Here is a 57059-nt window from a genome sequence, read left to right as displayed (position 1 = left end):
CTCCGGAGGGCACCGCCGCCCTGCGGGTCAGCGCTCGGCGTCCAGCGGCTCCAGATCCTCGTCCTCGTCCAGGTCGAGGTCGTCCAGTTCGTCGGTGTCCGCCGCGTCGTCGCCGTCCTCGTCGTCGAAGACCGCGCTGACGTCGAAGCGGCACACCACCCGCTGCGGGTCGACGCCCTCGAAGGGCGCCTCCAGCCACTCGCCGGGCTCGGCCGGCTCGTCCGACGCGGTCACCCAGAGCGTGGAGTCGCCCTCCTCCAGGCCGAACTCCTTGTGCCGGGAGGCGATCTCGTCCGGCTCGAACTCGCCGAACAGGACGCCCAGCGCGCCGTGGATCGTGCCCGCCGCGTCCCCGTCCGCGCCGGGGCCGTCGTCGTACTCCGCCGCCTCGACCCGCTGGGCCTGTGCCAGCAGCCGCTGTGGTTCCGCCACGGCGTAGTCGCGGCGGATCAGCACGCTGATCGCGTTCGGCTCCTCGGGGCCCGCGTACGGCGGCAGCGAGTCGTCCGTACCGGGGATCTCGAAGGGTGTGACCTCGTCGTAGCGGTCGTACAGGAGCTCGTCGTAGACCTCGGCGGCCGCGGCCAGCTGGTTGAACGCCTCGTAGACAGCCGGGTCGTCCTCCCCCGACCTGCGTTCGACCGCGGCCAGATGGCGGTCGAGCGCGGTCTTGACCGCCTCGGCGGCGGCGCGTACCTCGGCAGCGGTGGGCTGCGCAGCATCAGACATAGTGCAGACGCTATCCGTACCGGGCACCAGCCCGCACAATAGATGCGATGCCGGAATACGAATTTGTCGACGTGTACGTACCTCGCGGGGTGTCCCGCAAGGAGGCCACACGTCTGCTGACGGACCATGCCGAGTACGGACACTGGGAGTTGGACCGACTGAGCCTCATGCGCGACGGCAGCCGCAGGGTGCGGTTGCGCCGGCGGATCATCCGCCAGGTGCGTGCCACATGGTGAGACTGGCCGACTGACGGAAAGGGCCCCGCGTCGACGGGGCCCGCTCCGTTCCACGCACCGCTGCCGGTGCGTCACCGTCCGTGCGCTACGCCGCGGCGCGCGCCCTGCGGTACAGCACCGCGCCCGCGAGCAGCGCGCCGGCGCCCGCCGGGAGCGCGAGACCCAGCGGCAGGTCACTGCCCGTGTGCGCGAGTTGCGTCGCGGTGACCGGCCGGCTCACCGAGGCGCTGCCCAGCGGCTGGAGGTGGCCGGAGCCGTGGGAACCGGTGGGGACAGTGTGGTTCCCGGAGTGAGCGGGAGGCGTGCCCGGGTGCTGTCCCGGAGTGCCCGGGTGTCCCGGCTGACCCGGAGTGCCCGGGTATCCCGGCTGTCCCGGAGTGCCCGGCTGTCCCGGAGTTCCGGGGTTCCCCGGCTTCCCGGGGGGGTTGCTCCCGTCTCCCCCGTGTCCGGGCGGCTGCGTGGGGTGACCGCCGCCCGGATGTCCGGGAGTTCCGGGGTTGCCCGGGTGGCCGGGGTGCCCGGTGTGACCGGAACCCCCGCCGTTGGCGCACTCGTTGCCCACCGCGGCATTGCCGATGCCGATGACGTTGACGCTGTTGCCGCAGACGTTGACCGGGACGTCGATCGGCGCCTGCACGGTGTTGCCCGAGCCCACGCCGGGCGAGCCCGAGGTGTGTCCTCCGGCGTGCGAGCCGCCGTGGCCGGCGTGATCGCCGTACCCTCCGGTGTCGCCGTAGCCCGTCGAAGCGCCGCCCCCGCCGCCGGGGTTGGCGCACTTGTTCCCCATCGACGGGTTGAGGGCGCCGACGACGTTCACGGTGTTGCCGCAGACGTTCACCGGCACGTGTACGGGCGCCTGCACCGTGTTGCCGGAGAGCACACCGGGTGAGTCGGTGGCGGAGCCGACGGCTCCCGAGTCGGCGTGGGCATATCCGCCCGCCGCGGCGATCACGCCGGTCGCCGCGGCCACTGTCATGAGGCCCTTGCGGGTACCCTGTCGCATTTTATGAATTCCCCCCTGCCTTGGATCCTGACCTAGCATTCACCGCAGGGAAATCCCTGCGGAAAAACCGGCCGGCCCCGGAGCGCATGGCGCGCGCTCCAGGGCCGACGGAAAGACGACGCCCCTCAGGGAGTCGGCGTCACTTGTTGATGCAGGTGTTGCCGAAGGCGGGGTTCAGCAGCCCGATCACGGAGATCGTGTTGCCGCAGACGTTCACCGGGACGTGCACGGGAACCTGGATCACGTTGCCGGAGACGACACCCGGGGAACCCACGGCAGCGCCCTGGGCACCCGAGTCGGCGACGGCCAGGCCCGCACCCGCGAGAACCAGACCACCAGTGGCAGCCGCAGCAGCGACGACCTTCTTGAGCATTATTCCTCCTTGTTGGCAATGCGATTCCAAGTAGCGGATCGCATGAGATGTAACGAGGAGGGAGTAATGGAGCTACGAGCTTATCGTCGCATTCACTCTTTTCAGTCGACCTCGTACAGCCGCCCGATTACCTGAAGCCAGGGCTTCACGTCCCGTGCGGCTTCACGACGCGTCGATGAAACGGTCGAGGACGCGGACGCCGAACTGCAGCCCGTCCACCGGCACCCGCTCGTCCACGCCGTGGAACATGCCCGCGAAGTCCAGCTCCGGCGGCAGCTTGAGCGGCGCGAAGCCGAAGCCGCGGATGCCGAGGTCGTCGAAGGACTTGGCGTCGGTGCCGCCGGAGAGCATGTAGGGGATCGCCTTGGCGGTCGGGTCCTCGGCGAGCAGCGAGGACTGCATGGCCTCCACCAGAGCCCCGTCGAAGCTGGTCTCCAGGGCCTTGTCGGAGTGCACGTCCGAGCGGACCACGTTCGGGCCGAGGATCCGGTCGAGGTCGGCGAGGAACTCCTCCTCGTGACCGGGCAGGAAGCGGCCGTCCACGTGGGCGGTGGCCTCGCCGGGGATGACGTTGACCTTGTACCCGGCGTTCAGCTGGGTCGGGTTGGCGGTGTTGCTGAGGGTCGCGCCGATCAGCTTGGCGATGCCGCCGAGCCGGGCCAGCGTCGACTCCATGTCCTCGGGGTCCAGCTCGGTGCCGAGCGCGTCGCCCAGCTCGTCGAGGAAGGCCCGGGTGGTCTTGGTGACCCGGACCGGGAACCTGTGCCGGCCGAGCCGGGCGACGGCCTCGGACAGCTCGGTGATCGCGTTGTCGCGGTGGATCATCGAGCCGTGCCCGGCGGTGCCGGCCACCTTCAGCTTCATCCAGTGCATGCCCTTCTCGGCCGTCTGGATGAGGTAGAGCCGGCGCTGCTCGTTCACCGTGAAGGAGAACCCGCCGACCTCGCTGATCGCCTCGGTGACGCCCTCGAAGAGGTCCGGGTGGTTGTCGACCAGGTGCCGGGCGCCCCAGGTGCCGCCGGCCTCCTCGTCGGCGAGGAAGGCCAGCACGATGTCCCGGGGCGGCTTGCGGCCGCTGCGCAGCCGGTCCCGGACGACCGCCAGGGTCATCGCGTCCATGTCCTTCATGTCGACGGCGCCCCGCCCCCACACGCAGCCGTCCGCGATCTCGCCGGAGAACGGGTGGTGGGTCCAGTCGTCGGCGTTGGCCGGTACGACGTCGAGGTGGCCGTGGATGAGGAGGGCGGGCCTGGTCGGGTCCGCGCCCTCGATGCGGGCCACCGTCGAGGCGCGGCCCGGGTGGGACTCGAAGATCTTCGGCTCCAGGCCGACCTCGGCGAGCTTCTCGGCGACCCACTCGGCGGCCTTGCGCTCACCGGGGCCGGAGTGGTCACCGTAGTTGCTGGTGTCGAACCGGATCAGCTCGCGGCAGAGGTCCACGACCTCGTCCTCGCCGGTGACGCCCCTGGCCGTGTCCGTCTCGCTCACGCTGCTTCCTTCCGCTGTCACTCCCGGCCGGTCCCCGCCATCCTCTCTCCCTTCCCGCTCGGAGCCCAAGGCCGGTCCCGGCCCGTCACACGCCGTTCACGCCCGCGGGTCCCGGAACGGGGTGTGATCGGCCACCCCCGAAAGCCTGGTAGTGTTTCCTCCGTCGCCGCGAGGGAAACCCGCACGGAACACTTCGCACGACAGACACCTTGTCCGGGTGGCGGAATGGCAGACGCGCTAGCTTGAGGTGCTAGTGCCCTTTATCGGGCGTGGGGGTTCAAGTCCCCCCTCGGACACCATTAAGAAACCCCTGCTGAGCAGGGGTTTCTTGGTTTTGAGGGGTCTTTGGAGCGGAGCGCGGGCGACCACCTCGCGGTGGGCGCCGCTGTCTCAGCCGAGGCCGTCCAGGCCGCCTATTCGGCCGTCACTCAGGGCGACGGCGGAGGTGAAGGCACGGAGCGTGGCGCGGTCCAGCAGGAGCGCGGGCCCGTCGGGCCGCTTGCTGTCGCGGACGGCGACCGTAGCCTCGTCGACGATCCCGCATTCCACGCAGTCGGACTGTGATGCGGACGCCGAGGACTTCCACCAGGTCACCGGCAGAGTCGACGCGTCGTCAACGTGCTTCATTCGCTATTCGTTCTTCCTTATCTGGGTGATCAGTTCCACCGACGCCTCGACGGACTCGGCGGCAGACGTGAGGCGTTGCCACGCGGCCCGGTGCGTGGAGACCCGATCACGTTCCTCGATGTACAGGGCGGAGGTCAGCCCTTCCTGGTGGACGACGTCCAGGTCCGTGTGCGGACCGAAGCCCAGGATGCTGAAGGTGCCGGTGAGCCCGGCGTGCAGGGGCGCGTCCGATCTCAACACCTGGATGTTGATGTTCGGGCGCCGCCCCATCGTAAGCAGGCGCCCCAACTGGTCGTACATCAGGGCGGGATCCTCGGTGGTGGAGCGCAGGGCCTGTTCGGAGATGATCGCCCAGAGCGCCAGCGGGTCGCTGTCCCGGGTGAGGACGGCCTGGCGTGCCAGCCGTACCTCGACGAGCGCGTCGACCCGTGCCTCGACCGCCTCGGACATGGCGGTCGCCCGGATGATCTCGCGGGCGTACTCGGCGGTCTGGAGCAGTCCGGGGACCATGCCCAGCTGCCAGGTGGAGACCGTCTCGGCCTCCGCCTCCAGGCTGATCAGGTCCTCGTACACCGGGGTGAGGACACCCCGGTACGAGTGCCACCAGCCGCGCCGGCCGCCTTCCTTGGTGAGCGTGATCAGGGCCGCGCGCAGTTCGTCGCTGACGTCACGGCCGAGTTCGCCGTACAGGTGGAGCAGCGCCTCGATGTCCGCTGCCTTGGGGGCGGTCTTGCCGGTCTCCATCCGGGACAGCTTGGAGGAGACGAAGGCGCCCTCGGAGTGCTCGGCGACCTCGTCGAGGGTGAGTTCGCCGCGCAGTTCGCGCAACTTCGCACCGAGCCGTCGCCGGCGCACCGTGGGCGTGCTCACGGGTTCCCCCTTCTGTCCGGTGAACTGCCCGACAGTCTGCCCGTGCCGCCCCGACCCCCGCCACCGACTGGCGACTTGTGCCGCAAGTCTCTCAACGCGATGCGCAATATTTCACATCTCGCGGGACGTATTGCGATCGACTGTGTCGTGAAGGCACCATGAATCCGGGAAATACGACAGTGACCGCACTCGCATGGCGAACCACTGTGCCTGCGTTGGGACATGCCCGTGAGGGGATGCACATGATCGAACGCCAGCGGAGCACCACGACCGAACCCCGCCCCCCGCACGTCGCCCCGCCGCCGGTCCTGTTACTGGCCAGCGAACCTCAGTCGGCCAAAGCCGCCCGGCTGTTCGTGAGCGACTTCATCGCGCACCACACCCCCGACGCCTCCCGCGACCACATCGACGCGGTCGCCCTGGTCACCTGCGAGCTGGTCACCAACTCCCTGCGCTACGAGACCGACCCGGACGACCCGGTCCGTCTCCTCATCGACACCGACGGCTCCCGGACCCGGGTCGAGGTGCACGACCCACTGGGCCGCCATCCCCGGCTGCGGCCCATCTCGGTCGAACGGGACCGCGGGCGCGGCCTGCTGATCCTCGACGCACTGTGCTCGGGCCGCTGGGGTGTGGGCAACCTGCCCTGGGGCAAGTCCATCTGGGCCGAGGTCAGCGCCGCGTGACGTCCGGCGCCCTGTGACGTTTCCTCCGCCCCCCACGGCGACGGCCGGTTCCGCGGCGTTCTCTCCCCCTCCTCGCCGCAGGGCCGGCCGTCGCCGTACCGACCGTCGGACACGTGGAGTTGGCCCGCCTCACGCTGTGTGTCCCATCTCTCGTCGTGCGCGGAGAGTCCCAGGTCAGGAGTTGCTTAAGATTCAAGGGACTGCCCCGAACGGCCGTCTCCGGGTGGCCGCGGGACGAACGGGAACCTAGCGTCGTACTAATATTTCCGGCTTGTTACCCAGCCGGAGCCGGACAACCCCAGGCAGACCTGCGGGCCCGCCGGCGCCCCGGAGGTTCCGGGAACGAGACGCGAGGACCGGATGGCAGCGATTGACGAGAGCAGTGCTCTCGGCCTGCTCGACGAAGAGATCCGCGAGGAGTTCGGGAACACGGCACGGTTCTCGGCCGGGGCGGCGGCATCGCCGCGCACGCTCGTGGACGTGTTCGAAGCAACGGTACGGGCCCATCCCGACGAGCCCGCGCTGGACGACGGCACCGCTCAGCTCACCTACCGCGCGCTCGCCACGGAGGTGGCGCGGCTGCGGGGGCGGCTCGCCGAGGCCGGGATCGGGCTCGGGGACCGCGTGGGCGTGCGGGTGCCGTCCGGAACCAACGATCTGTACGTCGCCGTTCTCGGCGTGCTCGCGGCCGGCGCCGCCTACGTCCCGGTGGACGCCGAGGACCCGGACGAGCGGGCCGCACTGGTGTTCGGCGAGGCGGAGGTGGCGGCCGTCCTCGGCGAGGGGCTGCACATCGACGTGCGCCGCGAGTCCGGGCGGCCCTCCGGCCGCCCCGGCGACGGGCACGACGCCTGGATCATCTTCACCTCGGGGTCCACCGGCAAGCCCAAGGGCGTCGCCGTCACCCACCGCAGCGCCGCCGCCTTCGTGGACGCCGAGGCCGCGCTGTTCCTCAACGAGGAGCCGATCGGGCCCGGCGACCGGGTCATGGCGGGCCTCTCGGTGGCCTTCGACGCCTCCTGCGAGGAGATGTGGCTCGCCTGGCGCTACGGCGCCTGCCTGGTGCCCGTGCCCCGCTCCCAGGTCCGCTCCGGCGCCGACCTCGGGCCCTGGCTGGTCGAGCAGGAGATCACCGTCGTCTCGACCGTGCCCACCCTGGCCGCCCTCTGGGAGCCCGAGACCCTCAACGACGTCCGCCTCCTCATCTTCGGCGGCGAGGCCTGCCCGCCCGAGCTGGCCCAGCGCCTGGTCACCGAGGGCCGCGAGGTCTGGAACACCTACGGCCCCACCGAGGCCACCGTCGTCGCCTGCGCGGCCCTGATGACCGGCGAGGAGCCGATCCGCATCGGGCTGCCGCTGAACGGCTGGGAGCTGGCCGTCGTCGACGACGCGGGCGTGCCCGTGGCCATGGGCGAGAGCGGCCAGCTGGTGATCGGCGGGGTCGGCCTGGCCCGGTACCTGGACGCCGAGAAGGACGCGGAGAAGTACGCGCCCCTGGAGTCGCTGGGCTGGGAGCGGGCGTACCGCAGCGGTGACCTGGTGCGCGCCGACCGCGAGGGGCTGGTCTTCCTCGGGCGCGCCGACGAGCAGATCAAGCTCGGCGGGCGCCGGATCGAGCTGGGCGAGGTCGACGCGGCCCTGCAGGCGCTCCCCGGCGTCGCGGGCGCGGCGGCGGCCGTGCGGACCGCGCGCGGCGGCAACCAGCTGCTGGTCGGCTACGTCGTCACCCAGGACGGCTGGGACCACGCGGCCGCCGTCGAGAAGCTGCGCGCCGAGCTGCCCGCGGCCCTGGTGCCGCTCCTCGCGCCCGTCGCCGAGCTGCCCACCCGCACCTCCGGCAAGGTCGACCGCAACGCCCTGCCCTGGCCCCTGGAGGGCCTGGAGACCGGCGGTCCGGCCGAGCAGCTGTACGGCACCGAGGCCTGGCTCGCCGAGCAGTGGACCGAGGTCCTCGGCATCCCGGTGAGCAGCGCCGCCGACGACTTCTTCGCGATCGGCGGCGGCAGTCTGTCCGCCGCCCAGCTCACCACCCGGCTGCGCACCCGCTACCCGAGCGCGGCCGTCCTCGACATCTACCAGCAGCCCGTGCTGCGCAAGCTGGCCCGCCGGCTGGAAGAGTCCGTGCAGGACGACGGCGCCGAGCGCACCATCGCGCCGGTGCCGCGCAGGGCCCAGTTCGTACAGGTGCTGCTCCTGCTCCCCCTGTTCACCCTCCTCGGGCTGCGCTGGACGGTGGTCCTCGCCGCGCTCGGCAACGTGCTGGGCGGCTACGGCCGGCTGCCGGCCGCGCCCTGGTGGCTGGTCGGCCTCGGGGCCCTGGTGCTGTTCACCCCGCCCGGCCGGATCGCGGTCGCGGCCGGTGGCGCGCGGCTGCTGCTGCGCGGCGTGAAGCCCGGCACCCATCCGCGCGGCGGCTCCGTCCACCTGCGGCTGTGGGCGGCGGAGCGGCTGGCCGAGTTCGCCGGGGCGACCACGCTGACCGGGTCCTGGCTCGAGCGGTACGCGCGGGCGCTGGGCGCCAAGATCGGTCCCGAGGTGGACCTGCACTCGCTGCCGCCGGTCACCGGCCTGCTCAGGATCGGGCGGGGCGCGGCCGTGGAGTCCGAGGTGGACCTGTCCGGCTCCTGGCTGGACGGCGACCGGCTGGTGATCGGCCAGGTCAGGATCGGCGCCCACGCGGTCGTCGGGACGCGCAGCATGCTCTTCCCGGGCGCCCGCGTCGGCAAGCGCGCCGAGGTGGCCCCCGGGTCGGCGGTCACCGGGCAGATCCCGACCGGCCAGCGCTGGGCCGGCGCCCCCGCGGTCAAGCTGGGCAAGGCCAAGCGGAACTGGCCCAAGCACCGGCCGCAGCGCGGCACCCACTGGCGGGTGATGTACGGCCTCACCGGGCTCGGGCTCAGCGCGCTCCCGGTGCTTTCCGGTGCCGCGGCGCTGCTGGTCGCCGGGCGGTTCGTGGCCCCCGGCGACGGCCTGGCCGAGGCCCTGCGGGGCGCGGCGGTCGCACTGGTCCCGGCCACCCTGGCCTTCGGGCTGGCGTACGCCCTGCTGATCCTGGTCTCCGTGCGGCTGCTGAGCCTGGGCCTGCGCACCGGCACCTACCCGACGCACAGCAGGACCGGCTGGCAGGCGTGGACGGTGTCGCAGTTGATGGACCGCTCCCGCGAGACGCTGTTCCCGCTGTACGCCGGGCTGGTCACGCCGGTGTGGCTGAGGCTGCTCGGGATGCGGATCGGGCGCGGTGCGGAGGTGTCGACCGTGCTCGCGCTGCCGAGTCTGACGACGGTCGGCGAGGGCGCGTTCCTGGCCGACGACACGCTGACCGCGCCGTACGAGCTCGGCGGCGGGTACGTGCGGATCGGGCGTGCGGAGATCGGGCGGCGGGCGTTCCTCGGGAACTCCGGGATGACCGCGCCGGGCCGCAGCGTGCCGGAGGGCGGGCTGGTGGGCGTGCTGTCGGCGACGCCGAAGAAGGCCAAGAAGGGCACCTCGTACCTGGGGCTGCCGCCGGTGAAGCTGCCGCGCAGCGCGGCCGACGGCGACCAGAGCCGGACGTACGAGCCGCCGGTCCGGCTGCTGTGGGCGCGGGCGCTGGTGGAGACGTGCCGGATCGTGCCGGTGCTGTGCTCGGTGGCGCTGGCGGGGCTGACGGTAGCCGCGCTGTGCGCGCTGGGTGCCTGGGCGCCGCTCCTTTCGGGACCGGTGCTGCTCGGTGCCGGTGCCGTCGCCGGTCTGGTCTCGGTCCTTGCCAAGTGGGCGCTGGTCGGGCGGCACCGCAGCGGGGAGCACCCGCTGTGGAGCTCGTTCGTGTGGCGCAACGAGCTGGCGGACACGTTCGTGGAGGTGCTCGCGGTGCCGTGGCTGGCCGGCTCGGTGCCGGGTACCCCGGTGCTGACGGCCTGGCTGCGCGGCCTGGGCGCCCGCATCGGCAGGGGCGTCTGGGTGGAGAGCTACTGGCTGCCGGAGACGGATCTGGTCACACTGGAGGACGCGGCCACCGTGAACCGCGGCTGTGTCCTGCAGACTCACCTCTTCCACGACCGGATCTTGCGGACGGATACTGTGGTTCTCCGTGAGGGCGCCACCCTGGGCCCTGGCGGGATCGTGCTGCCCGGCAGCACGATCGGGGCCCGCACCACCCTGGGTCCCGCGTCGCTCGTCATGGCGGCGGAGTCGGTCCCCGACGACACCCGCTGGCTCGGCAACCCGATCGAGGCATGGCGTCCCTGAGCGCGGGCCGTCCGGTGGTGGCCGCGGGCATCGGTGCACCGAGGGACGGTTCGAGCACAGCGCAGGGAGCGAACGCGGAAGTGGCAGTGCAGCAGTCGGCGGGTCCGGACCCGTACTTCCCGGACAACGGCGATCCCCGGTACCGGGTGCATCGCTATGAGCTCACGCTGGACTACCGGCCGGGACCCAACCGCCTGGCCGGGACGGCCCGGATCAACGCGATCGCGGGCCGGGCCGCGCTGCCCGAGTTCCAGCTGAACCTGGCCGACTTCAAGATCGGCCGGATCCGGGTGGACGGCCGCCAGCCGCACTGGACGCACCGCGGCGGCCGGCTGCGGATCAAGCCCGCGAAGCCGCTGCGTGCCGGGGCCGCCTTCACCGTGGAGATCCACTGGTCCGGCAACCCCAGGCCGGTGAACAGCCCCTGGGGCGGGATCGGCTGGGAGGAGCTGACGGACGGCGCGCTGGTGGCCAGCCAGCCGGTCGGCGCGCCCTCCTGGTTCCCGTGCAACGACCGGCCGGCCGACAAGGCGTCCTACCTGCTCTCGGTCACCTGCCCGTCGGCGTACTCGGTGGTGGCCGGCGGCCGGCTGCTGACCCGCACCACGAAGGCGTCCACGACGACCTGGGTGTACGAGCAGGCGGCGCCGACGTCGAGCTACCTGGTGAGCCTCGCGATCGGCAAGTTCCAGACGGTGCTGCTCGGCGACCCGGGCTTCGGCGGGGTCCCGATGCACGGGCACATACCGGCGCAGCTGCTCCCGGAGTTCTCGCGGGACTTCGCGCGGCAGCCCGCCATGATGGACCTGTTCCAGCGGCTGTTCGGGCCGTACCCCTTCGACGAGTACGCCGTGGTCGTCGCCGACGAGGAGTTCGATGTCCCCGTCGAGGCCCAGGGATTGTCGTTGTTCGGCGCCAACCACGTGGACGGGGCGCGGGGTTCGGAGCGGCTGGTGGCGCACGAACTCGCCCATCAGTGGTTCGGCAACAGCGTGTCCATCGCCGACTGGCGGCACATCTGGCTGAACGAGGGGCTCGCCAAGTACGCGGAGTGGCTCTGGTCGGAGCGGTCCGGGGGCCGCAGCGCGCAGCAACTGGCCGCCCTCGCGCACCGGATGCTCTCCGGGCTGCCGCAGGACATCCGGATCGCGGCCCCGGGCAAGAAGGCGATGTTCGACGACCGGCTCTACGAGCGCGGCGGGGTCACCGTGCATGCGGTCCGCTGCGCGCTCGGCGACGAGCGGTTCTTCCACATGCTGCGGGCGTGGGCGGGGCTGCACCGAGGCGGGTCGGTGACGACCGCGATGTTCACGGCGCACGTCAACCGGTTCGCGGACGAGCCGCTGGACGGCCTCCTCGACGCCTGGGTGCACCGCACCGCGCTGCCCGCGCTCCCCACGCTGGCCCTCCCGGCCCGCCCGGCCCAGCCGCCCACCAACGCCGAGTCGGCGTAGGGGGCCGGCCCGTGACACCGAAGCGCCCCCGGCAGCAGCCCGCCGCCTGTCCGTGCGGTCTGCCGGAGACGTACGAGAACTGCTGCGGCCGGTTCCACCGCGGTGAGGCGGCGGCACCCACCGCCGAGGCGCTGATGCGCTCGCGCTACAGCGCCTTCGTCAGGCGGGACGAGCCGTACCTGCTGCGCACCTGGCATCCCCGGACCCGCCCGGCCCGGCTCGACCTGGACCCCGGGATGCGGTGGACGGGTCTGGAGATCCTGGCGACGACCGACGGCTCCGCCTTCCACGCCACCGGCACCGTGACCTTCCGCGCCTCGTTCCGGAACGGCTCGCTGCTGGAGCGCAGCCGGTTCGAGCGGGTCGAGGGGGCCTGGGTGTATCTGGACGGGGAGTTCCCGGAGCGGTAGGGCTGCGGCAGCGCTACGGCGCGAGGATGTCCAGTTCCTGGAGGGCGCCCGCGGTGATCTCGCGGGTCAGCTGTTCCGCGCGCGGGGCGTCGCCCTCGCGGACCGCCTCCGCGAGCTGGACGTGGAGGGTGACGGCGGCCGGGTCGGGGTCCTCGAACATGACCTCGTGCTCGGTACGGCCCGCGAGGACCTCGGCCACGACGTCGCCGAGGCGGGCGAACATCTCGTTGCCCGACGCCGCCAGGATCACCCGGTGGAAGGCCACGTCGTGGAAGAGGTAGTCCGCCAGCCTGTGGCCGCGCGAGTGGGCCACCATGCCGAGGGCGCACTCGGTGAGTTCGGCGCACTGCTCGGCCGTGGCGTGCCGGGCCGCCAGGCCCGCCGCCACCGGCTCGATCGCCGAGCGCAGCACGGTGAGCGAGCGCAGCTGGTGCGGGCGGTCGGCGCCGGCCAGGCGCCAGCGGATCACCTGCGGGTCGTAGACGTTCCACTCGGCCTTCGGGCGGACGGTCACGCCCACCCGGCGGCGGGACTCGACCAGGTGCATGGACTCGAGGACCCGGACCGCCTCGCGCATCACGGAGCGTGAGACCTCGAAGCGCTGGGCCAGTTCGTCGGTGCGCAGGACGCTGCCCGGCGGGTACTCGCCCGCGGTGATGGCGGGGCCCAGGGCGTCCAGTACTCGGCCGTGCAGGCCCCGGCCCGGTGTGCTCATGCACTCAGCGTACCGAGTGGATCACCGAGCCAAAAAGTCAGACTTATATGTCACAGACTCTTGAATTCGTCGTACCTAATGGGTTTCAGTGAGGCCGACACCGGATGTCGTAGCCGGTGCCGCTCGTCGAGGAAGGACAGCGAGGCAGTGATGCGGACCCCTCACGTCGTCGTGGTGATGGGCGTCGCCGGCACGGGCAAGACCACGATCGGTCCCCTGCTCGCCGCCCGGCTCGGCGTCCCGTACGCCGAGGGCGACGACTTCCACCCACCGGCCAACATCGCGAAGATGTCGGCCGGACACCCGCTCGACGACGCCGACCGGTGGCCGTGGCTGGACGCCATCGGCGCCTGGGCGCACGGCCGGGCGGGACTCGGCGGGGTGGTCAGCAGCTCCGCGCTGAAGCGGTCGTACCGCGACCGGCTCCGCGCGGCGGCCCCCGGCATCGTGTTCCTGCACCTGTCCGGCGACCGGCAGCTCATCGAGGACCGGATGTCGCACCGGCAGGGTCACTTCATGCCGACCGCGCTGCTCGACTCCCAGTTCGCCACGCTCCAGCCGCTGGAGCCGGACGAGGCCGGTGTCGCCGTGGAGGTCTCCGGCACCCCCGAGGAGATCACGGCACGGGCCGTGCGCGCGCTCGAGGCACTGCCCGACCTCACCCCGCAGTAAATCCCCCCTGCTCCCCCGTCACTCACTACAAGGAACCCCCGTGACCAGACTCAGCGTCGAGATGCTGGCAGCGGACACCGTCGCGCCCATCACCTCGGCCGGACACGCCCGGCTCGGCATCGCCGTCCTGCTGGGCTTCGCCGTCATCGTCCTGCTCATCACCAAGTTCAAGCTCCACGCCTTCCTGGCGCTGACCCTCGGCTCGCTCGCGCTCGGCGCGTTCGCCGGGGCGCCGCTCGACAAGGTCGTCACCAGCTTCACCACCGGGCTCGGCGCCACCGTCGCCGGCGTGGGTGTCCTGATCGCGCTCGGGGCGATCCTGGGCAAGCTGCTGGCCGACTCCGGCGGTGCCGACCAGATCGTCGACACGATCCTCGCCAGGGCCGGCGGCCGGGCGATGCCCTGGGCGATGGTGCTGATCGCCTCCGTGGTCGGGCTGCCGCTGTTCTTCGAGGTCGGCATCGTGCTGCTCATCCCGGTGGTCCTGATGGTCGCCAGGCGCGGCCACTACTCCCTGATGCGCATCGGCATCCCCGCCCTCGCGGGACTGTCCGTGATGCACGGCCTGGTGCCCCCGCACCCCGGCCCGCTGGTCGCGATCGACGCGGTCCACGCGAACCTGGGCGTCACCCTGGCCCTCGGTGTCCTGGTCGCGATACCGACCGTGATCATCGCCGGCCCGCTGTTCTCGAAGGTCGCCGCCCGCTGGGTGGACGTGCAGGCCCCCGACCGGATGCTCCCGCAGCGCCCGTCCGAGGAACTGGAGAACCGCCCCGGCTTCGGCGCCACCCTCGCCACCGTCCTGCTGCCGGTCGCCCTGATGCTGTCCAAGGCGCTGGTGGACATCGTCGTCGACGACCCGGCGGACACCGTCCAGCGCGTCTTCGACGTCGTCGGCTCCCCGCTGATCGCGCTGCTCGCGGCCGTTCTCGTCGGCATGTTCACGCTGGGCCGGCCGGCCGGGTTCTCGCGGGAGCGGCTCTCGCAGACCGTCGAGAAGGGGCTCATGCCCATCGCGGGCATCCTCCTCATCGTCGGCGCGGGCGGTGGCTTCAAGCAGACCCTGATCGACTGCGGTGCCGGCCAGATGATCCTGGACATCTCCAAGGACTGGTCGATCCCGGCCCTGCTGCTGGCCTGGCTGATCGCTGTGGCGATCCGTCTCGCGACCGGCTCCGCGACGGTCGCCACGGTCTCCGCGGCGGGGCTGGTGGCCCCGCTGGCAGCCGACATGTCGACGGCCCACACCGCCCTCCTCGTCCTGGCCATCGGCGCGGGCTCGCTGTTCTTCAGCCACGTCAACGACGCCGGGTTCTGGCTGGTGAAGGAGTACTTCGGCCTGTCCGTCGGCCAGACGCTCAAGACCTGGTCGGTGATGGAGACGATCATCTCGGTGGTCGCGGGCGGGCTGGTGCTGCTGCTGTCCTTGGTGATCTAGGGGCGGTACTGGTCCGGAGTCCGGCGGTGCACGAGTCACTCGGCACCGCCGGACTCCGCCGTCCCGGCTGATCAGCGATGCGGCGGGACGAGGGGAGCGGCAGTCCTGACGGGGCGTGCCTGGCCGAGGGGCCGGCGGGCTGCGGCTACGGCCGCCACAGGCGGTGTTCGCGCTTGGCCCACTCCCTGCTCACCGTGCCCGTGCGCAGGCCCCGTCTGGCCTCCGGGTCGCCGAGGGCCATCCCGATGTGGCCGGCAAGGACGACGCCGATGGTCAGGGCGAGCCAGTCGTGGACGAAGGTGGCCGAGGTGCGCCACATCAGCGGGGCGAGGTGGGTGAACCACATCAGGAGACCCGTCGCGAGCATGACGAGGGTCGCGCCGGCGATCCAGTTCGCGTAGATCTTCTGGCCGGCGTTGAACTTCCCGGCCGGCCGGGAGGACGGGCGCTTGTCGCGGCTCAGGACGGCGGCCAGCCACAGCCTGTCGTGCGGACCGAAGCGGTTCAGGAAGCCGAGGTCCCTGCGGAAGGCGCGGGAGGCGAGGCCCAGGACGACCGGGACGGGAAGGGCGACGCCCGCGCACTCGTGGATGCGGACGACCAGTTCGCGGCGGCCGACGAGGATCGCCAGCTGCGGGACGTAGAGGCAGGCGGCCGTCGCGACGCACAGGCCCATCAGCAGTGCCGTCGTGCGGTGGATCCAGCGCTCGGCCGGAGTGAAGCGTTGCAGTCGGTCGGTGGCGGCCGGGGCCTCAGCTCGTAGGCTCATCGTCACGTCCGTTCGAGCGGCCGACCCAGGCGTCGACGTCGTAGCCCAGGTTCTCCCAGTACCCCGGTTCGACCTTGTCGGTGACCGTGATGCCGGAGAGCCACTTGGCCGACTTGTAGAAGTACATGGGAGCGACGTAGAGGCGGACCGGGCCTCCGTGGTCGTGGGTGATGGCCTTGTTCTGCATGCGCAGCGCGACCAGGACGTCCGGCCGGCGCGCCTGGTCGAGGGTGAGGCTCTCGGTGTAGGCGCCGTCGAAGCAGGTGAAGTGGATCGCCTTCGCGGTGTCCCGGACGCCGGCCAGGTCCAGCAGGTGGGAGAGGCGGACGCCCTCGAAGGGCGTGTCGGGGACCCGCCAGCCGGTCACGCACTGGACGTCCTTGACCAGCTTGGTCTGCGGCAGGGCCCGCAGGTCGGCCAGGGTGTACGTCTGCGGCTTGTCGACCAGGCCGTCGATCTTCAGCTGGTAGTTCGCGGCGGTCTTGTCCGGCACGGACCCGGTCACCGAGTAGTACCGGAAGCCGCCGCCGTTCGGGAGGAGTCCGGTCAGGCCCGTGGGGTCCTTGCCGGAGAAGGCGCCGAGGACCGTCTCGGTCATCCGTTGCAGCACCGGCGCGCTCACCAGGCCGAGCGCGCCGAGGCCGAGGGTGCCGAGGAACACCCGGCGGCCGACCGGGGCGCCCTCCTCGGTGCGCCGCGGCTCCTCGGATTGTTCAGAGTTCACGCACTCATTCGAACACCATCGGGGCGTGTCCGGCCACGGAATCCGGCGGCCGTAAGGAATCCACAACCTCTTCTCATGAAGCTCCCCTCATCCTGCCAGCGTCCGCTCCCGGGCCGCCCGGAACGCCGCACACGGGTCGCGGTCCGGGTACGACCAGGGTGCCGGGGTGGCATGGCGGCCGATCCGCTGGAAGAGGGCCGCGGACTCGGCGTACCGGCCGGCGCCGAAGGTGGCGTGGGCGAGGTGGTTGAGGTCGACGTACCGGCGGGGATGCTCCTCGATCCCCCACTCCAGCCACCAGTCGAACGCGGCGCCGAGGGCGCGCAGCGCGGACGGCTCGGCCCAGTGCCCGGCGGCGGCCGGGTCGGCGGGGGCCCGGCCGGTGGCGGCGAGCACGCGGTGGCGTTCGGTGTACGCGACGACCGGCAGGACGGCGAGCGGGGAGTCGGCCGGGGCCTCGGCCGCAGCACGCTCCGCGAAGGCGCACAGCTCGTAGGTCCCCCGGGCCTCGCTCTCCGCGATCCGGGCCGCCATCAGGTGGTGGGCGTGATGGTGCTCGGGATGGCGGCGGCGCACCTCGCCGAAGACGCGGCGCGTCTCCTCGTCGGTGCCCAGGTGACGGGCGAGCAGCAGGAGGCCGAGCCAGGGGGTGGGGTCCGCGGGGGCGAGCGCGGCGGCGCCGGCGCAGGCCTCGCGGGCCCGCTCGGGCTCCTCCTTGGCGCGCAGGGCGCGCCGGACCAGGGTCAGGGCGTACAGCGTGGCGGCGCCTGCGGAGCCGGGCTCGGCGAGCAGCCACTCGCGGGCCCAGGCGCCGGCATAGGGCTCGCCTGCGAGGACGGTCGCCCGGTGGCCGCGGCGGTCCCAGTCGTCACCCGTGTGGAGCAACAGGGAGCGGGCGGACTGCCAGCGGCCCTGGGCCAACGCGGCTCGCGCGGAGATGAGTTCGACGTCGTCGAGGGCGTCGTCGGGACAGTGCTCGCACCGGGGGTGCGCCGGCGCGCGGCTCGCACCGGGACCGTCGGCGACGGCCGGGCCGGGGCCTGCGACGGCCGGGCCTGGGCCTAAGAGGGGCGGGGTTGGGGGCACCGCGGGACTTCCTGGTTGTCGTGCTGCCATCGGCCGATCACGCACAGCAAACCCCCAGCCAAGACTTTGCGTCAAGCCGAACAGGGCTGGTACCCCGTTCAACTACCTTGCGCGAAGCGGAACTTGACGCGCGCCTGGGCCCAGTTGGCGTACGGTGACCGTGGGGCTCCGGGTTCCGGCTGTGGTGTACGCCATGGCGCGGGCCGCCCGGGCGTCGGACCATGGCCGTAGGGTCCCGCCGCCGCTCCGTCCGCCCACCGTGATCGACCCGGGCGGCGTGACCGAGTCAACCGCCCGGTTCCGGGTACTCCCGGAACAATCCCCTTCCGGGAGCGCTACAGTCGGCCACTACGCACTCCGTAACCCGGCCGCAGATCGAGGTACGCAGCGTGTCCGTTCTGGTTCTGATTCTCGCCGTGAGCGCGGCCTGTTGCCTGGGCTTCGGGTTCGTGCTCCAGCAGAACGTCGCCCAGAAGGCACCGCTCAGCGACTTCCTCTCGCCCCGGCTGCTGCTCGACCTGATGCGGGTGCCGCGCTGGCTCGGCGGTATCGGCCTGATGGTGGCCGGCATGGTCCTCGGCGCGATCGCTCTCGGCAAGGGAGAGATCTCCCTGGTCGAACCACTGCTCGCGACGAACCTGCTGTTCGCCCTCGCGCTCTCCCGGCACCAGACCAAGCACCCCCTCAGCCACCAGGGCTGGGCGGGCCTCGCCCTGCTCGCGGGCGGGGTGACCTCGTTCATCCTGGCGGGCCAGCCACGCGGCGGTGACGCGGTCACCAACCCGCTGCGCCACTGGCTGATCATCGGCGTGATGGTCGGCACGGCCCTGTTGCTCACGACCTACGCCAAGCGGTCCCGCCTGAGCGCGGGCCCCACCCTCCTCGCCCTCGCCGCCGGCCTGCTCTACGGCGTCCAGGACGCCCTGACCCGGGTCACCAGCACCCGCTTCTCCGAGGGCGGCATCATGGAGGTGCTGACCGGCTGGCAGCCGTACGGCGTGCTGGTCCTCGGGGTCACCGGGCTGATCCTCGTGCAGAGCGCGTTCGAGACGGCGGAGCTGCGCAACTCGCTGCCCGCGCTCACCGCGGCCCAGCCGCTCGCCGGGATCCTGTGCGGGGTCGGCTTCCTCGGGGACCGGCTGCGCACCGACACCGGGGCGCTGGCCTGGGAGGCGGCGGGGCTCGCGGCGATCGTGGCCGGCATCGTGCTGCTCGGGCTGCACCCCGCGATGCCGCGCGGTACGGCACCGAAGGAGCCCTCGCTGGACCTCCAGCCGCGCTGACGCCTGCGGCCCCGCCTGGTTGGATGGCGCCTGCTTGGATGGCGGCATGAGCGCTGCTGACGAAATCCTCGACATCGTCGACGAGAACGACCACGTGATCGGCACCTCCCCGCGCGGCGAGGCGTACGCCCGGGGCCTGCGCCACCGCTGCGTCTTCATCCAGGCCCGCGACGCCGCCGGCCGCGTCTTCGTCCACCGCCGCACCCCGACCAAGCTGGTCTTCCCCTCCCTCTACGACATGTTCGTCGGCGGTGTGGTCGGCGCGGGCGAGTCCTACGACGACGCGGCGCTGCGGGAGGCCGAGGAGGAGCTGGGCGTGAGCGGGCTCCCCCGGCCGACGTTCCTCTTCAAGTTCCTGTACGACGACGGCGCCGGGCAGAGCTGGTGGTCTGCGGTGTACGAGGTGCGCTGCGAGCTGCCGGTACGGCCGCAGGTGGAGGAGGTGGCGTGGCACGACTTCCTGACCGACGAGGAGCTGTCCGCCCGCCTCGGGGAGTGGGAGTGGGTGCCGGACGGGTTGGCGGCGTGGGATCGGCTGCAGGAGTGGCGGGGCTGAGCCTTCGGCCGGGTGGGCGCCGCTATGAGCTGACGTGGCTGCAGGGCCCCGTCAGGGCGCGAGGAACTGCGCGGCCAGCCCCCACGCACCCTCGGCCGAACGACCACGACGCCTCCCGGTAGGCTTGTGGCACGTGATCGAATTCGCACGGAACGTCCATTTGTGGTTCGCCCCTGAAGAGGTGAGGCAGGAGGGCACCACCCCCGACTACCGTTTCTCCCTCGCCAACGAGCGGACCTTCCTCGCCTGGCTGCGTACCGCCCTCGCCCTCATCGGCGGCGGATTCGCCGTGGACCAGTTCCTGCCCGACCTCGGCCGCGGCTGGCGCGTCGGCCTCGCCCTCGCGCTCCTCGCCGCAGGCGTCCTGTGCTCGCTGCGCGCCGTGAACCACTGGATGCGCTGCGAGCGCGCGATGCGGCGCGGCGAGGACCTCCCGGTGTCCCGGTTCCCGGCACTGCTCAGCGTGGTCATCGCGGTGGTCGCCGTCGCGATGGTCGTCGTCGTCCTCGTCGGGTGGGAGGGATGACGGCGCCGGCCCGCGACCCCGGGCTGCAGCCGGAGCGGACCCGGCTGGCCTGGCGCCGTACGACCCTGTCGGCGACCGTCGCCGCCATACTCGCGGCGAAGACCGCCCTGCACGGCGGCGCCTCGGCCCCCGGGGTCGTCGCCTGCGCCGCCTGCTGCGTGTTCTGGCTGGGCTTCCTGCTGGTCGCCCACCACCGAATCCGCGCCCTCGCGGTCACCGGCCGCCCCGCGACGCTGACGCCCCGGCAGGCGGCCGGGGCGGTGCTGTGCACCGTGGCCATCGCCCTGTGCGCCGCCGCGCTGGTCGTGTAGCCCCCTCAGTCCCGCCCCAGTCCCCCTCAGTCTTCTCCGGGCCCAGCCGGCCCCCCGTCTCAGCCTTCCTCGCCCTCCTCCGGCCAGTCCACGGTGACGACCAGCTTGCCCCGGGTCCGGCCCTCCTGGCTGCGGCGCTGCGCGTCGGCCGCGGCCTTCAGCGGAAACGTCTCGGCGACGTGGACGGTGACCGCGCCCTGCTCCGCGAGCGCGGTGAGCCGGTTCAGGTCCCCGGCATCGGGGCGCGCCCAGCAGTAGCGGCCGCCGAAGTCGAGGACGTCCGGGTCGGCGATCGAGGCCATCCGGCCCTCGGGGGCGAGCAGGTTCGCCGAGACCGTCAGGGTCTCCCCGCCGACGGTGTCGAAGACGGCGGCGACGCCCTCGGGGGCCAGCCCCCGCACGCGCTCGGCCAGGCCCGCGCCGTAGCTCACCGGCTCGCCCCCGAGGCCGCGGACGAAGTCGTGGTTGCGCTCGCTCGCCGTGCCGATGACCCGGGCGCCGAGGTGGGCCGCGATCTGCACGGCGAGCGAGCCGACACCGCCGGCCGCGGCGTGCACCAGGACCGTCTCGCCGCGCTTGACCTCCAGGGCGTGGACCAGCACCTGGTAGGCGGTGAGACCGGCCAGCGGCAGCCCGGAGGCCTGTTCGAAGGTGAGGTTGCGCGGCTTGCGGGCGAGGGTGCGCACCGGGGCGGCGACGTACTCGGCGAGCGTGCCGCGGGAGAGGAAGTCCTCGCGGACGTAGCCGATCACCTCGTCGCCGACCGCGAACTCAGTGACGGCCGGGCCCGGCTGGACGACGACGCCGGAGACGTCCCAGCCGGGGATCACCGGGAAGACGGCGTCCAGGATGCCGTGCAGGTGGCCCTCGCGGCACTTCCAGTCGACCGGGTTGACGGCCGCCGCCCGGACCTTCACCAGCACCGAGTCGGGGCCGACCTTCGGGTCCTTGACCTCGCCGTACTCCAGCACCTCGGGGCCGCCGTACCGGCTGTAACTGATGCCTTTCATGCAACCGACCCTCAGGGGTACTCGGACGCCACGCAACCGGGATGCCCGCATATGCGCCTTTTGCGTGGCAGCCTGGCCGTCGGCATCACGCCACATTGCTGACCCCTGCACCCCTGAAGGCGAGCACCATGACCACCCTTCATCAGGAACACACCGCACACGGCCACAGCCACGGCCCGGACTGCGGGCACGACCAGGTGCCGCACGGCGACCACATCGACTACGCCCACGACGGGCACCTGCACCGCGAGCACGGCGAGCACTGGGACGAGTGCGAGCCCGACGGCCACGTCACCCACGAGGCGCACGAGCACCGGCACGGGGAGGGTTGCGGGCACACCGGGGTCCTGCACGGCGACCACATCGACTATCTGCACGACGGCCACCGGCACGCCGAGCACGACGGCCACTGGGACGATCACTGAGCCGGCCCCCGTCCGTGGCGGCTCCCCGCTCTCCGCGCGCGGGGAGCCGCCGCGCGCCGTTCGGGTCGTAGGGTGGTCCCGGTCACGTTTGGCTCCCGCGCTGGACGACATACCGACTGGTCGGCATCATGAGTCGGGTCCTGTTCGTTCGTTCGTAGGAGCGATGCATGAGCCCCGACCACCCGCCCGGACTCGACCTCGACCGGCTGCGCGGCCTGCTGGACCGCGAGCACCCCGGTCTGGTGACCGGTCCGCTGACCGGAAGGCTGATCGAGGGCGGACGGTCGAACCTCACCTACGCGGTCTCCGACGGCACCTCGAAGTGGGTCGTGCGGCGCCCGCCGCTCGGCCATGTCCTGGCCACCGCGCACGACATGCGGCGCGAGCACCGGGTGATCAGCGCGCTGTACCCGACGGAGGTCCCGGTGCCGCGCCCGGTGCTGCTGTGCGAGGACGAGGACGTCCTCGGCGCGCCGTTCTACGTGATGGAGTTCGTGGACGGCACCCCGTACCGCACCTCCGACCAGCTCGTCCCGCTCGGCCCCGAGCGCACCCGCAACGCCGTGCTCTCCCTGGTGGACACGCTCGTCGGGCTGCACGCCGTGGACCCCGCGGAGGTCGGCCTCGCCGACTTCGGCCGCCCGGAGGGCTTCCTGGACCGCCAGCTCCGCCGCTGGGGCAAGCAGCTGGACGCCTCCCGCAACCGTGAGCTGGCCGGCATCGACGAGCTGCACGCGACCCTGGGCCGCCGCCTGCCCGACTCCCCCGCGCCCACGGTGATCCATGGCGACTACCGCCTCGACAACGTCCTGATCGGCGACGACGACAGGATCAGGGCGATCCTCGACTGGGAGATGTCCACGCTCGGCGACCCGCTGACCGACCTGGGCCTGCTGGTGATGTACAGCCTGCCGCTCGGCGCGCCGGACTCGCCGGTGTCGACGACCGCCGAGGCACCGGGCCACCCGGAGCCGCGGGAACTGGTCGAGCGGTACGCGGCCCGCTCGGGCCGGGACGTCTCGAACATCTCCTGGTACACGGCGTTCGCCTGGTTCAAGCTCGCCGTGATCCTGGAGGGCATCCACTACCGGTACACGCAGGGCCAGACGCTCGGGCGGGGCTTCGACCGGATCGGCGACCTCGTCCCCGTCTTCATCGACCACGGACTGACCACTCTTCAGGAAGGCTGACCGGCCATGGACTTCGCGTTCGACGCGCGCACCGAGGAACTGCGCGCCAAGCTTCTCGCCTTCATGGACGAGTACGTCTACCCGGCCGAGCCGGTCGCCGAGGAGCAGCGGGCCGCGCTGGCCTCGCCGTGGGACACCCCGGCCGTGGTCGAGGAACTGAAGGCGGAGGCGCGCAGGCAGGGCCTGTGGAACCTCTTCCTGCCCGACGCCGAGTACGGTGCGGGGCTCACCAACCTCCAGTACGCGCCGCTCGCCGAGATCACCGGCCGCTCCCCGCACCTGGCGCCCACCGCGCTGAACTGCGCGGCCCCGGACACCGGGAACATGGAGGTACTGGCCCAGTTCGCCGACGACGCGCAGAAGAAGCAGTGGCTCGAGCCGCTGCTCGCCGGTGAGATCCGCTCGGCGTTCGCCATGACCGAGCCGGAGGTGGCCTCCTCCGACGCCACCAACATCACCACGTACATCGAGCGGGACGGCGACGACTACGTCATCACCGGCCGCAAGTGGTACATCTCCGGGGCGATGAACCCGGACTGCAAGATCTTCATCGTGATGGGCAAGACCGACCCGGACGGCGGCGACATCCGGCGTCAGCAGTCCATGGTGCTGGTCCCGCGCGACACCCCTGGCGTCACCGTGAAGCGCGCGATGCAGGTCTTCGGGTACGAGGACCACTCGCACGGCGGCCACGCCGAGGTGGTCTTCGACCACGCGCGCGTGCCGGTGACGAACCTGGTCGGCGAGGAGGGCGGCGGCTTCGCCATCGCCCAGGCCCGGCTGGGTCCGGGCCGGATCCACCACTGCATGCGGCTGATCGGCATGGCCGAACGGGCGATCGAGCTGATGTGCCGCCGGGCCGTCTCCCGCCAGGCCTTCGGCAAGGCGCTCGCCCAGCAGGGCGTGGTGCACAACTGGATCGCCGACGCCCGGGTGACGGTCGAGCAGCTGCGGCTGCTGGTGCTCAAGACCGCCTGGCTGATGGACACCGTCGGCAACCGGGGCGCCCACACGGAGATCCAGGCCATCAAGATCGCCACGCCGCGTGCGGTCGTCGGCATCATCGACCGCGCGATCCAGCTGCACGGCGCGGGCGGCGTCAGTCAGGACTTCCCGCTGGCCGACCTCTACGCCGGGGCCCGCACCCTGATGATCGCCGACGGCCCGGACGAGGTGCACCAGCGGTCGCTGGCACGGCGGGAGCTGAAGAAGTACCTGTAGCCGGCGGGGGTTGCCGCCACGGATGGAGCTCCGGCCGCGTTGACGCCGCCGGAGCTCCCTCCGCACTTGTTCACACGGTGGCGAACCACAGATCGTTCGCCGAGAAGTTCTCGGCGTTCAGGATGTGAGAGATCCCCTCGCTCCCGAATACCTGCCCGAGCACGGCGGTGTCACAGCGAATGACCGGATCGTCGAACGACGGAACAGAGATCACTTCGGCATCCGGCGACGGAACATCCGGAAGGTCCGTCACAGAGACGACCAACCGGAGCCGTGTCGAGACCATCGCCACGCGCACGTCCTGAAGCAGGACGCTGAGCCATTCCTCGTCGGCCTCGTCGTCCCAGTCGACCACGGCTCCGGCCGACCGGGCCAGATTGGCGGCGATCGCGACCGCGACCTCCTCGGGCCACGCGCCGGGACGAGCGGCCAACCGCTCCAGTACGTCGGAGACATCGATCACGGCGCACCTCCCGGCTTCCGTGCACGGCTCCTCGGGAATTGCGACAGACGTTGATGCAGTGAGTCAGTTCCCCGGTCCTTCCGATCACCCCGACCAGCCCGTACTCCACGTAGACCTTGGCCTTGTCTCCGACCCGCAGGCCCTATTCCTGTTCGGGCACTCGCTCCGGGGGATGCGTCCTGAGCCAGGCCTCACCCTCGGCACGCTCCGCGGCGGAGGTGCGAGGATTGGCGGAACGCCGCACGACGTAGTCACGGATGATCTTCACCCGATGCGGATGGGGAACCACCAGGGAACCAACGGATTCCTGCCATGTGGTGCCTCGCAGGATGACGTTGCCGTCGAGCGAGAGCATGGCGAACTCGGGATGGCCCGCCGCCGATCCCAGCACTCCGGTCGCGGCGCCGGCCCCCATGATGTCCCACTCCTCTGCGAGCCGAACGCGCGCCCAGCGCAGTACGGGCACCGAGTCGTCATCGGCGTGGTTCACCCCCAACAGGAACTCCCGGTCGTCTCCCAGGAACCCGTGGTCGAGTGCCAGCCGGAACCACCCGTCGTTCGCTTTCTCGATCAACCGCGGATCGTCCCTGCGCACGGTCTCGTCACGCCGGCCGTCCTCCCGGCGGCAGCTGGTGGCGAGCCAGGCGGCCGCGACGGGCAGTGTGCCGTCGGCACCTTCCGCCGCGCACCACTGCAAGCCCGCCCTCGCGAGCGACGCCGCGAGCTCTGCTTCTTTCACGGGGCAACCTTTCTCACCCGTCTCCAGGCTCGTCGAGCCGATAGGAACCCGGCCGCCGGGGAGAATCCTGCCTCCCGGGCGGCCGGACGCGCCACGACGCTCGCGGCGGAGACCCTCAGGACCTTTTACGACCCCTTCGGTGTGTAGGGGTAGATCGCGTCGTAGTTGTGGTTCCTGACCCAGCCGATGTCACCGTGATCGTTGATCAGCACCCGGTAGCTGTTGCCGCCGTTCGGGATGTCGTAGATCTTGGCTCCGCCCCACTTCCGGGCGATCCGCAACGGCGTGGTGTCGCGCACCGTGAAGAAGTCGGGGTTCCCGTGCTCGTCCAGTCGCTGCGGGCGTCCGTTGAGCTGGATGTCCGCGACGCCCTCGTGGACGATGTTGGGGGTCTCCGGAACGGGGTTGCCCCGCGCCACCCTCTTGGGGCAGTTGTGCACGAGCACCGGCGTGGACCCGGCGAGCACATAGTACGCATGCACATCGGCGACGGTGAGGTTGTGCACGGTGGCCTGGCCGGTCCAGCGGTCGATCCCCGTCACCCGGACTGTGGCCCCGTCGGCGGCCAGCAGCCACTCGCCGGGGATGAGGTGGGTGGCGTCGATCCACTTGCCCAGTTCCGGCACCCAGAAGGGGTGGCCGTCCGTCGCGGTGACGGAGACCTTCCGCTTCTCGCCGTCGACGGACAGGGTGATCCTGACCAGGTGCTTCAGGCCCTTGCCGGTGATCTCGGCGGTGACCGCCTTGACGGTGGTGCGGCCGGTCTTCGGATCGGTGGTGAGGACCTTGTCGCCGGTTCTGATCTCCTCGATCGGCTTGGTGGTGCCATCGGCCAGCAGGACACCGGTACCAGGGGCGAAGCTGTTGCACGGCGTCCCGTCGTCCTCGATTCCCCGCGCCCCGCCGAGATAGGCCAGGAACACCTCACTGGTGATGCCCTCGATGACCTTGCCCCGGGCGACCTCCTTGGCCTCGTCCGCGCACTGGTCGGCGTGGTAGACGCAGTAGGTCGCCGCGATCTCCTTGGCTTTCGCGACGTCCTTGCCGCCGTGCAGCACGTAGAGGTAGGCCTGGCGGCATCCCTCGCGGCCGTAGCAGGCGGAGCCCGCCGTGGACGACTCGTAGGCCGGGTTGTACCAGAAGTCGTCCGTAGCCTCCCCGTTCATCCGGGGGGACCAGAAGTCGTCCGCCAGCTTGTCGATGTCGTTCGTGACCGGGGTGTTCACGGCGACCCAGTGCTTCTTCGCCGCCTGGGAGCGCTTGTAGATGTTGCCGCGGTGGTAGTCGGACGTGCCGGTCTTCGGGTCGTAGCCGACTTCCTGCTGCTCGTGCTTGCTGCAGTACTTGAGGTCGTACTGGCAGGAGTTGGGCTTGGAGCCGATCTCCGTGCCCGCCGGGTCGGAGTGGGTCAGCGGGTTGTTGTTGGCGTAGGTGTAGCCGTTCATCTGCTGCGGGTCGGTGGCCGTGAAGACCGGGTCGACCGACAGGAAGCGGCCCGTGGCGGGGTCGTACTCGCGCGCGCCGAGGTGGGTGAGGCCGGTCGCGGTGTCGGTGGTGCCGCCGACGAAGCCCCGGGTGCCGGTCCAGGTGTTCGGCACGGTGCCGCGCAGCCCGCCGAACGGCAGGGTGCGGCGCTGGGTCAGCGCCTGCGTGTCGGCGTTGACGGACAGCTGGGCGGTGCCGTGGTGGTCGGCCAGGGTGAAGGAGAAGGTGCCGTCGTTGGCCTGGACGGCCTGGTGGCCGCCGCCGAGGTCGAAGTAGCGGGTGCCCTTGGCGGTCGTGGCGCCCTTGGCCAGAGTGACTTCCGTGGCGCCCAGGTAGAGCGTGGTCTCGGTCGGGGTGCGGCCGATCAGCCGGTTGCCGTCGGCGTCGTACAGGTACTCGGTGACCTTGTCGCTGCCGCCCTCCACCGGCTGGGTCACCTTGGCGAGATGGCCTTCCGCGTCCCAGTCCAGGGTCTGGGAGGTGCCGTTGCCCAGCAGCCGGGTGTGGGTGTTGCCCGCGTCGTCGTAGGTGAAGCTGTCGGTGGACTTCACCGTGCCGGTGGTGGTGTCCACCGAGCCCAGCGTGTGCGGCCGGACCGCACCCGGATCGGGGTAGTGGTAGCTGCGCTGGGTGTCCGAGGCCCCGCTCGTGGTGGCGTGCTGGGTCTCGGTGAGCCGGTTGCCGACCTTGTCGTAGGTGTAGGAGGTCCAGTACGGGGCCGGGCCGCCGAGGACACCGGTGGCGGGTGTGGTGGCACAGGCGGTGGCCGACTGGGCCCACGCCTCGGTCAGCCGGCCGAGGTAGTCATAGGCGAAGCACTGGTTGTCGGTGCCCGAGCGTGAGGTGTCCGAGACGGACAGGACGTTGCCCGCCTCGTCGTAGGAGTAGGTGTTGTACTGGTCGACGCCCGCGACGTCCTGGCGGTCCACCCGTGAGGTGGCCAGCCGCTGGGTGCCCCACTGATAGGTGTTCGTCTCGTACGTCGTCTTGCCGCCGTTCGCGGCCAGCGAGTACTGCAGCGGCTTGCCGACGGAGCTGTAGGACGTGGTCGCGGTGAGGTTCTGCGGGCCGCTGACCTTGACGGGCCGCAGCGTGCCGTCCTCGTAGGTGTAGGCGACGGTGTTGGCGGCCAGGTCGCCGGCCTTCGGGTAGCCGACGCCCTGCACCGTGCCCGACGCGTTGTAGGTGGTCGTCGACAGGTAGGTGCCGGCGAGCGCGCCCTCGCTGGAGGGGATGGTCACCGAGGTGCGCAGGGGCCGGTAGAGCCGGTCGTAGGCGACGACGCTCGACTTGTACTCCTGGCCGCCGCTGTAGCGCGAGCTGGACGCGAGCCGGCCCTTGGCGCCGCTGATCGTGTCGTAGACCCACTTGGCGCGCAGCGTGCCGGTGGCGGAGGTGTCCCGCAGTTCGGTCCTGCGGCCCAGACCGTCGTAGACGCTGGCGAGGACGGTGCCGCGGGCGTCCTTGGTGCTGGTCAGCTGGGCGCGGTCGTCGTACTCGTTGTGGGTGGCGCCCTTGTCGGGGTCCGTGGTGTCGGTGAGCCGGCCCATCAGGTCGTACGTCCAGGTCCAGGCATTGCCCGCCGGGTCGGTGACCTTGGTCAGCTCACCGCGCGGCGAGTAGCCGTAGGACGTGGTGTCGTAGGCGGCGTCGGCGTCACGGGCGCGCAGCTCACGCAGTTCGGTGGTGTTGCCGCGGGCGTCGGTGACGGCGGTCCGCGCCGTGCCGCCGACCGGCGGGATGACGGTGGTGCGGTCGCCGCCGTAGACGGTCTTCGTGACACCGAGGACCGCTCCACCGTCGCCGTTGCCGGCGATCTGCCGCAGCTCGGTCACCCGGCCCAGACCGTCGTAGGTGTAACGGTTCTGGGTCTCCACGCTCAGCGCGTTCTCAGGCTTGAACATCGTCGTGGAGGGCGCGGTGGTGTCGGTGTAGTAGGTGGCGAACTCCTTGGCGGTCAGACCGCGTTCGTCGTAGAAGGTGTCCGCCAGCAGCGTGCCGCCGTTCGGACCGGGCGCCTGGGTCTGGCGGGGGCGCAGGAAGCCGTCGTAGAAGGCGTACGAGGTGTCCTGGGCGCCGGAGTTGCCGATCGTCTTCGTGCCCACGGCCACCGGCTTGCCGTCGGTGACGGTGTACGTGAACTCGTAGCTGGGGGTCTGGCTCGTGGTCCGGTCGGCCAGCCAGACCTTGCTGGTGCGGCCCAGCGCGTCGTACGCGTACGTCGTGACCTTGCCGTTGGTGTCGGTCTCGGTGAGCGGCTGCCCGCGCAGCGCCTCATAGGCGGTGGTCGACGTCTGCACGGTCGTGCTGTCCCCGGCCGTGGCGGGCGGGGTGGTCACCGTGCTGCTCGTCGGGAACCCGGTGGCCGGGGTGTACGCGGTGGTGGTGGTACGGCCGTCCGAACGCGCGGCGCGGGTGAGCGTGCCGGCGGAGGTGACCGTGACGTCGGCGGTCAGGTCGGTGGTGGTCAGCGCCCGTCCGTAGCCGTCGTAGGTGGAGCCGGACTCCAGATAGGCCGCGGTGGTGCCGCTGTACGTCTTGAGTTTCGCGGTCCTGGTGGCGTCGCCCTTCGTCGCCGCGGCACCGTACGCCCCGCCGTCGTAGGCGGTGCGTACGTCGGAGATGACGTCGGCCGGGCGGCTGGTGGTGGCGTCACAGGCCTTGGCCACCGTTTCGACCCGTGCCGGGGCGTCGAGGGGGACGCTGCCGGAGACGTAGGTGGTGCGGGTGCACTGGTCGTCGGCCGCGGTCGTGGTGTCACCGGCGTCGTCGGTCTGGGTGACCAGGCCGGTCGCCGGGTCGAAGGTGTTGGTCAGGGAGGTGGTGCGCCACTTGGCACCCGCGCCGTCGTCCAGAGAGGTCCAGGACCTGGTGGAGGCGGAGCCGGTCAGGTTGGCGGTGACGGTGCCCCAGTCCCGGACCTTCTTCGCGGTCTCGTTGTGCCAAGGGCGGCTCACCGTCCTGGCGAGGACCTTTCCGCCGGGCCCGGAGTAGGTGACGGTCTTGTACTCGAACCCGGCCGTCGAGGCGTGGTCGGTGATCGGGTCGCCCTCGCCGGGGTCCAGGGTGACGCTGACGTCCTTGGTGCCACCACTGGTGCTCTTGCGGTCGCCGTCCATGCCGCGCAGGAAGTAGCTGTCCGTCTGCGACTTCATGGCCGGGTCGCCGCCCTGGCCACCGGTGCGCACCCGGACGTGGCCGTAGCCGCGCCAGTCGGACCAGGTCTTGAACTTGTCCTCGGTCATCCCGTCGGTGTCGTCGTAGTGCCAGGCGGCGCCGTCCAGGTAGTCGTACCGGGTGACCTGGTCGGGGGCGCCGCCGGTGCGGTCGGTCGAGGTGACCGTGTCGACGACGTACTTGTTGAACCACTGCCGTTCCGGGTCGGTGGTGTTGTCACCGCCGATGTACTGCGGGAAGCAGCGGGTGGTGTTGGTCTCCGGGGTGGGCAGCGCGGCGAAGTCGCAGGCCGGGGCGGAGTAGCCGACGTCGATCTGGCCGCCGGACTCGTCGGCGACGGTGGACAGGCGGGCCTTGATGAAGGGCGCCCAGCCGTCGCCGGTCCTGTCGAGCCGGTTGGCGAGCTGGGTGTAGGCGAAGGTGACCTTCGGCAGGGTGATGGAGCTGGTGCCGTCGTGTCCGGTGCGCTGGATCGAGTCGAGCAGGAGCTGGTAGTCGATGTCGGCCTGGCCCCAGCGGTGGGCGAGCTTCCAGTCGTCGACCTCGCTGTAGGCGCCGGACACCAGGACCTTGGTGCTGACGCCGGTGAGCCGCTTGCGGGTGAAGAACGCCGGGGAGAGCCGGCCCTTGTCGCAGTCGGTGCCCGCGTCGCAGTTCAGGTCCCAGGGGGTGTCGTACCAGTAGAAGGCGTCCTTGGTGATCGACGAGCAGTCCGTGGAACTGTCCGGGATGCACCGCTCGGAGCTGGTGAAGTCGGCCTTGGCCAGGGCCTTCGCCGAGTACACGGAGGTGTTCTTCAGGCCGTACTCGATGCGGTCCAGGGTGCCGCCGCGGACGTAGGGGGTGTCGTCGGCCGCCTTGAGGTTGCGGCCGTAGGAGTTGGTCTCCTTGTCGTAGTAGTACGCGACCGCGTTGCCGTGCGGGTCCACGACGTAGTCCAGGTTCCAGCGCCAGCCCTGCTGGCACCAGGAGTCGGCGAAGGCGGCCGCGTGGCAGGGCTCGCCGGAGTCGTCGCCGTAGACGGGGACTGTCCAGGTGGAGTCGGTGGTCTCCTTGCCGCTCGCCCAGCCGGGCAGTCGGTTGTAGCCGAAGTAGTACTGCGTGCCGTCGGGGGTGGTCACCCGCCAGTACTCGTCGTTGCGGGCGCCGTTGGAGCGGACGTCCGAGGTGGTGCCGTAGATCCGCTCGACCTTGGTGCCGTCGTCGTCCTTCAGCTTCCAGGTGTTGGTGCCGCTGGGGACCAGCTCACCGCCGGTGCCGTTGAGCTGGAGCACCGCGTTGTCGTAGCCCCAGCACAGATCGCCGGGCACGTTGCCGTCCGCGTTCTTCACGTCGTCGTCGGAGCAGCTCTTGTAGCGGCGCTCGATGTACCCGGGTGACAGGTCGAAGCCGTCGCCGACCCAGGAGGACTGGTTGTTGGTGTTGCTGGTACGGCCGTCGACGGCGCCCGAGGAGTACGACAAAGAGAGGTTCGGGACCAGTCCGCCGGGCACCTGAGGCACCGACATCGGGTACGACCAGGCGAAGGAGCCGCTGTTGCGATCCGTGCTCCAGGTGGCGGACGCGGACAGTGAGGTGGCCTTGTAGTCGCCGAGGCCGCTGCCGGAGGCGGCGACCGCGGCGAGGACGGTGGCGGACGAGGCGCTGAGGGCGACGGACTTCGCGGTGAGGGTCTTCGTCTCGGGATCGTTGACCGTGTTCACCGGCTTGGTGGTACGGCACAGCGGCCGCTGCGGGCTGGTCAGCACACAGGCGGGCAGTTCCACGAGACGGAGGCGGTCGGCGTAGCCGCCGCCGTAGGCGCCGGCGAAGGAGGAGTAGTCGAGCACGGCGCGGACCCGGCCGGCGTCCTCCGCGCGACCGGCGCGCAGGGTGAAGACGGGGCCGTCCAGGCCGGCCTTCTGTGCGAAGACGCGGTCGAGGACGCGGGCGGCGACCTTGCCGGTGGCGGCGTCGGCGGACCGTCCCGTCCTGGTGTCCAGGGTGAGCGGCAGGCCCTTGGCGCGGGCCGGCTCGCGGCTGAGCGTGACCGTCGCCGCGCCGGGCTTCGGCCAGGCCGTGGCGGGCGGCTGCTGCGGGGTGCGCGGGGTCTTCATGACCTTGCGCGGCAGGGCCTTGCCGGCCGGACCGCCGGCGACCGCCGGTTCGGAGGCGGGCAGTGCGGGCCGGTGCCAGCCCTCGGCGACGGCGGGGGCGGTCACGCCCTGGAGCAGGGTGGCGGTCAGCACCGAGGCGGTGGCCAGGGCGATTCTGCGTCGCGGTGTGCGGAACAGGCGGGCGAGCCTGCGTGCTTCGGGTCTCATGGTCATCCCTCGTGGTCCCCTGTGCGCTCCACCGGGTGCCGGGCCGCGCGAGGCGGACGGCACCCGGTGGACGCGTGTCGAACGAGCGTGGGCAGGACGGTTCAGTCGCCGCTGGGTACGGCGGTCTCGACGCCCGGCATGCCGACGGCGAGGTGGCTGATCTGCGTGTCGGTGAGCGCGCCCTGGAAGGTCCACAGGTCCGACACCGTGCCGGGGAAGTACTCGCCCCAGGTGCTGGTGCCCGTCCTGGCGCGGCCGAGTTGGAGGTTCTGCGCGGCCTTGAAGGTCACGACGTTCTCGTCGGAGGAGTCGATGTCCGTGCAGCCGGCCACGTCCGGGTCGCCGTCCCCGTCGGCGTCCGCACAGGCCACGTCCTGGAGTTCACCGTTGACGTAGAGCTTGAGGCCGTGGGCGAACCCGTCGTAGACGACGGCGAGGTGGGTCCAGTCCTGGACGCTGAAGAACTGTCCGTTCTCCACCTGGGTGGTGGTGGCGGTCGTGGTGTCCGCGTCGGCGGTCTCGATGCGCCAGCGTCCCGGATCGTCGGATGCCGTGCCGGGCACGTAGCGCACGGCGAACGCGCTCCTGCTGGTGCCGGGCGCGCTGAGCAGGGTGACGTTCCCGGTGGGCTGGGCGGCGGCCTGGACGAACGCGCTGACGGTGAAGCTGGCGCTGGTGTCGACGGTCGGGACACCGCTCGCGGTGGCCGCGTAGTCGTCGACGCCGTCCAGGGTGAGTCCGCCGTCGACCCAGCCGGAGCCGGTCGCGGCGCCGTTGTAGAGGGTCATGCCGGCGCCGGTCGCGGAGGCGTCCAGGGTGACGGGCGGGGTGCCGGTGGCCGACTCGAACGTCCAGCGGGCGCCGATCAGCGGACGCTGCTTGAAGAGCTGCCGCACCTCGTCGCCGGAGACGGCACGGTCGTACAGCCGTACGTCGTCCACGTCGCCCTTGAGCGGGGAGGTGACGGCGCCGGCGGTGGTGAGGCCGCTGCCGAGGGTCAGCGGGCCCTCGGAGGACCAGTGGTAGGTGAAGGGCGTGCTGGCCGCCAGGACGCCGTTGACGTAGAGCTGGAGCTGGGCCGCGTCGGCGTCGTAGACGCCCACCACGTGGTTCCACTCGCCGAACCGGCCGGCCGCGCAGTTGGTGTTCGCCGGGCAGGCGGTCTGGGTGGCCCGGACCAGGGCCCCGTCCGCGGTGTCGGACTCGGGCCGGGTGAAGACCCAGCCTCCCAGCGCCGAGGAGTGGTAGAGCTCGAAGCTGCGCCGTACGGACCCGAGCTGGGAGACGGCGATCATGGACCGGGCCTCCTTGTCCTTGGGCAGCCGGACCCAGGCGGAGACCGCGAAGCTCTGGTAGGTGTCCAGGGCGGGGCGGCCGGTGGTGGCCCAGTCGTCGACGCCGTCGAAGGTCAGGGCCCGTCCGCTCACCCCGGTGGTGCCCGCCGTGGTGCCGCCCTTGAGGACGGCGTCGGCGCGCTGGCCGCGGCCGGTCACGGTGGTGGCCTCGGCGGTCTCGTCCAGCGGCCAGACCAGTTTGGCGGGCCGGCCGGTGTCGACCGGCTGCTGGGCCGCCAGCTCGGTCACCTGGGCGTCGGTGAGCTGGTAGTCGAAGAGCTGGACCTCGTCCAGGGAGCCGGGGAAGTAGTTGGAGAGGGTGCCGTAGAGCCGGGTCGCGCCGAGGACCGTGCCGCCGCGGGCGTCCCAGGGGGTGGTGAACGGTGCGCTGCCGACGAGCTTGCCGCCCACGTACAGCTTGACGACGTGGGCGGTGTTGTCGAAGACGCCCACGAGGTGGGTCCAGCCGCCCAGCCGGGCGGTGGTGCACGCCGTATCGCCGGCGGCGCAGGCCGGCTGCACGGCGCGCGCGGCGTCGCCGCCGGAGGAGGCGTCGTCGGTGTGCCGCAGGAAGACCCAGCCGCCCAGGGCGGAGGAGTAGTAGACCTCGAAGCCGCTGTGGTTCTGGCCGCCCTGGGACAGCGCGACGACCGGCCGGCCGGGGTCGTTGCCGGGCAGCTTGGCCCACAGGGAGACCGAGAAGCTCTTGCCGGTGTTGAGGACGGGCGAGTCGGTGGCCGCGTAGTCGTCGGTGCCGTCGAAGGCGAGGCTGCGGCCGGCGACACCGGTCCCTCCGGGGGTTGCCCCGTGCAGGTCGGCCGGCCAGTCGTCGCCCGCTCCGGAGACGCTCGTCGCCCCGGCGTTCTCGTCCAGCTGCCAGGACAGCCGGTCGGGCTGTCCGGAGCGCACCCGGAAGGTGTAGGTGGTGGGCTCGGAGCCGTTGCCGGCCGCGTCGAAGGCCTGCGCGGTGATGAAGTTGACGCCCGGCCTGGTGGGCATGAACTTGATCGTCTTGGTGCCGCCGCCCGAGGTGGTCAGGGTGTTGGCGCTGGTGGGAGAGGAGTTGACGCCGAACCAGTACTTGGTGACGTCGGCCGAGGTGGTGTCGATGGAGAAGGTGCCGTACCGGCCGACGCCGTCCCACCAGGGGTCGTCCGGGTTCTCGGAGTCGGAGGGGCCGTACTGCGCGGAGCTGATCGTCGGCCCGGCCGGAACGCCGGTGTCGTACATGAAGTGGCAGCCGTGCGAGCCGGTGTAGCTCCAGGCCGACCACTGGGCTCCGTCGTAGGCGCGGACGTGCCACTCGACGTGCTTGTTCTTCGGGATGGTGCTGGGCAGCGGCAGGGAGAAGTCGGAGCCGCTCTTCTTGCTCGTGGTCCGGGCCGATGTCCAGCGAGCCTTCCAGCCGGCGCCGTCGCCCGCGTCCCAGGACGCCTGGAACTGCACGGAGACCGGGTCGCCGTCGGGGTCGGTGACATCGTTGGCTCGTATGGTCGCGGCGGAGCGGATACGCACCATCTTGTCGGCGGCCACACAGGGGCCGCCCGGGCTCATGCCGAGCTGGGAGAGGGCGATCTTGGCGGGGGCGCGGTTGTACTGCACGCGCAGGTAGGCGTCGTCGGAGAACCGCTTCCAGGTGTAGCGGTCGGCCTCGTCCGTGGCCTTCATGCCGAAGGTGATGGTGGACCACTTCTTGGCCGCGGCGGTGGCGACCGCGTCCTTCACGTCGAACTCGGCGTCGGCGGCGGCGCAGCCGTCGGAGCCGTAGGCGAAGCTGAGGGTCCGCAGCCGGCCGATCCAGAAGTCGCTGTTGTCCTGGCTGTTCCAGGTGGTGGACGAGGAGATCGGCTTGGTCCGCCAGAGCTGGACCTCGCGCTTCTGGCAGGAGGCCGCGTGGGTCTCGTGGACGACGAACTCGGCGGACAGGATGGAGCGGCCGGCGAACTTTGTGGTCGGGATCTGGTAGAAGAGCCGCTTCACGTCGTACGGGGCGCAGTAGTCCCAGCCGCAGTAGCCGAGGCCGGCGTCGGAGTCGCCGTTGAACTTCCACTGCGGGGAGCCCGCCCAGTACCGGGACACCATGGTCCAGGAGGTGGCCTTGGGCGAGTACCACTGCGGGTCGATGTAGACGGGGTAACGGGTGTCGTCGCCGGTGAGCAGTTCCTTGTCGGGGGTGAGGACGAGGGTGTCGCCGCGGTCGGCGACCTCGACGCCGACCGGCGCGACACGCGCGGACTCGGCCGCGGTGGGTCCGTCGCCGTCGGGCGCGGCGGCGGTGCCGGTGGCCGCGGTCACGGCGGACGAGGTCGCACGTGCCACGGCGGGGTCGGCCTGCCCGGCGGTCCTGGCGCCGGCCGTGCCCGCGCCGGGGGCGCTCGTGCTGGAGTCCCACATCACCGGCGTGGGCGCCTCGAAGACCACGCCGCCCGCGCCCTTGTCGACGGCCTGGAGCCCGCCGGTCGCGGTCTCGTCGACGGCCATGCCGTCGGCGTTCAGCTTGAGCCGCAGCTGGGCGAGGTCGTCGCTCGCGGCGGCCGCGGCCGACTTCACCACGAGGAGCTGGGTGAAGCCGTCGGGCCGGGCGCCGAGGCGCAGGTCGACGTCGGGGAGGATGTCGGGGTAGACGGCCGTGTCGCCGTCGAGGGTCGGGGTGGGCACGGTGCCGGGCCAGGAGAGCTCGAGCGTGCGGCCCGCGCGCTCGAGGCGGACCAGCGGGCGGCCGGTGCCGCCGCCGGAGAACTCCAGTCCGACCGTGGCCGCCCTGGGGGCCACCATGCCGTCGTCCGCCTTGGCGAGCGCGGTGTCGACGGGCCGCCAGGTGCCGTCGATCCGGGTGCGGACCGGGCGCAGGTACTCCCGGGCCTCCAGGTGGCCGTCGGGGGTGGCGTAGGTGTCGCTGCTCTCGCCGCGCAGCGAGACCACCTCGACGTTCTGGCCGCTCCGCCGGGCCGCCGCGAGTGCTTCCTCCTCGGTGGCGGCGGTGGCCTCGTCGGCGCCGCCCTGTTGCGTCGACGCCCCCGTCGCTGCTGCGCTCCCCCGGGCGCCGGCGGCCCCGGTCGTGGCCGCCACCGCCGGGAGCGCTCCCAGCTGCAGCAGCGCGGCCGTCAGGGCGGCGCTCAGGCCGAGCGCCACCCCCCGCCGAGGTCTTGGCCGTTGTCTCCCCTGACGCGGCATCCCGCACCCCCCGCCTTGACATGATCAGCTCACAGGAAAGAAAAAGGTAAGAGCGATCAGTGGCGGAAGGGTGAATTCCGTCGACGGGAAGGTGAACGCCAGACGAGCAGTGATCAGGGCCGCAGGGCCCGCAACAGCAGGTCGGCCAGGTGGTCGGCGACCTCCTGGGGGGTCATGGGCCCGTCGGGGCGGTACCAGGTGGAGAGGTGGTGGACCGAGCCGAAGTGGTAGTCGACGACGAGGTCGGCCGGGGTCGCGGTGGAGAAGACGCCCTCGCGCTGACCCTCCTCGACGAGCGCGCGGAAGCGTTCGTGGTAGCGCCGGCGCTCGGCGCGCACCTGCTTGTTCTTCTCCGGGCTCAGGTGGTGCATGGAGCGGAAGAAGATCGACGCGTCGTCGAGGTTCTCGATGGTCGTGACGACCACGTCCGCCGCCGCGCCCCGCAGCCGCTTCTCGATCGGCTCGTCCGCGTTCGCGAAGGCGTCGAGCCGTTCCTGCTGGACGCGCAGCACGCGCGCGTACACCTCGTGCAGGAGGTCGTCCTTGGAGCCGAAGTAGTGGTACAGCGCCCCCTTGGTGACGCCGGCCGCCTCCACGATCTCCTGCACGGAGGTGCGGTCGTACCCCTGCTCCGCGAAGAGCCGGGTGGCGGCGGCAAGAAGCCGCTGCGGAACGGGAGCCCCGTCTCCGTCCGTCGTCCTGGGCACTGCCGCCACCCGCCTTTCTCGTAAATCCACTAACCCTGTTGCGGTCGGGAACGCAGTTCCCGTCGGAGGATCTTCCCACTTGCCGTCTTCGGCAGGTCGGGCAGGATCTCCACCTGGCGCGGATATTTGTAGGCCGCCAGTCTCTCCTTGCAATAGAGGGCGAGATCGTCCGGGTCGGTTGCAGTTCCCGGGCGAAGACTGATGTAGGCCTTGACGGTCTCCCCGCGGTACCCGTCCGGCACCCCGACGACGGCCGCCTCGCGTACCGCCGGATGGGTGTACAGGACGTCCTCGACCTCGCGCGGCCAGACCTTGAAGCCGGACGCGTTGATCATGTCCTTCTTGCGGTCGACGACGTACAGCCAGCCCTGCGGGTCCATGAAGCCGATGTCCCCGGTGCGCAGTTCGCCGTCCGGGAAGGTCTCGGCGGTGGCCTCGGGCCGCCGCCAGTAACCGGGCACCACCTGAGGCCCGCGCACCGCGATCTCGCCCTGCTCGCCGAAGGGCACCTCGTGGCCCTCGTCGTCGATGATGCGGACGACCGTGTCGGGGCCGGGCACACCGACCGCGAGGGTCCCGGAGACCGGGTCGACGGGCGCCTCCAGCTCCGGCGGCACGGAGGCGCAGGGCGCGGTGCACTCGGTCAGCCCGTAGCCGTTGCGGATGTACGGCCCGAACCCGGCGCGGAACTTCTCCACCAGGGCCGGCGGCAGCGGCGCGCCACCGGAGGAGATGTTGACGAAGGAGGCGAAGTGCTCCGGGGTGACGTCCGGGTGGGCGGCCAGGGCCATGAAGGCGGTGGACGGGCCGACCGTGTACTGCGGGCGGTGCTCGGCGAACGTCTCCAGGACCAGGCCCGGCTCGAAGCGGTACGTCAGCACGAGCGTGCCCACGCTGGTCAGGCAGGCGCAGAGCTGGCAGACCATGCCGGTGATGTGGAAGAGGGGCGCCAGGGCGTAGTAGACCGGCGCGTCGGGCAGCGCGAGCCCGGTCCGCTGCCGCTCCGCGTTGTACATGATGTTGCCGTGCAGGTTGGTGGCGCCCTTGGGGGTGCCGCTGGTGCCCGAGGTGTAGCTGATCAACGCGATGTCCGAGGGCTCCGGGTCCCGTCCCTCGGGGGCCTTGCCGCCCCGCCGCGCGACGGCGACCAGGTCCTCGGCGTCGGCGGCCTGCGGCAGCCGCTCGAAGGTCAGCACGCGCGCGTCGTCCCGCGTCTGGAAGTCCAGCTCGCTCGCGGTGAGCACGATCCGCACCGGCGAGTCCGCGGCCGTGTCGCGCAGGTACGACTCCCAGGCCCGCTGCGAGCAGACCAGTGCGGCCACCTCGGCGTCCCGCAGGACGTGGGTGACCTCCCCCGACTTGTACATCGGGTTGACCGGCACGACGGTCGCGCCCGCCTTCCAGGCGCCGAGCAGCGCGAGTACGAAGTGCGGCGAGTTCTGCAGGATCACGGCCACCCGGTCGCCGCGCTCCAGGCCCCGCTCGGCGAGGTGCGCGGCGACCGAGTCGCTCAGCTCGTCGACCTCGCGGTAGGTGAGGCGGGCGTCGAAGTAGGTGAGGCAGGCGCGGTCGGGCGCCTCGGCCACGGCGGCCCGCAGGGCGTGCACCAGCGAGGCGGGCGGTTGGACCGGCCCGCGCTGGGCCTCGTTGAGCAGGCCCACCCACGGGCGGGCGGCATAGACGGACTCGGTCACCGACTCGCTCACCGGGTGGCCTCCCACTTCTGCTGGATGTGGTTCATGCTCGTCAGCCAGCGGTCCGGGTCGGCGGCCCGCGCCCGGTAGAAGTCGGCGACCTCGGGGTGCGGCAGGATCAGGAACCGGTCTTCCGCCATCCCCTTGAACAGCGCGTCGGCGACGGCCTCCGGCTCGATGGCGGTCGGCTGCAGCACGATGTCGCCGGCGCTGCCGGTGGCGGCCAGCATGTCGGTACGGACGCCCTGCGGGCAGATGGCGTGCACGTGCAGGCCCCGGTGCCGGTAGGTCAGCGACAGCCACTCGGCGAAGGCGTACGCGGCGTGCTTGGTGACGCTGTAGGGGGCGGCCCCGATCATGGTGAGCAGCCCGGCCGCGGAGACGGTCGACACGAACCGCCCGCTCCCCCGCTCCAGCCACTCCGGCACCAGTTCCTGCGCGGCCCGTACGTGCGCCATGACGTTGACGTCCCAGGCGGACTCCCACACGGCCGCGTCGGCCGCCTCGGACCCGCCCGACCCGAGCCCGGCGTTGGCGCAGTAGACGTCCACACTCCCGCCGAGGGCGTCCCGGGCGGCGCCGACGATGCCGGACGCGTCCCCCGGAAGGGCGATCCCGCCGATCTCCGCGGCGACCGCGGCCGCCTTGTCCCCGTCCAGATCGTTCACGACGACCCGGGCGCCCTCGGCGGCGAACCGCCGGGCGAGCGCGGCCCCGATGCCACCTCCCGCCCCGGTGACGACGACTCGGGCATCTTGCACGGCTCCCACCATCGGTCTCCTTCGACACGACGCGACCAGACTCGGCTCAGCACGGACACACTAACCGGTCGGTATGTTTGAGAAAAGGCCGACCGTCACACTCCCTAAGGGCGCAGGGCCACTGTCGGACATGCGGCGACCGCACACCTCCAGGGGGCGCGGGGAACTGCGCGACCAGCCCCATCCGGCCCGCGCCCGGACGACGACGGAGGCCCCCCATTGCACCCGTCCAGACGAAGTCTTCTCACCGCCGCCACGGCAACGGCAACGGCCGTGACAGCCCTGCCCACGGCCACCACGGCCGACGCCCACGGTCACCTCAGTACCGGTTTCGAGCGTCTCGCCGCCGACGGCTACACCCTCCTCGCCGCCCAGAAGGTCGGCGTCGTCACCAACCCCACCGGCATCACCCGGGACGCCCGCCACATCGTCGACGTCATGCACGCCGACCCCCGGGTCAGGCTGACGGCGGTCTTCGGCCCGGAGCACGGTTTCCGCGGCACCGCCCAGGCCGGCGGCTCCGAGGGCCGCCACGACGACCCGGCGACCGGCCTCCCCGTCTACGACACGTACCTCAAGAGCGGACAGCCCCTCGCCGACGTCTTCACCGCCTCCGGCGTGGACACCGTCGTCTTCGACATCCAGGACGTCGGCGCCCGCTTCTACACCTACATCTGGACGCTGTACGACTGCATGGAAGCCGCCCGGCTCGCCGGCAAGCGCTTCGTCGTCCTCGACCGGCCGAACCCGGTGACCGGCCGCACCGCCGAGGGCCCGGTCCTGCACCGGGAGTTCGCCAGTTTCGTCGGCAGGCAGCCGATCGCGCAGGCGCACGGGATGACGGTCGGCGAACTCGCGCGGCTGTTCAACGCGGAGTTCCTGGACCCGCCGGTCGCGCTGGACGTCGTACCGATGACGGGCTGGCGGCGCTCGCGCTTCTACGACGCGTACGGCCTGCCCTGGGTGCCGCCGAGTCCCAACATGCCCACCCCGGACACCGCCCTCGTCTACTCGGGGACCTGCCTCTTCGAGGGCACGAACCTGTCGGAGGGCCGCGGCACCACCCGTCCCTTCGAACTGCTCGGTGCGGAGGGCATCGACGCGCGCTGGGCGGCCGCGGCCAACGAACTCGCACTGCCCGGCGCGCGGTTCCGGGAGGCGTACTTCGCGCCCACCTTCTCCAAGTTCCAGGGCAGGACCGTCGGCGGGGTGCAGATCCATGTGCACGACCGGTCCGCCTACGAGCCCGTACGCACCGCGATCGCCCTCCTGGTCACCGCGAAGAAGGTGTGGAGCGGCTTCGCCTGGCGCGAGGACGACTGGATCGACAGGCTCACCGGGTCCGCGCGCGTGCGCACGATGACCGACGCCGGCGCGGGCCCGGACGAGATCGTCGGCGCCTGGCAGGACGAACTGGCCGCATTCCGCCGGGTCCGAAAGGAATTTCTCCTCTACAGGTGAGGCGCGTTGTATGGCCAAGCTTGCCCCGCGGCGGGACGATGCGCGCACATCGCACCTGTTCGGGGGACGAGGAGCCTGGTATGGCAGATCCTGGGATGAGTGTGGCTCCCTACTGGGAACTGACCTTCGACGCGGACGGGGACCCGGACGGCGCCGAACGCGACCGGCTGCTGGGCGAGATCGGCGGCCACGGCCTCCGTGACCTGATCGTCTTCGCGCACGGCTGGAACAACGACCGTTCGGGGGCGACCCGCCTGTACCGGCGGTTCTTCGCGCCCGTCCCGAAGCTCGCGCCGAAGGCGCGGATCGGGTACGCCGGGGTGATCTGGCCTTCGATGCGGTTCTGCGACGAGCCGATCCCCGACTTCCCCAAGTCGGTGGTGGCCACGGAGGCCGAGGAGGCGCAGGCGCCCGTCCTGGACAAGGACACCCGGCACGCGCTCCTGGAGACCTTCCCGGGGCGGGCCACCGTGGTCGACCAGATCGCGCGGATGCTGGACCAGCGGCCCGCGGACGAACTGGAGGAGTTCGGACGCCTTGTACGGGTGCTGGTCGAGGTCCTCCCCGGCGGCCCGCAGCCGCTGTTCGCGGCGGACACGCTCGCGGAGGGCGTCCCGCAGAGCGAGCCGGTGCTGTTCAACGGGGACATCACCAGCCTGTGCGAGGAGTTCGCGGCGGCGCTGGCCGCCCTGCGGGGCAGCGGCGACACGGCCGGGTTCACGGTGCCGAACCCCTGGGACGGCGCGAAGGAGCTGCTGCGGCAGGCGACGTACTACGCGATGAAGCGGCGCGCGGGGACCGTCGGGGAGCGGGGACTCGGGCGGGTGATCGGCCAGCTGGCCGCGGCGGCACCGGACCTGCGGGTGCACCTGGTGGGGCACAGCTTCGGCGGCCGGCTCGTGTCGTTCGCGTTGCGCGGGCTGCCCGACGGGGTGCGCACCGTGAAGTCCGTGACCCTGCTGCAAGGGGCGTTCTCGCACTACGCGTTCGCCGCCCGGCTGCCCCACGACCCGCGCGCCGGCGGTGTGCTCCAGGGACAGCAGAACCGGATCGACGGCCCGCTGGTGTGCTGCTACTCCCACTTCGACGAGTCGCTCGGCACGCTGTATCCGCTGGCCTCGCGGATGGCGGACGACTGCGAGTCGGCGCTGGGCGAGGACGTGGTGCGGATCCTGGGCGCCAGGTGGGGCGCGATGGGGCACGACGGGGTCCAGGAGGTGCCGGGCACCCGGTCGCTGGACCTGGCGGCGGCGCTGCGCGGCCCGCTCGCCGTGCCGGGCTGTGTGAACGTCGACGCGGCGGCGGTCGTGAAGCGGGGCGGCCCGCCGTCCGGGGCGCACAGCGACATCGTGCACCCCGAACTGGCGCGGGTGGTGCTGGCGGCGGGGCACATCGCGTGACCCCGCCGCCGTGGGGCGGCAGCCGACCGGTGATGGTCACACCGGCGTTCGGCTCACTGGCCTGCTGCTCACCGGCGTGCTGCTCACCGGTGTGCTGCTCACCGGTGTGACGTGAACTCGACGACCTGCTGGAAGGTCGGCCGGTTCTGCCAGCTGATGTTGTAGTGCTTGATGCCGCCCAGGGTGCGCTGCACGATCGAGTCGGCGCACCACTGGTCGCCCGCCGAGCACAGCGAGTCCCCGGGGTAGACGGTGGACGCGCTGGTGCCGGCCGCCGTCTTCAGGGTGCTGATGAGGATGTCCCGGCAGGAGCTGAGGCTGCCGCCGCCGCAGTACTGCTCGGCGAGCGGCCCCGACACGGTCTGCCCGAGCACCGACCGGATGTCCTTGTCGACATAACTCCACCAGCCGTACTGGAAGGAGCTGCCGGCATGCGCACCGGTCGGTCCGTGGGCGGCCGACGGGGTCTCGTCGATGTAGAGGTTGTTGGTGAACGCGGTGTACAGGGCGTCACCGAGGCCGGGCTGGAACTCGGCCTTCACCAGCAGCGGCCACCAGGCGTCCAGGATCCGGACGGCGTCGGCGTTGGCGTACGTCTTCGAGCCCGCCGAGGTCTCCGTTCTCTTGCCGCCCGCGGTCAGCCAGGTCTGGAGCTTGGTTACGGCCGCGGCGGCCGTGGAGTCGGTCACCGTACTGCTGTTGATCACCTTCAGCAGGTCCGGCAGGACGTCCTCGGCGCGCAGGTCGGTGAGCGACGCGTCTGCCATGGCCTTGACAAGCGAAGAGCGGGTGACGCCCCCGGCCGCGACGAGTTTCCTGACCCGGTCGTTCAGCAGGTTGCCGCGGTGGACCGAGCCGTCGCCCCAGCTCGCGGTCGTGTAGTTCAGCGCCTGTTTGTTGTTCCAGGAGATGTAGTAGTCCTGGTCGATCGACTGGGGGTGCTGGGCGGCCGGGGTGTAGTCGGCCGTGTTGGTGGCCGGGTCCCAGTTCTGCCACTCGTAGGCGGCCTGGCCCCAGACCGGGAACTCGGCGTCGACCCCGCTCGCCCGTACCGGGTTGTTGCCGCTGTTGTAGTACGCGGTGTGGGTGGAGTCGGCGTAGAACCAGTTGAACGTGTAGTTGATGTGCTGCACCGCGCTCTGGAAGGTCTGCGGGCTCTTCACGTAGTCGGGATCGTTGAGCATCTGGAAGCCGATGATCGAGTCGGCCTCGTGCATGTAGGAGGATCTCAGGGTGGTGTAGGCGACCTTCTTCCCGCCGACGGTGGCCCGGTACTCGACGGGGCCGTACTTGGTCTTCCAGACCTTCATGGTGTACGAACCGGCGGCCGTGCCGTCGGCCGTGGTGGGCTTCCAGGAGTTGGTCTGCTCGACCTCGTTCATGGCCGTGCAGGTGCCGTGGAACAGGTAGTGGTAGTCGTCCTGGCAGAGTTCGACCGCGTAGGAGTCGATGATGTCCTGCCCGGAGGTGGTGGCGGACCACGCGTAGTCCTGGCCGCGGCCCAGTTCGACGTACATGCTCAGGCCGGCGAAGGAGGCGCCGCGGGCGCTGATGCCCGGGCCCTGGATCTCCTGGAGCATGAGCAGCTGTGGCGCGAAGTAGCCGGTCTGCGGTCCGAAGACGGCGATGGGGTGACCGCTCGCGGTGTACTTGCCGCTGACGACGAGGGCGTTGGACATGCCGCGTCTGGCCGAGCTGAGCGCGGTCTTGGTCGCGGTCTCGGACGCGGCGGTGGCGTTCTGGTCGGCGCCGGTGCCGGTGGCGTTGTAGACCAGGGGTTCGGTGGTCACCGAGCCTGCGTCGGGCAGTGCCTCACCCTGCGGATTGTCCGGTTTGGTGCCGTACGGGAAGCTTTCGCCGTTGTGGACGGTGAGGACGGCCTCGGGATCGTTGCGCTCGCGGAACGACTCCCAGACCTTGGTGCCCTCCGTCACACCGTACTTCTCCTGGGCGGCGAGCAGCGATATGGCGTTGTTCACCTCGCCCCCGCCCCCGGAGCCGAACAGCGCGCCGATCACGGAGGCCAGCGCCACCAGGTCGGTGATCTTGAAGTGGTCGATCGTGCCGGCGTTGGTGATCGAGTCCTTGTGCCCGGTCAGCACGTACTCACCGGGGAAGTACCGGCCGCTGTCGGAGGCGTCGATGTAGGAGTTGATGCCGTCCAGGTAGGCGTTGGCGTCCGCGAGGGCCTGCTGGCCGCGGGCGCCGTTGTTGGCGACGGCGTTGTCGATCTGCGCCTGGAGGTCGGCCTCGGAGTAGGGGGCGTTGCGGTAGAACTCCTGCTCGAGGCCCTGGTTGGAGGCGGCGCCGCCGGCGAAGGTGGTGAGCTGGCCGCGGCCGACGTGCCGGAACACGTCCATGAGCCACAGCCGGTCCTCAGCAGCCGCATATCCGGCGCCGAACTCCGTGCCGTATCTGGTGGTACCGGTGATGTGCGGCACACCGGTCTTCTTGTCGCGGACGATGGTGACGTCGCTGCGGCCGGCCGGACTCTCGGTGGAGGCGACTTGATCGGAAGCGACCCCGAACGACGAGTCGTTGAAGAACGTGTTGATCTTCGCGTCGGTGAGGGTGGAGTAGCCCGTGGCCAGGCTGTTGTAGGTGCCCAGCTGGTCCTCGGCGTGGTCGGGCTCGGTGCCGAAGATCTGGTTGAGCAGGATCTGGGCGAGGGTGGCGTTGCCGTTCTCGCCGGGCGGCAGGATGTCGGAACACTGGCCGCCGCAGTAGTCGTTGGAGGCCGTGGCCGCCCCTGCCGGGGTCGCCGCGGCCAGCGGGGAGAGCAGCCCGGCGATGAGCACGCATACGGATGCGGCTTTCAGGAACCCGGGGAGCTTGCGGGGAGTTCTCAGTCTGTCGAACAACGCGTGATGTCTGGTGCGCCGTGGCATGGCAGCTCCTCACGACGGGGGTGGTGCCGGACGTTACCGCCGGTATCCCCGGGATTGAAGATGAACATGCGTCAAGTTTTGGAAGGGTCGCCCGCGTCGGCGGTGTCACCGGCGGTCGGTCAAGGCGGGCGGCCTTATGGACGGCATCGGAAATCGGATGGAGCCGATTCGAGTGTCGATACGTCTATACGGCAACGCCGCGCGGAGCCCGTGCGGCGACGCCGAAGTGACCGAAGTACAGCAGCAGGTGTGACGGAGGTGCAGGGCGATGGCCGGTTTCCGGAGTCTGGCGAGACAGGTGCGAGACCCACGGTGCGATCTGGCGCTACGGCGCTACTCACTGCGCAAGTGCCTGGAGCGGTTCGCTCCTTACGGGCACCGCGCGACCTGGGACCATCTCTGCTCGCGGGCCGGGTTCGGTCCCGAGGACCGGTCCCCCGATCCGGCGCGTCTCGTGGGCGCACTGGAGGAGCTGGAGGAGGCGCGGACGGTATGGCTCGGCTATGAGAGCGAGTTCGCCGAGCGCCGCAAGAAGGAGAAGCACGACGGGCTGCGCCGCCCGGGCAGCGTGGACGACTGGCACCGGCTGACCTGGGGCGGATTCGGAGTGGCCTGGTGCGACGACCCACGGGTCCATCCCGACGAACCACTCGCCGAGGTGCTGCGACGGCTGATCGCCGCCCTGGAGCGCGAGCCGGGCACGGTCTGCCCGGTGTGCGCAGGGGAGCGCCTCATCTGGAAGTACGACCTGGACCACGAGCCCTCCGCCGGTCCGGTCTGCGTGGACTGCGGGATCCTGGTGCCGCGTCCGGTGCTCACCCCCGAGGCCCTGGCCTACGCCAGGCGCGGGCGGCTTCTCATGTCGGCCTGACCACGTGGGGGTGCGCCGGGGATGCCGCACCCCCAACTGCCGAGCGGCCCCGGGGCGGGCAACCGCTCACGACGGCGCCATAGCAGCGGCTAATCCGCTGGTTCCACCCGTTTCCCGTCCGGAGAGTTGGGTCCGATGAAACCCAGCTGAGGAACCCCGCGGGTTCCCTCCGAGCGAGGAGCACCGATGTCGACGCTGCGCGTCACCGCCGAAGTGCTGACCGTCCACGAGCACCCCAACGCCGACGCGCTGGAGCTGGCCCAGGTGGGCCTCTACCGCGCGGTCGTCGCCAAGGGCGTGTACCGCACCGGCGAGACCGCCCTGTACATCCCCGAACAGGCCGTCCTGCCGGCCGGGCTGATCGAGGAGCTGGGGCTGACCGGGCGGCTGGCGGGAAGCAACGCGGACCGGGTCAGGGCGGTGCGGCTGCGCGGTGAGCTGTCGCAGGGCATCGTGTGCCGCCCGAAGGCGCTGGCCGGCGTCGACCTGGTGCGGGCGGCGGCGGAGGGCACCGACTTCGCGGAGACCCTCGGCATCACCAAGTGGGTGCCGCCGGTGCCGCCCACGATGGACGGGGACGTCGAGTCGGCCCCCGAGCTGCTGCCCTGGGTCGACATCGAGAACATCCAGCGCTACCCCGACATCTTCCAGCCCGGCGAGCCGGTGGTCCTCACCGAGAAGCTCCACGGTTCGGCGTGCCTGCTCACGTATGTCGCCGACGCGGACCGGGTCTACGTCTCCTCCAAGGGCTTCGGCGCGAAGTCCCTGGCCCTCAAGGAGGATCCGCGCAACCTCTACTGGCGGGCGGTGCGCGGCCACGGCGTCGCCGAGGCGGCCCGCCGACTCGCCGAACGGCTCGGCGCGCGCCGGGTCGGGATCTTCGGGGAGGTGTACGGGGCGGGGGTCCAGGACCTGACGTACGGGGCCGACGGGCGGCGGGAGTCGCTCGGGTACGCCGCGTTCGACGTGTCGGCCGAGTGCGACGGGGCGGTGCGGTGGCTGGACGCGGCGGAGTTCCTGGCGGGCGAACTGCCCCTGGTGCCGCGGCTGTTCGAGGGCGCGTACGACATCGAGCGGGTGCTGGAGGTCGCGAGCGGGCGGGAGACCGTGTCCGGGCGGGGGCTGCACCTGCGGGAGGGCGTGGTGATCCGTCCGGTGGTGGAGCGGTACAGCGCGGTGACCGGGGGGCGGGCGATCGCGAAGGCGGTGAGCGGGGCGTACCTGACGCGCAAAGGGGGGACCGAGTTCGAGTAGGTGCCCGGGGTGGGGGCAGGGGTGGGGACGCTCACCGGCGCCGGCGAGGTGCCTCCCCCAGCCTTCGGCCGGGGGACCCCCAGCCCCCACCCATGCCGCCCTGCGGCACGCCTGCCCGCAGCTATGTAGCTGACGCAACTGCAGCGCCCCATAAGGGGCGCTGGGGGTCCCCCCGGCCGAAGGCTGGGGGAGGAACTGCGCGACCATCCCCCACCGGCCCGCGGCCGAACTACGGCCGCCCTCGCTCCGGCAGCAGACGCGACCCCGCGCGCCGCTCGCCGAACGCGTCGTCCGGGTTGGACAGCACGCAACTGCTCAAGGACAGGCACCCGCAGCCGATGCAGTCGGTCAGGTGGTCGCGGAGCCGGTTCAGCTGCCTGATGCGCTCGTCCAGTTCCGCGCGCCAGGCCTCCGAGAGGCGGGCCCAGTCCTCCCTGGTCGGGGTGCGCTCCTCGGGGAGTTCCGAGAGGGCCTCGCGGATCGTCGCGAGGGGGATGCCGACGCGCTGCGCCGCCCGGACGAAGGCCACCCGGCGCAGGGTGTCGCGGGTGTAGCGACGCTGGTTGCCGGAGGTCCGCCGACTGCTGATGAGGCCCTTGGACTCGTAGAAGTGCAGCGCGGAGACGGCGGCGCCGCTGCGTGCGGACAACTGGCCCACGGTCAGCTCGTGGATCTTCTCGGGAATCTGCGGCACCTCGCAGAGCCTACCCACCGGTCGCGGGCCGTGGTCCGTTGACAGGGGACGCATACCCGACCATGCTAAGCAGTTGCTTAGACAATGCACGCGTGATCCGTGAGTGCGAGAGGGCCGGCGACATGGCAGAACCGAGGATCTTCACCTCCCCCGACGAGCTGAAGGCGGCCGTGGGCGAGCAGCTGGGCTGGACCGACTGGGTGGAGGTCGACCAGAAGCGGATCGACCTGTTCGCGGACGCGACCGGCGACCACCAGTGGATCCACGTCGACCCTGAGAAGGCGGCCGCCGGCCCGTTCGGCACGACGATCGCGCACGGCTATCTGACCCTGTCGCTGCTCCCGCTCTTCGGCCCCCAGCTGATCGCGGTCGAGGGCGTGAAGATGGGCGTGAACTACGGCACCAACAAGGTCCGCTTCCCGGCCCCCGTCCCGGTCGGCTCCCGGCTGCGCGCCACCGCGAAGATCACCGGCGTGGAGGACGTGACGGGCGGCGTCCAGGTGACGGTCGCCTTCAGCGTGGAGCGCGAGGGCGGCGACAAGCCGGTCTGCGTCGCGGAGTCGGTGTCCCGGTACTACCTCTGAGAACGCCGGACGCTACTTGGCCCCGACCATCCGCAGCACGAGGTCGGCGTAGAGCGCGCCGACCTCCTCGGGGGTCCGGGGGCCGTTCACGTTGAACCAGCGGGCGACGTCGATGCAGAGCGAGAGCACCGCGAGAGTGGTGCCGTGCACGTCGATGACGTCGAACTCGCCGGAGGCGAGGCCCTCCTGGATGATCCCGCGCACCTCGGCGTCGACCTGGCGGCGCAGGTCGAGGATCTCGGCGCGGGCGTCGGGGCCGAGCGCGTCGAGTTCGTACTGCACGACCCGGGCGGTGGTGCGCCGCCCGGCGTGCCAGCGGACGAAGGAGCTGACGGCGTCGGCGAGCCGCTCGGCGGCGGTGCCCTCGCGCCGGGCGGCCGTCTGGAGGATCTCCAGGGCCTTGTCGTGACCGATGCGGCTGATCCGGTGGAGCAGCTCTTCCTTGGTCTTGTAGTGGATGTAGAGCGCGGCGGGGCTCATGCCGGCCCGGCCCGCGATGTCGCGGGTGGTGGTGGCGTGGTAGCCGCGCTCGGCGAAGGCCTCGACGGCGGCGACCAGCAGGCGCCGGGCCGCGTCAGGGGTGACCTCTTCCCACGGCTCGACCTCGCCGCCGGTCGTCTCCTGCGCCGTACTCATCGCTCGCTCGCCCCTCTCGATACCGGAGCTCCACCATACCGCCCAGGCTGAGCGAGCGCTTAGTGTGCCCGCTCAGAGCTTTCCCCGGGCGGGCGCGGGCCTGGAGCCTCACTCAGGGCTTCTCTCAGGGCTTCTCCGAGCCTTCTCTCAGAGCTTCTCGAAGGGGTCGTGTTCGGCGAGCAGCTTCTCCAGCCTGGCCTGGTCGACGCGGCTGACGATCTGCCCGGCCTCCTGGCGGTCGCGGACGACCTTCGCGAGGGTGAAGGCGGAGGTGACGAGGTAGAGCACGGCGATGCCGAGGAAGCCGCGCACCCAGGCGTCGGCGTGCAGCCGGACGACGCCGATGGCGGTGGCCGTGAGGGCGAGGGCGAAGGAGGCGACGGCCTGGCCGTAGAAGGCGGCCGTGTTCTGGTGTCTGACCGGTGTGTCACTCATGGTCAGAGCATCGCCGGACGTGGCCCGCGGCACATCCGTCCGGATACTCCCCGGCACTCCCCCGATACTCCGCGGATACTCAGTCCGGACTCCCCGGATACTCAGGCCGGATACTCAGGGACGTACTCAGAACGCCGAGACGCCCGTCAGCGCCCGCCCGATGAGCAGTTTCTGGATCTGGCTGGTGCCCTCGTAGAGCGTCATCACGCGGGCGTCGCGCAGCAGTTTGCCCGCCGGGTACTCGTCGATGTAGCCGTAGCCGCCGAAGACCTGGAGGGCGTTGTTGGCGGCCCGCACGGCGGCCTCGGAGGCGAAGAGCTTGGCCTTGGAGGACTCGGTGGCGAACGGCAGCCCTCGGTCGATCAGATCGGCGACCCGCCAGGTCAGCAGCCGGGCCGCGTCCACGTCGACGGCGATGTCGCTGATGAGCTCCTGGACGAGCTGGTGCCCGGCGATCGGCGTGCCGAACTGCTCGCGTTCCCCCGCGTACCGCACGGCCGCGTCCAGCGCTGCCTGCGCTATCCCGACGCAGCCGGCGGCGACCGACATCCGCCCCTTGGCGAGCGCCGACATAGCGACCGAGAAGCCCTTGCCCTCGGGGCCGAGCATCGCCGAGGCGGGGACCCGGACGTCCTCCAGGACGAGTTCGGCGGTGGCCTGGCCGCGCAGGCCGAGCTTGCCGTGCAGGGGGCGGCGGGTGAGGCCGGGGGTGTCGGCCGGCACCAGGAAGGCGGAGACGCCCTTGTGGCCGGGTGCGTCGGTGGAGCGGGCGAAGAGGAGGACGACGTCGGCCCAGGTGCCGTTGGTGATGAACATCTTGGTGCCGTTGACGACGTAGTGGTCGCCGTCGCGAACGGCACGGGTGGTGAGGTTGCCCGCGTCGGAGCCGGTGCCGGGTTCGGTGAGGCCGAAGCAGCCGACGTACGAGCCGGAGGTGAGCCCCGGCAGCCAGCGCCGTTTCTGGTCCTCGGTGCCCCAGGCGGCGACGGTCTTGGCGACCAGCCCCAGGGAGACGGACACGATTCCGCGGACCGAGGAGTCCCCGCGGCCCAGTTCCTCCGTCACCAGGCAGTACGCGAGGTGGTCGCCGCCCGAGCCGCCGTACTCCTCGTCGACGGTCAGGCCCAGGAAGCCGACCTCGCCGAGCTTCTTCACGATCCCCCGGTCGACCTCCTCGGCACGGTCCCAGGCGATCACGTTCGGGGTGATCTCGCGGTCGACGAAGTCCCGGGCGAGCCGCCGTACGGCGGTCTGCTCCTCGCTGAGCCCCAGGTTCACCATGCGATCATCCTTTAAATTAGCACTGCTAGTTTCTTTCTCCGGCCCTACTATGTGCGCCATGGCCCGACCGCGCAAGCCCCTCCTCAGCACCGACCGGATCGTCCGGGCGGCCCGGGAACTCGTGGACGCGGAGGGTCTGGCGGCCGTCTCCACCCGTCGGCTCGCGGCCGAGCTGGGGGTGAGCGGGCCCTCGCTGTACAACCACTTCCGCACCAAGGACGAGATCCTGGAGGCGGTCGCGGACTCGGTCAGCGCGCAGGTCGACCTGTCGATGTTCGAAGACCTCGGGCCCGACGCCGGGCGGGACTGGCGGACCGCGCTGCACGACTGGGCGGTGTCCTACCGGGCGGCGCTGCGCGACCACCCGAACATCGTCCCGGTGCTGGCCCGGGGCCCCGGCCGCCGCCCGGCCGGGCTGCGGCTCGCCGACGTGGTGTACGGCGCGATGGTGGACGCGGGGTGGCCGGCGGCGCAGGCGACGTCGATCGGGGCGCTGATGCGGTACTTCATCATGGGGTCGGCGCTGGGGTCGTTCGCCGGGGGGTTCGTGGGCGACGCGAGCGCCTACGATCCGGCCGACTATCCGCATCTGGGACAGGCGCACCTGCTGGCGGATCAGCAGGAGAAGATCGACGAGCGGGCGTTCGAGACGGGGTTGCGGGCGTTGCTGGATGGATTGCAGGAGCAATTTGCGCGAGTACGGGAGATCGCGTAGGGGTGGTTCGGCCGATCGTCGACCGCGGGCCGGTGGGGGCTGGTCGCGCAGTTTCCTCCCCCAGCCTTCGGCCGGGAGACCCCCAGCGCCCCCGACGGGGCGCCGCAGTCACCGCGTCTCCCAGCCGCTGGCGGCGTCGCAGCTGCCCAGCCGCGGGCAGTCGTGCCGCTGGGGCGGCACGGGTGGGCGCGGCGGTCCCCTGTCAGCGCCGGTAAGGGTCCCCACCCCGGCCGCACCCACCCGTCCGAAATCCGCCAGCCCCGGCCGCTCCCACTCCCTACCCTCGACCGTATGAAGAAGCCCGACCACCGTCTCCTCCCCGTCGCCGCGGCTGCCGTCACCGTCGTGCTGTGGGCGTCGGCCTTCGTGTCGATCCGCAGTGCGGGCGGCTCCTACTCCCCCGGCGCGCTCGCTCTGGGCCGGCTGCTCTCCGGGTCGCTCGTGCTCGGGCTCCTGTGTCTCGTACGGCGCGAAGGACTGCCGCCCAGGTCCGCCTGGCGCGGGATCGCGATATCCGGGGCCCTTTGGTTCGGCTTCTACAGCGTCGTGCTGAACTGGGGCGAACAGCAGGTGGACGCGGGCACCGCGGCCCTCGTCGTGAACATCGGCCCGATCCTGATCGCCCTGCTCGGCGCCCGGCTGCTCGGCGACCCGATGCCGCCCCGGCTGCTCGCGGGGATGGCCGTGTCGTTCGCGGGCGCGGTGACCGTCGGCCTGTCGATGTCGGGCGAGGGCGGTTCCTCGGTGCTCGGCGTGGTGCTGTGCCTGCTGGCGGCCGTCGCGTACGCCGGCGGCGTGGTCGCGCAGAAACCGGCGCTCGGGCGGGCGAGCGCGCTCCAGGTGACGACGTTCGGATGCCTGATCGGCGCCGTCCTGTGCCTGCCGTTCACCGGGCAGCTCGTCGGCGAGGCGGCCGACGCCCCGCTCACCGCGACCCTCAACATGCTGTACCTGGGCGTGTTCCCGCTCGCCCTGGCGTTCACCACCTGGGCGTACGCGCTCGCCCGTACGACGGCCAGCCGGATGGGCGCGACCACCTACGCGGTGCCCGCGCTGGTCGTCCTGATGTCGTGGCTGGCGCTCGGGGAGGTGCCCGGTGCGCTGACGCTCGCGGGCGGGGTGCTGTGCCTGGCCGGTGTCGCGGTGTCGCGGTCGCGGGTGCGGACCTCCCGGGTCGTGGCCGCCGCGCAGGAGACCCGGCCCGAGGAGATCCAGAAGCCCGCGTGACGGCACCCGCCCGGAGCGCGGCCGCTCAGAACACCACCAGCGCCCGGCCGCCCTTGCCCGCCAGCATGTTCTCGAAGGCGACCGGGATGTCCTCCAGCGCGATCCGCTCCGTCACCAGCGCGGACAGGTCCAGGCGGCCCGCCCGGACGTGCTCGGCGAGCAGCGGCAGGTCACGGGCCGGGTCCGAGTTGCCGTAGACGCAGCCGGAGAGGGTGCGGCCCCAGTGGAAGAGCTCCAGCGCGTCGAAGGTGACCTGTTCGGTCCTGGCGCCGATGCCGACCACCGTCGTACGGCCGCCCCTGCGGGTGGACTCCCAGGCCGCGCGGATGCTGACGGCGCGGCCGACGCACTCCACAGCGACGTCGACGCCCTGCTTGCCGGTGAGGGCGCGGATCGCGCGGGGCGTGGTGTCGGAGGCGACGACGTAGTCGGTGGCGCCCGCGGCCCGCGCCAGTTCCTCCTTCTCCTGCGAGACGTCCACCGCGATGATCCGGGAGGCGCCTGCGATCCGGGCCGCCTGGACGGTGGCCAGGCCCACCCCGCCGACGCCGAACACCGCCACCGTCTCGCCCTCGCGGACGCGTGCCGAGTGGTGGACGGCGCCGTAACCGGTGAGGACCGCACAGCCGAGGAGGGCCGCGTCGGTGAGCGGGATGCCGGCGGGGAGCGGCAGGACGCAGGACTCGGCGACCACGGTCTCCTCGGCGAAGGCCGCCACGTTCAGGCCGGGGTGCAGTTCGGTGCCGTCCGCCGTACGGGCGTACACGTCGGCGGAGCCGTTCAGCGCGTTGGCGCAGAGCCAGACCTCGCCCAGCGCGCAGGCGTGGCAGCTGCCGCAGGAGGGCGCCCAGTTGAGGACCACCGGGTCGCCGGGTGCGAGACGGGTGACGTCCTCGCCGACGGCCACCACGGTGCCCGCGCCCTCGTGGCCGAGGACCGCCGGGACCGGCACCCGCATGGTGCCGTCGGAGAGGGAGAGGTCGGAGTGGCAGACACCGGCGGCGGCGAGCCGGACCCGGACCTGGCCGGGGCCGGGGTCCGGGAGTTCGATCGCGGTGACCGACAGCGGGGCGCCCACGGCGGGCAGTACGGCGGCTCGGACCGTGAATGTCATCGCAGCGGCCTCCTCAGAACTGCAGGGACTTGGTCTGGAGGTACTCGGCGAGACCGTGCGCGCCCAGCTCCCGGCCGACACCCGACTGCTTGTAACCGCCGAACGGGGCGAGGGGGTTGAAGCGGCCGCCGTTGATGTCGACCTGACCGGTGTCCATGCGCCGGGCGAAGGCCACCGCCTCCGCCTCGTCCCCGGCCCAGACGGCGCCGGCGAGCCCGTAGACCGTGCCGTTGGCGATGCGCAGGGCGTCGTCCTCGTCGGTGTATCGCAGGATCGACAGGACCGGGCCGAAGATCTCCTCCTGCGCGACGGTCATCTCGGGGGTGACGTCGGCGAAGACGGTCGGGCTGACGAAGTAGCCCTGCTCGTGCGGGGATTCGGGGCCGCCGGCGACGAGCCGGGCGCCCTCCGCGATGCCCTTCTCGATGTAACCCCGCACGCGGGCCTGCTGCTTGGCGCTGACGACCGGTCCGATCCGGTCGCCGTACTTGGCGGCCGCGGCGGCCGCCAGCTCCACCGCCTCCTCGTACCGGTCGGTGTGCACCAGCATCCGGGTCCAGGCACTGCACGTCTGCCCGGAGTTGGACATCACGTTGGCCACGCCGACGTTGACGGCCCTGGCCAGGTCGGCGCTCGGGAGGATGACGTTCGCGGACTTGCCGCCCAGTTCGAGGGCGACCTTCTTGACAGCGGCCCCGGCGGTCGCGCCGATCTGCCGGCCGACCGCCGTGGAGCCGGTGAAGGAGACCAGGTCGACGTCCGGGTGCTCGGCGAGGGCCTGCCCGGCGACCGGGCCGAGGCCGGTGACCAGGTTGAACACGCCTGCCGGGAAGCCCGCTTCGTGCACCGCCTCCGCGAACAGCTGGGCGGTGAGCGGGGTGTTCTCGGCGGGCTTCAGCACGACCGAGCAGCCCGCGGCGAGCGCCGGGGCGACCTTGGCGACGATCTGGTGCAGCGGGTAGTTCCAGGGCGTGATCGCGCCGACCACGCCCACCGGCTCCTGGTAGACGGTGGAGTTGCCGACCTTCTCCTCGAAGGGGTGGATGGCCGCCAGGTCGGCGTACGAGCCGGCGACCGCGATCGGCACGCCCGCGTGCACCGCCTGGGAGAACTGCAGCGGTGCGCCCAGTTCGGCGGTGACCGTCTCGGCGATCTCGTCCTTCCGGGCCGCGAGTGCGTCGCGCAGCGCGCCGAGCCGGGCGGCCCGCTCGGCGGGCGGGGTCGCGGCCCAGACCGGGAGGGCGGCACGGGCGGCGCGTACGGCGGTGTCGACGTCCAGCGCGCCGCCCGCCGGGACCCGGCCGACGACCTGCTCGTCGACCGGGTTCACGACCTCGATCACGTCCCGGCTCTCGGCGGCGCGCCAGGCGCCGTCGATGTACAGGCCGTCGTGTGCCTTCATGCTGCTTCCTCCCGGCGGGGCTGCGTCGTCCGAGTCACAAACTAGCGGCGATAGTTTTAGCGCGCCAGACGTGCCCGGTGACCAGCTTGGGAACCATCAGAAGTCGACCTGGGCGTGTTCGTCCACCCGGCCCACGCTCTCCTGGGCGAAGGACTTCTCGTAGGCCCGCCGGATCTCCTCGATCTTCCGGTCGCTGCTCTTCGCCGCCGCCTCCGGATACAGCAGGACCAGCACGTACGACCGCTCCTTCTCGATCGCCCCGCGCGCGTCCCGCCACTGCCCGCGCCCGCTCTGCACGGTGAGCCCGTCGGGGAAGTCCGGGGTGACCTCCCTGTCGACGAAGGCCGTGAACTGCCTGTCGGTGACGGCGGGTCCGCCGTCCGGGCGGGCGGTGCCGAAGAGCAGCCGGGTCTCGATGTACGGCTTGCCACGCGCCGGTACGGCGGAGGGGTGGTCGGCGCCCAGTGCCGTGTACGCGGCCGGAGTGCCGGCGAGCAGGATCCCGGCCACCGCGAGGGCCGACCGGTTGCGGAGGTATGGGGTGCGCATGCCCCCTTCCTAGAGGGATCGCCCCTTCCAGGTCCGCGCTTCCGGTGGGAGTTCACCCGTCCAGGTCGAACCGCGGCGCCCCGCCGGTCACTTCGTCGCGGTCAGGTGGGCGAAGACCACCACGTTGCTGGTGTAGCCGGTCCGCCGGCTGAAGAGGCCGCCGCAGGTGATCACGCGGAGTTCGGGGCGCCGGGTCGGGCCGTACACCTCCTTGTCGGGGAAGCCGGCCTTGTCGTAGACCTTCACCCGGTCCACGGTGTAGACGGCGGTACGGCCGTCCGCGCGCCCGGCCTCGATCCGCTTGCCGGGCTTGACCTGCGCGAGTGCCGCGAAGACGGCCGGTCCCGTCCTGGTGTCGCGGTGGCCGACGGCGATCGCGAGGCCGGACTCGCCCGGTGTGGCGCCGCCCTGGAACCAGCCGATCAGCTTCGGGTCGTCGACCGGCGGTGTCTCCAGCTGCCGGCCCCGGTCGAGGCGGACCCCGATGACCGGCGCGTCGACACCCAGGAACGGGATGCGCATCGACGTCGGCCGGGACCGGGGCAGCGGGCGGGGCGGGGGCCCGGGGGGGGGGGGGGGGGGGGGCGGGCCGGGGGGAGGGTACCCCGTTGGTGGGCCACACTACCTCTCCCCCCCCCCACCCCCCACCCCCAACAAGAAAGAACACCGGAGGCCCCGTTTC

48 protein-coding genes and 1 tRNA gene are annotated in these 57059 nt (G+C 71.6%); 22 read left to right on the top strand and 27 right to left on the bottom strand.

Annotated elements, in window-relative coordinates:
- Positions 1–27: 27 nt before the first annotated feature.
- Positions 28–729, bottom strand: coding sequence for a hypothetical protein (locus tag ACZ63F_RS34040; RefSeq protein WP_469717061.1), 702 nt, complete (start codon positions 727–729; stop codon positions 28–30).
- Between the two features lie 47 nt (positions 730–776).
- Here ACZ63F_RS34040 and ACZ63F_RS34035 point away from each other — a divergent pair, with 47 nt between their 5' ends.
- On the top strand, positions 777–965 hold the full coding sequence (locus ACZ63F_RS34035; protein WP_046732800.1) for a DUF5703 family protein: 189 nt from the start codon (positions 777–779) through the stop codon (positions 963–965).
- A gap of 85 nt (positions 966–1050) precedes the next feature.
- On the opposite strand, the gene ACZ63F_RS34030 is transcribed toward ACZ63F_RS34035, so the two are convergent.
- The 3 genes from ACZ63F_RS34030 to ACZ63F_RS34020 all read right to left on the bottom strand — a co-directional run bounded on the left by ACZ63F_RS34030 (position 1051) and on the right by ACZ63F_RS34020 (position 3829).
- Complete coding sequence (locus ACZ63F_RS34030) at positions 1051–1968, bottom strand: chaplin (RefSeq protein WP_469717059.1); 918 nt, start codon at positions 1966–1968, stop codon at positions 1051–1053.
- 139 nt (positions 1969–2107) lie between these two features.
- On the bottom strand, positions 2108–2341 hold the full coding sequence (gene chpH / locus ACZ63F_RS34025; protein ID WP_123978334.1) for a chaplin ChpH: 234 nt from the start codon (positions 2339–2341) through the stop codon (positions 2108–2110).
- Positions 2342–2503: 162 nt separating this feature from the next.
- Positions 2504–3829: a M20/M25/M40 family metallo-hydrolase gene (locus tag ACZ63F_RS34020; protein ID WP_352362286.1), complete on the bottom strand. Its 1326-nt coding sequence runs from the start codon at positions 3827–3829 to the stop codon at positions 2504–2506.
- 211 nt (positions 3830–4040) lie between these two features.
- Here ACZ63F_RS34020 and ACZ63F_RS34015 point away from each other — a divergent pair.
- Positions 4041–4128: transfer RNA gene (locus tag ACZ63F_RS34015), tRNA-Leu, on the top strand.
- 91 nt (positions 4129–4219) lie between these two features.
- On the opposite strand, the gene ACZ63F_RS34010 is transcribed toward ACZ63F_RS34015, so the two are convergent.
- On the bottom strand, positions 4220–4456 hold the full coding sequence (locus tag ACZ63F_RS34010; RefSeq protein WP_352362284.1) for a DUF397 domain-containing protein: 237 nt from the start codon (positions 4454–4456) through the stop codon (positions 4220–4222).
- 3 nt (positions 4457–4459) lie between these two features.
- Positions 4460–5326, bottom strand: coding sequence for a helix-turn-helix domain-containing protein (locus tag ACZ63F_RS34005; RefSeq protein WP_352362282.1), 867 nt, complete (start codon positions 5324–5326; stop codon positions 4460–4462).
- Positions 5327–5568: 242 nt separating this feature from the next.
- Here ACZ63F_RS34005 and ACZ63F_RS34000 point away from each other — a divergent pair, with 242 nt between their 5' ends.
- The 4 genes from ACZ63F_RS34000 (at position 5569) to ACZ63F_RS33985 (ending at position 12103) form a co-directional block, all read left to right on the top strand.
- Positions 5569–6012 carry an ATP-binding protein gene (locus tag ACZ63F_RS34000; RefSeq protein ID WP_352362280.1) on the top strand — a complete coding sequence of 148 codons (444 nt, stop codon included), beginning with the start codon at positions 5569–5571 and terminating at the stop codon, positions 6010–6012.
- A gap of 360 nt (positions 6013–6372) precedes the next feature.
- Positions 6373–10239 (top strand): Pls/PosA family non-ribosomal peptide synthetase, encoded by a 3867-nt coding sequence (locus tag ACZ63F_RS33995; protein WP_469717055.1) that lies wholly within the window; start codon positions 6373–6375, stop codon positions 10237–10239.
- Positions 10240–10319: 80 nt separating this feature from the next.
- Positions 10320–11693, top strand: coding sequence for a M1 family metallopeptidase (locus ACZ63F_RS33990; protein ID WP_469717051.1), 1374 nt, complete (start codon positions 10320–10322; stop codon positions 11691–11693).
- Between the two features lie 11 nt (positions 11694–11704).
- Entirely contained in the window at positions 11705–12103 is a 399-nt protein-coding gene (locus ACZ63F_RS33985) for a YchJ family protein (RefSeq protein ID WP_469717049.1), read from the top strand.
- A gap of 13 nt (positions 12104–12116) precedes the next feature.
- Here the strand turns inward: ACZ63F_RS33985 and ACZ63F_RS33980 are convergent, their stop codons facing one another.
- Positions 12117–12818: a FadR/GntR family transcriptional regulator gene (locus ACZ63F_RS33980; protein ID WP_351958950.1), complete on the bottom strand. Its 702-nt coding sequence runs from the start codon at positions 12816–12818 to the stop codon at positions 12117–12119.
- A gap of 150 nt (positions 12819–12968) precedes the next feature.
- Between ACZ63F_RS33980 and ACZ63F_RS33975 the strand changes: the two genes are divergently transcribed.
- Positions 12969–13490: a gluconokinase gene (locus tag ACZ63F_RS33975; RefSeq protein ID WP_390641966.1), complete on the top strand. Its 522-nt coding sequence runs from the start codon at positions 12969–12971 to the stop codon at positions 13488–13490.
- 40 nt (positions 13491–13530) lie between these two features.
- On the top strand, positions 13531–14928 hold the full coding sequence (locus ACZ63F_RS33970; RefSeq protein ID WP_469717045.1) for a GntT/GntP/DsdX family permease: 1398 nt from the start codon (positions 13531–13533) through the stop codon (positions 14926–14928).
- Between the two features lie 145 nt (positions 14929–15073).
- On the opposite strand, the gene ACZ63F_RS33965 is transcribed toward ACZ63F_RS33970, so the two are convergent.
- The 3 genes from ACZ63F_RS33965 to ACZ63F_RS33955 form a co-directional block, all read right to left on the bottom strand.
- Positions 15074–15697, bottom strand: a complete 624-nt coding sequence (locus ACZ63F_RS33965; RefSeq protein WP_469717043.1) for a cytochrome b/b6 domain-containing protein — start codon at positions 15695–15697, stop codon at positions 15074–15076.
- Positions 15681–16421 carry a molybdopterin-dependent oxidoreductase gene (locus ACZ63F_RS33960; RefSeq protein ID WP_469717040.1) on the bottom strand — a complete coding sequence of 247 codons (741 nt, stop codon included), beginning with the start codon at positions 16419–16421 and terminating at the stop codon, positions 15681–15683. The genes ACZ63F_RS33965 and ACZ63F_RS33960 overlap by 17 nt, the downstream gene beginning before the upstream one ends.
- A gap of 87 nt (positions 16422–16508) precedes the next feature.
- Positions 16509–17507, bottom strand: a complete 999-nt coding sequence (locus ACZ63F_RS33955; RefSeq protein ID WP_469717038.1) for a hypothetical protein — start codon at positions 17505–17507, stop codon at positions 16509–16511.
- A 389-nt stretch (positions 17508–17896) separates the two neighbouring features.
- On the opposite strand from ACZ63F_RS33955, the gene ACZ63F_RS33950 reads away from it, so the two are divergent.
- From ACZ63F_RS33950 to ACZ63F_RS33935, 4 genes are all read left to right on the top strand, one after another.
- The gene (locus tag ACZ63F_RS33950; protein WP_351958956.1) at positions 17897–18790 is read left to right on the top strand and encodes a DMT family transporter; all 894 of its coding nucleotides are present in this window, start codon (positions 17897–17899) and stop codon (positions 18788–18790) included.
- Positions 18791–18836: 46 nt separating this feature from the next.
- Complete coding sequence (locus ACZ63F_RS33945) at positions 18837–19346, top strand: NUDIX hydrolase (RefSeq protein ID WP_469717036.1); 510 nt, start codon at positions 18837–18839, stop codon at positions 19344–19346.
- Positions 19347–19479: 133 nt separating this feature from the next.
- Entirely contained in the window at positions 19480–19872 is a 393-nt protein-coding gene (locus ACZ63F_RS33940) for a YidH family protein (RefSeq protein ID WP_469717034.1), read from the top strand.
- Positions 19869–20183, top strand: coding sequence for a DUF202 domain-containing protein (locus ACZ63F_RS33935; protein WP_469717032.1), 315 nt, complete (start codon positions 19869–19871; stop codon positions 20181–20183). Before ACZ63F_RS33940 ends, ACZ63F_RS33935 begins: the two co-directional genes overlap by 4 nt.
- Positions 20184–20242: 59 nt before the next feature.
- Here the strand turns inward: ACZ63F_RS33935 and ACZ63F_RS33930 are convergent, their stop codons facing one another.
- Positions 20243–21193 carry an NADP-dependent oxidoreductase gene (locus tag ACZ63F_RS33930; protein ID WP_469717030.1) on the bottom strand — a complete coding sequence of 317 codons (951 nt, stop codon included), beginning with the start codon at positions 21191–21193 and terminating at the stop codon, positions 20243–20245.
- Positions 21194–21321: 128 nt separating this feature from the next.
- On the opposite strand from ACZ63F_RS33930, the gene ACZ63F_RS33925 reads away from it, so the two are divergent.
- The 3 genes from ACZ63F_RS33925 to ACZ63F_RS33915 all read left to right on the top strand — a co-directional run bounded on the left by ACZ63F_RS33925 (position 21322) and on the right by ACZ63F_RS33915 (position 24029).
- Positions 21322–21618 carry a hypothetical protein gene (locus tag ACZ63F_RS33925; RefSeq protein ID WP_469717028.1) on the top strand — a complete coding sequence of 99 codons (297 nt, stop codon included), beginning with the start codon at positions 21322–21324 and terminating at the stop codon, positions 21616–21618.
- A gap of 167 nt (positions 21619–21785) precedes the next feature.
- Positions 21786–22808, top strand: a complete 1023-nt coding sequence (locus tag ACZ63F_RS33920; protein ID WP_469717025.1) for a phosphotransferase family protein — start codon at positions 21786–21788, stop codon at positions 22806–22808.
- Positions 22809–22814: 6 nt separating this feature from the next.
- Positions 22815–24029: an acyl-CoA dehydrogenase family protein gene (locus ACZ63F_RS33915; RefSeq protein ID WP_469717023.1), complete on the top strand. Its 1215-nt coding sequence runs from the start codon at positions 22815–22817 to the stop codon at positions 24027–24029.
- A 70-nt stretch (positions 24030–24099) separates the two neighbouring features.
- On the opposite strand, the gene ACZ63F_RS33910 is transcribed toward ACZ63F_RS33915, so the two are convergent.
- The 7 genes from ACZ63F_RS33910 to ACZ63F_RS33880 all read right to left on the bottom strand — a co-directional run bounded on the left by ACZ63F_RS33910 (position 24100) and on the right by ACZ63F_RS33880 (position 39878).
- A complete protein-coding gene (locus tag ACZ63F_RS33910) occupies positions 24100–24492 on the bottom strand; it encodes a hypothetical protein (RefSeq protein ID WP_469717021.1) in 393 nt (130 codons plus the stop codon).
- A 142-nt stretch (positions 24493–24634) separates the two neighbouring features.
- On the bottom strand, positions 24635–25231 hold the full coding sequence (locus tag ACZ63F_RS33905; protein WP_469717019.1) for a hypothetical protein: 597 nt from the start codon (positions 25229–25231) through the stop codon (positions 24635–24637).
- A 125-nt stretch (positions 25232–25356) separates the two neighbouring features.
- On the bottom strand, positions 25357–32202 hold the full coding sequence (locus tag ACZ63F_RS33900; protein ID WP_469717017.1) for a polymorphic toxin-type HINT domain-containing protein: 6846 nt from the start codon (positions 32200–32202) through the stop codon (positions 25357–25359).
- 95 nt (positions 32203–32297) lie between these two features.
- Positions 32298–36662 carry a LamG-like jellyroll fold domain-containing protein gene (locus ACZ63F_RS33895; RefSeq protein WP_469717015.1) on the bottom strand — a complete coding sequence of 1455 codons (4365 nt, stop codon included), beginning with the start codon at positions 36660–36662 and terminating at the stop codon, positions 32298–32300.
- Between the two features lie 155 nt (positions 36663–36817).
- Positions 36818–37411, bottom strand: a complete 594-nt coding sequence (locus tag ACZ63F_RS33890; RefSeq protein ID WP_293998386.1) for a TetR/AcrR family transcriptional regulator — start codon at positions 37409–37411, stop codon at positions 36818–36820.
- A 29-nt stretch (positions 37412–37440) separates the two neighbouring features.
- On the bottom strand, positions 37441–39105 hold the full coding sequence (locus ACZ63F_RS33885; protein WP_469717149.1) for a class I adenylate-forming enzyme family protein: 1665 nt from the start codon (positions 39103–39105) through the stop codon (positions 37441–37443).
- Between the two features lie 8 nt (positions 39106–39113).
- The gene (locus ACZ63F_RS33880; RefSeq protein WP_469717012.1) at positions 39114–39878 is read right to left on the bottom strand and encodes an SDR family oxidoreductase; all 765 of its coding nucleotides are present in this window, start codon (positions 39876–39878) and stop codon (positions 39114–39116) included.
- A 207-nt stretch (positions 39879–40085) separates the two neighbouring features.
- Between ACZ63F_RS33880 and ACZ63F_RS33875 the strand changes: the two genes are divergently transcribed.
- Positions 40086–41327: an exo-beta-N-acetylmuramidase NamZ family protein gene (locus ACZ63F_RS33875; RefSeq protein WP_469717010.1), complete on the top strand. Its 1242-nt coding sequence runs from the start codon at positions 40086–40088 to the stop codon at positions 41325–41327.
- Between the two features lie 80 nt (positions 41328–41407).
- The gene (locus ACZ63F_RS33870; protein WP_469717008.1) at positions 41408–42727 is read left to right on the top strand and encodes a serine-threonine protein kinase; all 1320 of its coding nucleotides are present in this window, start codon (positions 41408–41410) and stop codon (positions 42725–42727) included.
- A gap of 98 nt (positions 42728–42825) precedes the next feature.
- Here ACZ63F_RS33870 and ACZ63F_RS33865 read toward each other — a convergent pair whose 3' ends face one another.
- Positions 42826–45615 (bottom strand): penicillin acylase family protein, encoded by a 2790-nt coding sequence (locus ACZ63F_RS33865; RefSeq protein ID WP_469717006.1) that lies wholly within the window; start codon positions 45613–45615, stop codon positions 42826–42828.
- 268 nt (positions 45616–45883) lie between these two features.
- Here ACZ63F_RS33865 and ACZ63F_RS33860 point away from each other — a divergent pair, with 268 nt between their 5' ends.
- Both ACZ63F_RS33860 and ACZ63F_RS33855 read left to right on the top strand, forming a co-directional pair.
- Positions 45884–46486 (top strand): hypothetical protein, encoded by a 603-nt coding sequence (locus tag ACZ63F_RS33860; RefSeq protein WP_352362231.1) that lies wholly within the window; start codon positions 45884–45886, stop codon positions 46484–46486.
- Between the two features lie 186 nt (positions 46487–46672).
- Positions 46673–47740 carry an RNA ligase (ATP) gene (locus ACZ63F_RS33855; protein ID WP_469717003.1) on the top strand — a complete coding sequence of 356 codons (1068 nt, stop codon included), beginning with the start codon at positions 46673–46675 and terminating at the stop codon, positions 47738–47740.
- A 229-nt stretch (positions 47741–47969) separates the two neighbouring features.
- Here the strand turns inward: ACZ63F_RS33855 and soxR are convergent, their stop codons facing one another.
- Complete coding sequence (soxR, locus tag ACZ63F_RS33850) at positions 47970–48434, bottom strand: redox-sensitive transcriptional activator SoxR (RefSeq protein WP_352362227.1); 465 nt, start codon at positions 48432–48434, stop codon at positions 47970–47972.
- 122 nt (positions 48435–48556) lie between these two features.
- On the opposite strand from soxR, the gene ACZ63F_RS33845 reads away from it, so the two are divergent.
- A complete protein-coding gene (locus ACZ63F_RS33845) occupies positions 48557–49018 on the top strand; it encodes a MaoC family dehydratase (protein ID WP_093504979.1) in 462 nt (153 codons plus the stop codon).
- Positions 49019–49030: 12 nt separating this feature from the next.
- Here ACZ63F_RS33845 and ACZ63F_RS33840 read toward each other — a convergent pair whose 3' ends face one another.
- The 3 genes from ACZ63F_RS33840 to ACZ63F_RS33830 form a co-directional block, all read right to left on the bottom strand.
- On the bottom strand, positions 49031–49654 hold the full coding sequence (locus ACZ63F_RS33840; RefSeq protein ID WP_351958974.1) for a TetR/AcrR family transcriptional regulator: 624 nt from the start codon (positions 49652–49654) through the stop codon (positions 49031–49033).
- 147 nt (positions 49655–49801) lie between these two features.
- On the bottom strand, positions 49802–50089 hold the full coding sequence (locus tag ACZ63F_RS33835) for a YiaA/YiaB family inner membrane protein (RefSeq protein ID WP_469716999.1): 288 nt from the start codon (positions 50087–50089) through the stop codon (positions 49802–49804).
- Between the two features lie 126 nt (positions 50090–50215).
- A complete protein-coding gene (locus ACZ63F_RS33830; protein WP_469717147.1) occupies positions 50216–51367 on the bottom strand; it encodes an acyl-CoA dehydrogenase family protein in 1152 nt (383 codons plus the stop codon).
- Between the two features lie 61 nt (positions 51368–51428).
- On the opposite strand from ACZ63F_RS33830, the gene ACZ63F_RS33825 reads away from it, so the two are divergent.
- On the top strand, positions 51429–52085 hold the full coding sequence (locus ACZ63F_RS33825) for a TetR/AcrR family transcriptional regulator (protein ID WP_469716997.1): 657 nt from the start codon (positions 51429–51431) through the stop codon (positions 52083–52085).
- Positions 52086–52376: 291 nt separating this feature from the next.
- Positions 52377–53312, top strand: coding sequence for a DMT family transporter (locus tag ACZ63F_RS33820; protein WP_469716995.1), 936 nt, complete (start codon positions 52377–52379; stop codon positions 53310–53312).
- A gap of 25 nt (positions 53313–53337) precedes the next feature.
- On the opposite strand, the gene ACZ63F_RS33815 is transcribed toward ACZ63F_RS33820, so the two are convergent.
- The 4 genes from ACZ63F_RS33815 to ACZ63F_RS33800 all read right to left on the bottom strand — a co-directional run bounded on the left by ACZ63F_RS33815 (position 53338) and on the right by ACZ63F_RS33800 (position 56899).
- Positions 53338–54426 carry a Zn-dependent alcohol dehydrogenase gene (locus ACZ63F_RS33815; RefSeq protein WP_469716993.1) on the bottom strand — a complete coding sequence of 363 codons (1089 nt, stop codon included), beginning with the start codon at positions 54424–54426 and terminating at the stop codon, positions 53338–53340.
- A gap of 13 nt (positions 54427–54439) precedes the next feature.
- Positions 54440–55828, bottom strand: coding sequence for an aldehyde dehydrogenase family protein (locus tag ACZ63F_RS33810; RefSeq protein ID WP_469716991.1), 1389 nt, complete (start codon positions 55826–55828; stop codon positions 54440–54442).
- 96 nt (positions 55829–55924) lie between these two features.
- Positions 55925–56377: a DUF3574 domain-containing protein gene (locus tag ACZ63F_RS33805; protein ID WP_469716989.1), complete on the bottom strand. Its 453-nt coding sequence runs from the start codon at positions 56375–56377 to the stop codon at positions 55925–55927.
- 87 nt (positions 56378–56464) lie between these two features.
- On the bottom strand, positions 56465–56899 hold the full coding sequence (locus ACZ63F_RS33800; protein WP_469716987.1) for a class F sortase: 435 nt from the start codon (positions 56897–56899) through the stop codon (positions 56465–56467).
- Positions 56900–57059 lie beyond the last annotated feature (160 nt).

This window comes from Streptomyces sp. NPDC104761 (assembly GCF_055583445.1).
This window is presented reverse-complemented; position numbering and strand designations above follow the sequence as displayed.

Bases quoted from the DNA above. Each gene is read 5' to 3' on its own strand.
- ACZ63F_RS33995 (WP_469717055.1), top strand. From the start codon at position 6,373: ATGGCAGCGATTGACGAGAGCAGTGCTCTCGGCCTGCTCGACGAAGAG.
- ACZ63F_RS33825 (WP_469716997.1), top strand. From the start codon at position 51,429: ATGGCCCGACCGCGCAAGCCCCTCCTCAGCACCGACCGGATCGTCCGG.
- ACZ63F_RS33930 (WP_469717030.1), bottom strand. From the start codon at position 21,193: ATGAAAGGCATCAGTTACAGCCGGTACGGCGGCCCCGAGGTGCTGGAG.
- ACZ63F_RS33845 (WP_093504979.1), top strand. From the start codon at position 48,557: ATGGCAGAACCGAGGATCTTCACCTCCCCCGACGAGCTGAAGGCGGCC.
- ACZ63F_RS33810 (WP_469716991.1), bottom strand. From the start codon at position 55,828: ATGAAGGCACACGACGGCCTGTACATCGACGGCGCCTGGCGCGCCGCC.
- ACZ63F_RS33915 (WP_469717023.1), top strand. From the start codon at position 22,815: ATGGACTTCGCGTTCGACGCGCGCACCGAGGAACTGCGCGCCAAGCTT.
- ACZ63F_RS33840 (WP_351958974.1), bottom strand. From the start codon at position 49,654: ATGAGTACGGCGCAGGAGACGACCGGCGGCGAGGTCGAGCCGTGGGAA.
- ACZ63F_RS33935 (WP_469717032.1), top strand. From the start codon at position 19,869: ATGACGGCGCCGGCCCGCGACCCCGGGCTGCAGCCGGAGCGGACCCGG.
- ACZ63F_RS33870 (WP_469717008.1), top strand. From the start codon at position 41,408: ATGGCAGATCCTGGGATGAGTGTGGCTCCCTACTGGGAACTGACCTTC.
- ACZ63F_RS34030 (WP_469717059.1), bottom strand. From the start codon at position 1,968: ATGCGACAGGGTACCCGCAAGGGCCTCATGACAGTGGCCGCGGCGACC.
- ACZ63F_RS33920 (WP_469717025.1), top strand. From the start codon at position 21,786: ATGAGCCCCGACCACCCGCCCGGACTCGACCTCGACCGGCTGCGCGGC.
- ACZ63F_RS33815 (WP_469716993.1), bottom strand. From the start codon at position 54,426: ATGACATTCACGGTCCGAGCCGCCGTACTGCCCGCCGTGGGCGCCCCG.
- chpH (WP_123978334.1), bottom strand. From the start codon at position 2,341: ATGCTCAAGAAGGTCGTCGCTGCTGCGGCTGCCACTGGTGGTCTGGTT.
- ACZ63F_RS33980 (WP_351958950.1), bottom strand. From the start codon at position 12,818: ATGAGCACACCGGGCCGGGGCCTGCACGGCCGAGTACTGGACGCCCTG.
- ACZ63F_RS34035 (WP_046732800.1), top strand. From the start codon at position 777: ATGCCGGAATACGAATTTGTCGACGTGTACGTACCTCGCGGGGTGTCC.
- ACZ63F_RS33975 (WP_390641966.1), top strand. From the start codon at position 12,969: ATGCGGACCCCTCACGTCGTCGTGGTGATGGGCGTCGCCGGCACGGGC.
- ACZ63F_RS33900 (WP_469717017.1), bottom strand. From the start codon at position 32,202: ATGACCATGAGACCCGAAGCACGCAGGCTCGCCCGCCTGTTCCGCACA.
- ACZ63F_RS33965 (WP_469717043.1), bottom strand. From the start codon at position 15,697: ATGAGCCTACGAGCTGAGGCCCCGGCCGCCACCGACCGACTGCAACGC.
- ACZ63F_RS33945 (WP_469717036.1), top strand. From the start codon at position 18,837: ATGAGCGCTGCTGACGAAATCCTCGACATCGTCGACGAGAACGACCAC.
- ACZ63F_RS34010 (WP_352362284.1), bottom strand. From the start codon at position 4,456: ATGAAGCACGTTGACGACGCGTCGACTCTGCCGGTGACCTGGTGGAAG.
- ACZ63F_RS33855 (WP_469717003.1), top strand. From the start codon at position 46,673: ATGTCGACGCTGCGCGTCACCGCCGAAGTGCTGACCGTCCACGAGCAC.
- ACZ63F_RS33820 (WP_469716995.1), top strand. From the start codon at position 52,377: ATGAAGAAGCCCGACCACCGTCTCCTCCCCGTCGCCGCGGCTGCCGTC.
- ACZ63F_RS33880 (WP_469717012.1), bottom strand. From the start codon at position 39,878: ATGGTGGGAGCCGTGCAAGATGCCCGAGTCGTCGTCACCGGGGCGGGA.
- ACZ63F_RS33925 (WP_469717028.1), top strand. From the start codon at position 21,322: ATGACCACCCTTCATCAGGAACACACCGCACACGGCCACAGCCACGGC.
- ACZ63F_RS33805 (WP_469716989.1), bottom strand. From the start codon at position 56,377: ATGCGCACCCCATACCTCCGCAACCGGTCGGCCCTCGCGGTGGCCGGG.
- ACZ63F_RS33865 (WP_469717006.1), bottom strand. From the start codon at position 45,615: ATGCCACGGCGCACCAGACATCACGCGTTGTTCGACAGACTGAGAACT.
- ACZ63F_RS33835 (WP_469716999.1), bottom strand. From the start codon at position 50,089: ATGAGTGACACACCGGTCAGACACCAGAACACGGCCGCCTTCTACGGC.
- ACZ63F_RS33860 (WP_352362231.1), top strand. From the start codon at position 45,884: ATGGCCGGTTTCCGGAGTCTGGCGAGACAGGTGCGAGACCCACGGTGC.
- ACZ63F_RS34000 (WP_352362280.1), top strand. From the start codon at position 5,569: ATGATCGAACGCCAGCGGAGCACCACGACCGAACCCCGCCCCCCGCAC.
- ACZ63F_RS34040 (WP_469717061.1), bottom strand. From the start codon at position 729: ATGTCTGATGCTGCGCAGCCCACCGCTGCCGAGGTACGCGCCGCCGCC.
- ACZ63F_RS33800 (WP_469716987.1), bottom strand. From the start codon at position 56,899: ATGCGCATCCCGTTCCTGGGTGTCGACGCGCCGGTCATCGGGGTCCGC.